Below are 55,610 nucleotides of genomic sequence, written 5' to 3' on the forward strand. Positions count from 1 at the left end.
GGGATATGCCCCGGCAAGCCGGGGCATAGAGCGCGAATTGCGCAAGCGCAATTCGAATTCCGGCGCAAGCGCCGGAATGGAATTCCGTAAACGGAATTCTGACGGGATGTCAATTCGCGCAAGCGCAAATTGGGAGCGACCGCGCAAGCGCGATCGCCGGGGCTGGCAGCAAGGGGAGGTGCATCATGCGCGGGACTGTGTAGCCCCTGGGGTTCCAGGCCACCACCCCCTCAACGGATGTGACGGACCATCGGCCCGACGGATGCCGGCCCCACCGCAGTGACGGGCTCCGCTTACGCTCCACCCTGACCCCTCCCACGTGCCCCAACTCGCTCCAGCCGTTCACCAATACCGTGCCAGCATACCGCATGAGTCGCACCCATGAGGCTAGAATCAGCCAAGTATCAGCCTACAGGGCGAACCTGTCGCGTGAGTGATGCATCACGGGGCTTGGCTGTGTAGAGTCTGGAGCCAGACACCACCACCCCGGCCCGACTGTCCGCGCCGGACTTTCCATTCTGATTACGCGCCGCGTTCCGCGAAAAGGAGAACACGGGAATGGCCGTTAAACTGCGTGAACACCAGATTGAGGCCGTAGCCGCCATTGTGCGCGGCCTCGATATCCCGCCAGGCGGCATTCCCTGGAATGGCTTGCGCGGGCAGGTGCACGCCGCGTGCGGAACGGGAAAGACCATCATCGCGGCGGCCTCCGCGAAAAGGATTGTGCCCAAGGGCCGCATTCTCGTTGTGGTGCCGACTCTGGATCTCCTGGCGCAGACCGTGAAGGCCTGGAGCGGTGCCGGGCACAAGGGGCCGGCGGTCATGGTGTGCTCGCCTCTGGACGACCCGGAGCTGTGGCACCTGGGCGTCAGGTGCACCACCAACCCCGTGCAGCTGGCGCTGTGGCACAGCACCGGGCCGGTCACCATCTACGCCACCTACGCGTCGCTGGGCGTGCTCGTGGAAGCGTTCGAGGGCGCCTACGGCCAGAAGCTCACCCCCGTGGACCTGGCGGTGGTCGATGAGGCGCACAGGACGTCCGGCTCGATGGGTAAGGCGTGGGCGGACATCCACGACCAGACGAAGATCCCGGCGCACCGCCGGCTGTACCTGACGGCGACGCCCCGGATCTGGGAGGAGCGCCTCAACCGCGAGGTCGCCGAGGGGGTGCGCGACCCGCTGCCGCGCGAGATGGCGGCCTCCATGGACGACGAGAAGGTCTTCGGGCCGGTCCTCTACAAGCTCAGCCTGGCGTCGGCCGTGTCGCGCAAGCTGCTGGCGCGCTACCAGATCATCGTCCTGGAGCTCCAGGACCCGGTGGTGACGCCCGAGCGGCTGATGGGCGAGGAGCGGCACACCGAGGAGGTCCGTGGGCAGCGCCTCGGGGCGCTGCAGGGCGCGCTGCTGCACACGATGGAGCAGCACAACCTCCAGACCTGCATCACCTTCCACCACCGGACCATAGAGGCCGCGGCGTATGCGGAGGGTCTGGAGCGCGTGGCCAAGCGGCTGCACGCCGACCAGCCCGAGAAGTACCCGGCGGAGATCTGGGCGGACTGGCTGTGCGGTGAGCACGTCCCGGAGCGCCGGCGGGACGTGCTGGGCAAGTTCGGCTCCACCGCCCGGCGGGCGGTGCTCTCCAACTGCCGCGTCCTGGGGGAGGGCGTGGACATCCGGGCCGTGGACAGCGTGGCCCTGCTGGACCCCAAGGGTGCGCCGCACGACATCGTGCAGGCGATCGGCCGCGCTTTGCGTCAGAAGCCCGGAGAGGGAAAGCTCGCCTCTTTGATCGTGCCGGTATTCCTCCAGCCCGATGAACAGCCGGAGGATATGTTCACCTCGGGTTCGTACCGGCCTTTGGTGAAGGTATTGGAAGGTCTGCGGGCTCACGATGAAGAGGCCGTGGAATTGCTGGCGATCCCGCAGGAGCCTCAGAAGGACGTTGCGCAGCCCTCCGAGTACATCGGTGCTGCGCCCGGTGATAACGAGGAAGAAACCCGTCTGCTGCTCCGTTTTGCGTCTCCGCGTGATCCTGTGATGGTCGCGGACTGGGTCAGCTTCAACGTGATCGACACGGAGCGGCAGGACTGGGCGAGGGGCTGGGCGAAGCTCAAGGATTTCACGGAGCGTGAGGGCCATGCCCGGGTGCCGTACGAGCACAAGGAGGGCGCGTTCCCGCTGGGGACCTGGGTGGCGGAGCAGCGACGGGCGTACGGGGCCGGGCAGATGAACGGCCGGCGCGCGGCGCGGCTGGAGAAGCTGGGCATGGCCTGGTCGGCGGCCGATGCGCGGTTCCAGGAGAACCTGGCGGCGGCCCGAGTGTACTACCAGGAGCACTGGACCCTCTGTGCTCCGAGGTCGGCGGCGGCACTCGACAAGCCGGTAGGGCAATGGTTGAGCAATTTGCGCCGTCCCGGTGCGCTGGCCGAACGCCCCGAGTGGGAGGCCGCGTTGGAGGCCGTGGACGAGGACTGGAACCCGCCGTGGCCCACCGAGTGGCAAAGGTACTACGCCGCTCTGCGCGAGCTGGTGCGTGACGAGGAAGGCCCGGCGGAGGTCCTGCCCGGCTTCACCGTGCACGGCATGGACGTCGGCAAGTGGCTGGCCCGGCAACGCAAGCCCGAGGTGTGGGACGCCCTGACCGACGGGCAGCGCGAGCGCCTGGAGGCCGTCGGCGTCACCCCCCTCGCCCCGGCTCCGGCCCCGGTGGAGCCGGACGTGCCCACGGCGCCCGTGAGCGCCTTCGAGAAGGGCGTTGCGGCCCTGGCGCAGTACAAGGCCCGCACGGGCTCTGTGACGGTCCCCAGGGGCCACGTAGAGGCTTTGCCGGATGGGTCTGAGGTCCGGCTGGGTGTCTTCCTCAGCAACAGCAAGAGCCGCCGCGGCAAGCTGACCGTCGACAAGCTCGCCGCGCTCGCCGGTCTCGGGCTGGAGTGGGCGGCCACGGAAGGAGCGGCGTGATGACCGCACCCGAGGAAGAGCAGCGCGTGCAGGAAGCCGTACGGCGGCACGCCCGCACCAGGGCCTTCGCGGAGGCGGAGTACGTCATCTCGGCTGTGCTGTCCGACCCTGGGGTGCAGGAGGCACGGGCCCGGGTGGATACGGCGGAGACGGAGCTCGGGCTGGAGCTGTGCGCCCGTCTCCAGCCGTTCCAGGACCGCTACGACCAGGCCGTGGCAGAGGGCGACACGGCCCGGCTCACCGAGAGGCCTGTGCGGGCAAACACGGCCGCTGGGGCCGGATCTGCGTCCTGCCCGACGGTCACGAGACCTCGATGGAGGAACCGCACTGGGGCCGCACCAGCGAGGGCCGGCCGATCGCGTGGGTGGGCAGCGCACCCGACGACTGGTGAGCGGCGGTGAGACCGGCGACAGGCCCCCGGGGCGCACGGGCGGCCCGGGGTCCTTCGCTGTCCGGGGCCAGCGGCGCCGCTCCCAGGCCCTACACGCACTGGAGTGCGATGCCCGGTAGTTCTGAGCTGCGACATCGCACTGGTGTGCGTGTAGGACCTGGGGTCGTGGGTCGCTCCCCCGGCGAACTACATGGCGGCCGGGGCAGGTTCGGCGAGGCGGTCCGGCCGGGTGTATCGGCGATCTCCGTTCCGGCTCCCCGTCGGGCTGACGGCGCTGCGGGGCGCGGCGGCCCCGTCCGACGCGCAACCGGCTGAGCGCGCCCCGATCCCCGGCCGTGGCCGCGCCGCCCATCCCGCCCCTCCCTCCTCCTTCACTCCAGCCAAGAGACATGGGCAGAGCAGCCGCAACGGGGATGTCAGCAGGCCGACCACGGCTAAAAGGCCTGGTGACCTGCACGGACACGGGGACGGTCCTGCGGGCCGCGCAACCTCTAGCGCAACTCCTAGCGCAAGAGATGGGCGCAACTCCTAGCGCAACCTCTAGCGCAACAGGTAGGTCGCAACCTCGTGCTCTACGACGGCACGTACGCACCGGGGGCGACCACACTGCCGGAGGACACCTGCAGAACGTCCCAGCACCGGCGAGGACGGGCACATCGACTGGCAGCTTCGTGTCGCTGCCGGGCTGTGCCCGTCGAACCGGCGACACTGGCAGCGCGTGGCGGTCAGTGCCTGCTCCCCCGTACAGGCCGGGCCGTCTTCTCCGGTTGACCGGCCGGCGGCCTACGCCTCGGGGCTCGCAGGACCCTGAGACGTAGGTCGGCCCGTCGACTCGACGTCGACGACGGCCAAGCCCGGCCATGGTCAGGCGGCGCTGAACTTGTGTGCGCGCGCCCGCACCCTCATGTCCGCCCCCTACCTGTCCTGCGTATTGGCTGGTGTTACATCCCAGCTGCGAGCCACAGCGTCACCCGCCAGGGCCAGGACCACCAATGTCATTTCGTGCTCGCATGGTCAGCCGGGGCAGCGCCGACGGTCCTCCTCAGACCGCCGACGACCGTGGTACAGGTGTGCGCCTCACACACCGGGGTGCGATGCCCCGGAGGTTCTGAGCTGCGGCATCGTACTGGTGTGCGTGTAGGCCCTGGATTCTTGGGGCCCTTCCCTGTCGAACTACATGGTGGTTGGGGCGGGTTCGGTGAGGCGGTCCAGCCGCGTGTAGAGGGCCCGTACGAGGCGGGCGCGGTTCTGGACGCAGCGGGCGGTGCCTTCAAGTGGGGCGGACAGGCGGCCGTCGGCTTCGCGGAGGACGACTTCGGCGAAGGCGCCGCGGCCGTCATTCTTGGGCAGGGCGGCGGCGAGACGCCGGACATCGGCGGCGACCGCGCGGGCGTGCCCGGTGAGCTGGAGGGCGATCTGCTCGTAGTCGCGGGGTGCGAGGTTCGCGTCCTTCCACTCGAGGACGGCGGTGACGAGAGCCTCGTGCGGGGCGCGGTCCAGGGGCAGTTTGGCCTCGATCAGGCCGCGCGGGTCGTGGAGCACGACGTGGGTGTCGCTCATCGGGTGCCCGCCGCGTCGTCGTCCAGGTCGTGGTCGCCGGTGTCGGCGCCCGGGGCCTGGACGGCGAGGAAGCGGGCGTAGCCGCGGTCGGCGCGGGCGATCAGCGCCGAGGAGGGGCGGCCGAAGGTGGGCGGCCGGAGGCCGCGGTCTTCCGGTTGGGTACCGGCGGGTGTGGGTGCGCTCATGGGCACCGCCTCCGTGTGCTGGGTGCGTCGCGTCGGTGTTGTTCGACGCTACGGAGGCCGCCGCGCTGTCCTCAACGAGATTGCGGGTTATTGCGGAGGTTCACTCCAGGGCGTCGATCGCGGCCCGGATGAGGGCGCGGGCTGCGTCGCCGTGCACGGCCATCTCCGCGAGGCCGGCGAACGCCTTGGCGTAGTCGGCGAGCTCGCGCGGCTGTTTCACCTTGATCTCCGCCGTCAGGGTCTCTACCACGGCCACGGTGTCGTCGTGGAGGTAGAACGCCTCCAGCGGCCACACGGTGCGCTGCGCGGTGAACGGGATGATCCCCAGCGAGACCGAGGCGAGGGGCATCACCGCCAGGAGGTGGCGCAGCTGGCCGCGCATCGCCTCGGGGTCGGCGGCGCGGTAGCGCAGGACGGATTCCTCCATGAGGACGACGTAGCGGTGGCCGCCCTCGTAGAGGAAGCGGGAGCGGGCGATGCGGGCGGCGACGGCTTCGGCGACGTCGTTGGGGGTGCCCTGGAAGCGGGTGATCTGCGCCATGAGGGCGGTGGCGAATCCGGGGGTCTGGAAGAAGCCAGGCGGGACGTTGGAGACGTAGACCCGGCAGACGCGGGTCTGCTCGTGCAGGGTGTTCCAGTCCTGCTGGACCTTGCGCATCCCGTCTTTGTGCAGGCGGCGCCACTCCAGGTACATGGAGTCGACGGCGCGGGCGGTGGCGATGAGGTCGTCGGCCTGGTCGTCCGCGTCGCAGGCTGCGCACCAGGCGCGGATGTCCGCGTCGGAGGGCGGGGCGTCGCCTTTCTGGATGCGGGTGGTCTTGGCGGGGTGCCAGCCGCACCGGGCGGAGAGTTCCTTCCCGGTGAGGCCGGCGTCCTTGCGCAGGTGCTGCAGGCGCACGGCGAGCGCCTCGCGGGCTGCTTGTGCGCTGGACGATGGGGATGCGGTCATGGGGCTGCTCAGGGGCCTAGACGGTGTACTTCTCGTGCGGGATGCCGCGCTCCCACACGGTCTCGAAGGCGGTAGCGCACAGCGCGACGGCGGCCGGGTCGGTGGTGCGTTCCTTGCCGTCGGTCGCCCAGTCGCCGTTGCCGGTGAAGTGGTGGAACTGCACGAGCCGTTCGTCCAGGAGCCAGAAGTCGTTGCCGGGCAGCGGGATGTCGCAGGCGCGGCGGCGAGGCAGCCAGCGCACGTCCTCTCCGGCCTGGAGGTTGAGCGGGGTGATGGCGTGCTCGTAGCGGATGTAGTCGGTGACCGGCTCGGACACTATCCGAGCACGGCGCATGACCACGCCGCGGGCCACAGCCTTCTGCACGAGCGGCATCCACTGGGGCCAGAACGAGCGGGCCGGGTCGAGGTTCGGCACGCCGGTGCGCAGGAAGGTCTCGAAGTCCTCCCGTTCGTCGCCCACCGCGTAGACGTCACGCATCTCCAAGTGGACGGCGGTGTGCCGGGTGGCTGCGAGCAGGTCAGCGAACGTCGCGGTGTTCAGCGACTCGTTCCGCCTCATCGCACGCCTCCCTCAAGATCGGCACCATGCGGGCCGGAATCCGGATCACCCGCTCGTGCGCGGGGATCCCCGTCTTGTGGCTGGCCACCCACTCGGTGGAGCCGACCAAGTCCTTGAGGAGGGCGTCGGCTTCCTCGCCCTGGAGGACCAGGTCCGCGCTCTCCTCTTCCACCCACACCGTCGGTGATCCTTCGCCGCCGGTGTTGGGGTCGATTCCGACGAACCGTAACGTCATCGCTTGCTCCCCTGTGACTCGGTTGCGCGTAGTTGCGCAGACCGTCCCGCAGGCATGAGACCGGCGTCAAGGGCGCCTCGTCTGGCGGTGAGGCGGCGGCCGAGGAGGCTCCTGGCCCGGGCCGCGACTCCGGATTCCGAGGGCACAGCGCCTTGAGTTGGCGAGGGGCCGGCGGTCCGTCCTGTGACGATCGGGTGGCACGGTCGTTAGTCCGTACGACTCCATAAAGCCGGGCCCCGGGGACGTCATGGCTGTTCCCCCGGGGCCCGTGGTGGTGCTGAAGCGACTACTACATCAGCGCGGCGAGTGCCTGCTCAGCCATCTGGATGCCCTGCGTTGCCGCCATGGTGGTGGTGCCCTCCAGGAGCTTGTCCTTGAGCTGGGTGGCGAACTGGCGCAGGCGGCCCGGCTCGGGGTTGCCGGAGGTCGCCTCGGTGTGGAGGTCCTGGGCGACGCGCTCCAGTTCCACGCGGTCCTCGTCGGACAGGCCCAGGATGGGGCTGACCTGGCCGACGTACCCGGCGAGCTGGACGAACAGCGTGGGGTCGACGCCGTCGGTGTTGTTCTGGGTGAAGTTCTGCTGCTCGCCGATGATGACGCCCTTGGCGTTCGGCAGATAGGTGTTGTACGTGGCGCCGGGGCGGGGCTGGTTGACGTGGTCTTGCACGCTTCCTCCGGTCAGAGCGCAGCTGACGCCCTGAGGTGTGATGGCGACGGTGGGGGGCTCGGTGTCGATGTGCTCGATCAACTTGTGCTGTGCCAGGTGGGCGAGCGCTTCGTGCAGCTCGGTGCCGGTGATCTCGGATCCGGCGAAGTAGGAGGCGGGTGTGGCGAGGAACAGCACCGGATTGATGGGCTCGTGGTCGCCCGCGGTGTCGAACAGCCACCGGTGGAAGGCATCCATGGTGTACCGGAGGCGGGCGGCACGGTCGCCTCGCCGCTTCTTCAGCCGGTGGATCGCGGCGCGGCCGGCGTCGGTGAGGTAGACCGTGGGGGCATCGTCGAGGCCGCGCGAGTTGCGGACCAGACCGCGCTCTTCCAGTTCGTAGGCGAGCACGGAGGGGTCTTCGTCCGACAGCTGCTGTTCTTCGACGAACCGGGTCACGTCGACGTGGTGCGAGGGGTTCTGCTGGGCTTGCTCGTCGAGCCACATCAGGAGCCGGTCCAGGACCGGGTCTCCTTCGGCGCTGCCACGGCCGGGCAGGGTCCCTCCAGTGCCAGTCGCCTCGGTCTGGATCGGCACCCGGATGGGGTTCCGCTTGGATGCACGCTTGTAGTCCTCGGCGATGCCCTTGAAATGCTTCTCGATCGCGCGTCGCTGGCTGCTGCGGGAGTTGCGGGCCACGTTGCCCTCCTGTCTCAGGTACCTCAGCCAAGGGTACGGAGCGGGTCTGACAACGGGCCTTCCGCTTACCCGGACCCCGAGGGGCCCGCCGTGCTGGCGGGCGCCCCTTCGTCGGCGGCCGGGCCCCTGCTCGGGGTTGGCTCTCGTGGTTCTCCGGGTGGGTGAGCCAGTTGATGGACGATGTGGAAGCGGCCCGGGTGCGGGGACTGCTTCGGGGCGGGGTCGGCCATCGGGGCGAGGCGCCGCCAGGTGTCGGCTGCGAACCGCGAAAGGATGACCGTGGCGAACAGCTCGTGGGCCGCGGACGTCCCTCCGAGGACGGTGGCGTGGGCCGTCTGTTGAAGATGATGTGGACGTTGGCAGCGCGTCCCCAGGTCGCAAGGCAACGCCCAGGATCACCGCTTCGAGTGCGCGTTCCTCCCGTGCCTGGGTGCCTTTGACCAGAAGCGTTCCCCGGTGGCCCGGGGGTCGGCTATACCGGAGCAGAGCTGACCGCCCTGCTCGCCGTCGTCGAAGGAGTCCTCCGCCTCATGACCGATGCTGCGAACGCCCCTTCCGCAACACGTACCACTCGTGTGATCACATTCGTCGCCTTCGGAATCAGCATCGCCTTCACCGGCTTATGGACCTTCATCTCTGTCCCTCAGCTGGTGGACTTCATCGCCGACCGGGACATCGCAGCCCCACTTTTCCTGGCCATCGTGGTAGTTGCCGGGCCCGCCCTGTTCTGGTCCTTCATCGGTCTCGGCTTCGGCATGAGCGCGATGGGCTGGGCCGCCGGCCTCGCAAGCACCGGCATCCTCGTCGGCCTCACCTACGGCTGGCTCGCCGCGGCTTCCGACGGCCGCGGCTTCACCTACTGGCTGTTCCTCACCATGATCGTCACCTCCACCCTCGGTGCGTTCTGCGCGATTCCCTATGCCCTCGTCCACGGCACCATCGGACGCCGTGGACCCGTCGCGTAGCCGAGACCTTGCCGGGCCCCGGGAACTCAGGTTCCCCGGGGCACTCGTCAGCAGTGGGGGAGTTCCTCAGCCCAGTCCCGGAGCGGGACTTCGAGGGCAAGGTTGTCGCCGCGTGCCACGGTCTGGAGCAGCTGGGCGCATACCGTCGCTTCGGCGGCGAGGCCGGCCGGGCTGCCCAGGATCGGGAAGGCTGCTCGCACGCGGGCGGCGGTGATCGGTTGCAGCAGGGTGTAGGCGTAGAGCATGGCGGCGTCGAACCCCACCGGGGCGCGGCCCCAGCTCTCCCAGTCCAGGATCCGCAAGGGCGCAGTGAGGTTCGCCCAGTGCACGTCGCCGTGGGCGGTGGTCCAACATGGCGCGGCCGGGGCCGGGATGCCGACGAACTCGGGGATCGCCCGGTCCATGTACTGCTGCCGTACGGCAACGCGGTCGGTACCGACCGCCGACACCTTCTCCAGCACCCCGGCGAGGTCGGTCCACCAGGGCTCCGGGAGCCGGAGGTCGTGCTGGAGGATCGGGTCGGCAGACAGCACCGGCTCGGAGACGCGGGCCGACAGCTCGGCGCGGTAGGCGGTTCCGTCGTCGACGGCGTCGTGCACGCCCAGGAGCTCAGGCCGGTGACCGTCGAGGTCACCGAAGGCGTGCTGCGCGTTCAGAGTGCCGTCCCACAGCTTCCCCGACGCCTTGTCCTCCGGAGCGGACACCAGCCGAAGCCACGCCGGGGCACCGGTAGCGGTGCGGGCAGGGGCGCCCAGGGTGCGCCCGGCCCAGCCCCAGAACTCCCCGCCCGGCTCGGTCACCACGTCCAGGGCCTTCGCGGCGCGGGCGTGGTGGGTACGCATGCACTGCTCGGTGGCCGGGTCAGGGGGAAGCGAGTACATCAGCGATCTCCCGCAACTGGGCGGTGGTCAGGGAGGGTTGGGCGACCGCGTCAGCCGCCTGCCCCCAGTGTGGCGCACTGGAGGCGGCGAGAAGAACGGTTGTCACTCCTGGGCATGACGCGACGGCCAGGACGCCCGCTTGTGCGGGGGTCAGGCCCGGCCGGATGAGGTCGGCGAGCTCCCGGTCGACCATGGCGGGAAGCCCGCCACCGTGCAGAGGTGCGGAGGCCATCACCCGCAGGCCCGCGTCGGCGGCGGCCGGGAGCGGGCCGGCACCGTCAAGGGCCTGCGTGATCGGCGTCATCATCACCAGACTCACCGGCAGCTGTACCGCGGCCAGGTGGTGCCGGCCGCCTGCGGCTTCGGCGGCCAGGCCGAGCAGCTCCCCCACCGTGAACGCGTCGTCCTCCAGGCCCGCCCAGGTGGCGATGCCGTACCCGGCCACATGCCCGGCCGCCACCTCTTCCTCCAGGACGACGAACGCCTCCCGGATCGCGCGGTGCAGCGCGGCACGGTCGCCGGGGTGGGCGCTCTCGGGGTTGTGCAGCAGGACCAGGTCCAGCTTCTCGCGTCCGAGTTCGGCGCGATTGCGGCCCGTCTGCCAGCGCACGTACTCGGGGGCGAGGCTGTGCCCGGCGAGTTGAAGCAACGGCGAGGAGCCGACGGAGGTGCGCAGCTTGGGGCGGATCCGCCCCAAGCTGCGGACGGCCTGGTGCTCGGCGGTGAGGACACCTGCGTGCACGGCGTCGGTGCCGGTGGCTGCGGTGAAGTACCCGGTCTTCGTCGAGACACGGAGGGACGGGTGAGCGGCGAGCGCCGGGGCCAGCAGCGTCTGGGCGCGGCCTGCTGCGTAGTTGGGGGCAGTGTCGATCCACTGCGCGCCGGAGGCGGCCGCGCGGGCGGCCGCCTCCGGGATCGCCCGGCACCGGTAGGTACCCAGAGCGAGCTCCGCCGTCACAGCAGGCTCCCCACGACGGCGGCCTGCCCCGCGACGAGCTCCTGGACCAGCCCGGCGACGTCCTCCAGGGCGAGGCCAGCGGTGTCGGCGAGCGTGGCCAGGTCCACGGTGCGGCCGTCGACCAGCGGGCGCAGCACCGCCTCCGCTGCGGGGGCGAACTCGTACACGGTTCCGGCCGCGGACAGCGTCACCGCGTCCTCGCCGACCTCCAGCACGGCTCGGGCAGTCGTCAGCCGCACCCGCAGGTGCGGGTCGGCGGGGATGCCGTCGATGTAGGGCAGGCTCGGCACCATCCGGCCGACGGCCTGGCCGTCCATCGCCGCGGCGTAGCGGGCGAGCAGCCCGGGGTCGTCCAGCAGTTCGGCGAGCCGCTTACGCATCCCGTCCACGGCGTCGGCCTGGACGTCCGGCGCAGCGAGGAGGGGCAGGTCGCGGCGCCAGTCCTCGTGTGCGAGCAGCTGCTCGGACACCCAGGTCATCAGGTCGGTCGCGGTGTGGGCCTGCAGGCCGCAGGTGACGTGTAGGGAGCGGGTGCCCTGGTCGGCGCAAACCGCGTGCCACACACCGCGCGGCACGTACAGCACGTCGCCCGGCCACAGGACCAGGTCGGCGACCGGCTCGGTGGGCGCCTCGCCGGGATCCTCGATGTCGCAGTAGAGCGGGTACGGGCGGGTGGTGCCGTAGATCCGCCAGCGCTTCGCGCCGTCCAGCTGGACCACGACCGTGTCGTGGTCGTCCCAATGGATGCCGAAGCCCTCGGTGCTGGTCCACGACGCGTACAGGTTCGCCTGCACCCGCGTGCGCAGATCCCGCTCGATCGCCTCGGCGAGACGGGCGATCGGCGGGTGGAGCTCGTCGACGCTGTCCAGCGCGAGCGAGGCACCCTCCTTCAGGCGAGCGTGGAGCTCGGCGGGGTGCAGGCGGTGCCACACCGTATGCCTACGTGTGGCCTCCGGGGCGGTGTAGCCGCCGACCAGCAGGGTCTGCCCGTCGCGGGACAGCCGCATCCGGGGCGGCTGAAGGCGGTGGGCGGTCAACATGTGGTTCAGGTCGTCCCAGGACATCAGCCCGGCGACATCGAGCGCGCCGGGTACGTGGCGGAATTCGCGGTGCAGTGCCTGGGCGAGGAAATCCTCGCCCAGGCACGCCGCGATAGACGTGTGCGTCATCGCGTCAGGCTCCCGGTTAGTCAGTCGTTGCCGTCGCTGCGGCCGGTGCCGCCGCCGTCAGAGGGCACGGCGTTGCGGCCCCGGGCGGCGACGATCTGCCGGCGGGAGCGGACCAGGCCGCTGGACGTGGTGGGCGGGGGTGTGGCGAGACTGGGCATGAGTCCTCCTCCTGATCGGTCGGCCGGGCCCTTACGGCGCGGCCGCGAACACCCCCAGTACAGCCAGGAACGGCAGGGGCGATAACCCCGTCATGGGGGCCCCACGGTGGGTAGGGTCAGTGGGCTGACGCTTCGTCATTCCACGGGCTTTCAGGGGGACTTGTGGACGACTTACCGCCGTCACCCGCCCACGTGCCGCACCGTCTGCTGGGCGACCCGGCGTTCGTGCGGGCGCTTCGTGAGCGGGACTTCACCATCGTGTTCGCTATGGCCCACGACGCGGGGATCTCCTTCAACCGGATCGCGGAAGCGTGCGCGCTCAAATCCGAGCGCGTCAGCCAGATCGCCCGGGGCGCCGGCTCGGTCACCGCGCTGGCCACCGTTGAGCGAATCGCCGCCGGACTGCGCATTCCCGGTGCCCTCCTGGGGCTGGCTGCGCAACCCTGGGAGGACACCGCCGTCCTCAGCACGGAGTCCGACCATGGAGATGATCCGATGAAGCGCCGCAACCTGCTGCGCGGCGCGCTCGCCGCCGGCCTCACCGCCCCGGCCCTCGCCGCGCTCACCGCCGCCCGCACCGACGTCGACCAGACCCTCTCCCCCGACGCCCCGCAGGACCTCGCCGACCTGGAGGCCGCGGCCGAGAGCTACGGCTACGGCTACCACGGACAAGCGCCCACCCGCGTCCTGGCCGACCTGGTCACCGACTTCACCACCCTGCGCCCCATGCTCGCCGTCCCCCAGCCCGCCCCAGTCAGGGCCAGGTTGTGCCGCACGGCCGGGCAGATGGCCGGGATGACCGCGATCGTCTTACACGACCTGGGCAGCCGCCGGCAGTCGCGCGCCTGGTTCGCCACCGCCGCCCGGGCCGCCGCCGAATCCGACGACAACCAGCTCTACGCCTGGGTCCGGGCGCGCGAGGCGATGGTCCCCCTCAACTACGGCGCCCCGAAGACAGCAGCCGACCTCGCCGACCAGGCCCGCCGGGCCGCCGGCACCCGGCCGACCGCCGCCGCGGTGCTGGCGGCCGCCGTCGCCGCCCGCGCCTACGCCCTCAACCACCAAAGCGAACAGGCCCGTGCCGCGCTCACCGCCGCGAACGCCCTCATGGACCGGCTCCCCAAGTCCGAGCGGTCGGACACGTGGCTGACGTACGGCGAACAGAAACACCACGTCCACCTCAGCCACGCCTTCACCACCCTCGGCGACACCCGCCGTGCTCGCGAGAGCCAGCAGCGGGCGCTGGAGCTGTCCGCTCCGACCAGCACCATGACCCGCACCCTGCTGAACATCGACGCCGCGGCGTGCGCTCGCCACGACGGCGACCAGGAGGAGGCGTGCCGCCGTACGGTCGCCGCGCTGACCGCGCTGCCCGGCGACTACCGCACCGGCCTAGTCCACCGCCGGGCTCAGGACCTGTACGAAGCGATCCCCGCGCAGCACCACCGCGAACGCGCCGTACGCGAGCTGCGGGACGTCCTCGCCGCCTGAGGCAGCAGCGTATTGGAATCACCCGCCCGTGCACCACGGTCGACTCGGTGGGCGGTGCGGACCAGTGCGGCCAGCGGCGCCGGATGACGCCGTCTTGGCCGTCGCGCCAGGGTGTTCGTGATGACCACGGACGGCTTCCACACTTCGGCGCAAGAGGGGTTCGGTTCACTGAGTGCCAACATTCCGTGGACTCTGCGCTATGGCTCAGCTGTTCCCCCCGTTACCAGGATGGAGGCCAACCACGCCTTAACGGAGGAATGATGATGAAGAACATGGCTCTCCGCACGGCAGCGGCAGGTGCAGCTGTCGCCGCCCCACTGGTGCTCATGCCGAGCACGGCGTCGGCGGCCGGAGCCTCGACTACGGAAACGGCTGCTTCGGGACCGCACCACTGGATGTACAGCGACGACGACAATCCCGGCGGGCGGGTCGACTTCTGGCCTGCTCAAGACAAGCTGCGGGTCTGCGACTTGCAGAAGGACGGATACAGCGCTCAGGCGACGATCGGGCCCGGAGGGCGGAATCTCTACCATCTCAAGGGCAAAGGCAAGGGGGACTGCCAGACCTTCGACAAGAGTGACAAGGACTTGCGGGAGGGTGAGTGCTTCATCGTGACCATCGGCTTGTACAAGAACGGCCAGCTGCTCGACCAGAGCTGGGACTGGGCGATATGGCGCAACGACAACGACGAAAAGATCAACTGCCCGCAGTAGGCCGGTTGAGCGAGGCTCACTGAGGCCTCTCGAACGTGACGGTGGGCGGCACGTGATCTGCGCTCCGTGGCTGGGCGTCCCACGTGCGCCTATGAGCTGGAGTACGACGGCGGCGGCAGCCGGGTTCGTGTCATCGGTCCGCTCCGGATCTTCTACGACCGGCTCGGCACACGTCCCATTCGCGTGCAGTTGCAAGACGAGGGCCAGCCGTTGTCCGACGGTCTTCTCCTGGCGCTCTTCCTCGTGCTGTTCTGGCAGAAGCAGTCCTGGGAGTCGGCCCAGCGCTCGAGGAGCTGAAGCTCAACCGCCCGCCGGGAAGAGGGCTGTCGGAGTCGAGGATCTGTACATCCCCTCCCCCAGGAACGTGCGCCGGCTTCGCCGTGCCCCTTGCGCGACGTCGGCCCGGACAATTCTGGGCGGGATGTTGCGGCCGGCCAGGGCCTGGTCGACGGCCTGGACGTATGGCCAGTGCGGCGCGCCCTGCTGCCACAGCCGATGTCACCCTGGCGGATCCAGCGGCACCGGGCTACACCTGCTCGCACTGGGGTGCGCCGGGTTCACGAGGCGCGCCGGAAGGTGGTGGCCGGGCCGATGACTCCGGGGCCGAATTTGTCGCGGACGCGGTCGCTGACGGCTTCGGCGACCAGGCGGGCCTCGCGGGCGGTGTCGAGGCTGATCTGCTGGGCGACCTGGTCGGCATCGACGAGGTCCTCGCCCTTGAGGGCGAGGGCGGTCAGGCGGCCGCGCTGGAGGCCGGCGGTGTCCATAAGCCGGTAGGCGAGGGTGCGCAGGTCCTCGTCGTGGGCGGAGGCTTCCGGCAGGCGGCACGAGGTCTCCCAGGTGGTGCCGCCGGCGAAGTGCAGGGTGAGCCGCAGCGCGCGAGCGGCCTGGCCACGCCCGCGCAGGAGCTGTCCGAGGTGGACAAGCAGGTCGAGGAGGGCGGCGCGGACGGCCGTGCCGTCGAGGGTGTGTCGGGGGAAGGCGCAGCGGGTCGTGGCGGAGGCGGGCAGGGTGCGGGGGGTGACGGGGCGGGGGTCGATGCCGCGGGCCCGGTCGGCGGCCAGGCGTCCGGCGCGGCCGCCCAGCAGGCGCTGAACGGTGGCGGGCTGCACGGTGGCGAGCATGCCGACAGTGTGGATGCCGTAGTCCCGCAGGGCGGCGGCCTGACGGGGCCCGATGCCGTACAGGGCATCCACGGGCAGCGGCCCCACCCATGAGGTGACCTGGTCGAGGTCGACGGCGAGGACGCCGCCGGGGCCGGTGATCTGCGCGGAGGCGGTGGCCGCGACCGTGACGGTCGGGCCGATGCCGACCCGGACGTCGACTCCGAGACGGGAGAGCGTCCGTACGCGCAGCACCTCCCCCAGGTGGCGGGCGTCGGTGCCGTGGTAGCGCAGCGCGCCCTTCAGCTCCACCAGCGCCGCGGACGGCGGCAGGGCCTGCACGACCGGGGACAGCCCGGCGAGCTGGTCCAGGACCTGCCGGTAGGTCTCCTCCGGCAGCCGGTCCGGGCAGCGCACGTGCATCACCGTCGCCCCCGCACCTTCCGGCTCCTTCGCGGCCATGGCACACCCACCTCCTCCATCCCACATTATCGAACTAGAATTCGAACATGCGAGGGGTGCGACCCGCGCGGCGAAAGATCCCGGGACGGAACGTGTTCGACGACCTGCCACCTGACCTGGAGCGACTGCTCACCCTGAGGGTGTGGCACGCGATGTGGCTGGCGCGCATCGACAACAAGATCGCCGACCTCCAGCGGCGGGAAGCCGAGCGGGACCACGGCCGGCGCGTCCGGCCCGCCCGGCCGGAGTGGATCGTCCAGCTCGGCATCGGTGCCGGCCGCCCGCCCGTCCAGGTACACGCGGGCGACTGCTACGCCGCAGGCAACCGACGCCGCCCCGTCGACCGCGACGAAGCCCGCCGGCTCCTGGCCTCCGGACTGCCCGCCTGCCCCCACTGCCAGCCCGACATCGAGCTCCGCATCCTCGACTGACCCTCCGGTCACAGACGCATGGAAGACGGCCCCAGGACCGAGGGTCCGACGAGCGGTCCCGTTCAGCTCAGAGATGTTGGCCGCCTGGGGGGTGGCACGGCCCGCAGCAGTTCCCACAGCGGCCGTGAGCCCGACGCCCACACGGCCAGCGTCTGGCGGTCCACCACGTGCAGCCGCTGCTGCTTGGCGAAGTTCGCGGCCGGGGCGGTCACCCTGCCGTTCGTGACGATCACTGCGACGTCCGCGCCGTGCACCGGCCGGGCCGTCCCGTTGAGGACCTGCAGGTCCGGCGTGCCCACCGCCGAGCCGCGGGCGCCGTGGCGGCGGTGCTTGCACTGGATCACCCAGCGCCGCCCGAGCGGGTCCGTGGCCTTCACGTCGGCGCCCAGGTCGCCGCTTCCACCGACCCGCTGGGCGTCCTGGCAGCCGTCCCGCCGCATCAGATCCCGGATCGCCTCTTCGAACTTGGCGTGATGCAGCACGTCCAGGTCCGACAGCCCGTAGCGCAGGCCCTGCGCGCGCACGGCATCCCAGCGGGCCCGCTGCTGCCGGTTGTGAAACCAGCCGGCGCCCGCGAGCACGAAGAGGACCAAGGCGACGACGAGCACCCACCAATGGGCCAGCAGCCAGTTGACCACCATCACCACCAGGCCGATGACCGCCGTCGCCACCACAGCGAAGGCGACCAGCTGAGCATCCCGCTGCTGCCGCCGCTTGCCCGGACGCCGCGTACGCCGCCGTACCGGTGGTCGCCGGCGCGTCACCGGTTCCCCTCCGTCTCCGGGAACCGGACCGGGTACGACACCGTGGGCCGCGGCTGCTGAGTACGCTGCGGGGCGTTGTCGAACCGGATCGGATACTCCACCGTCGACTGCGGCCGTGGAGCCGCACCTCCGCTCCCCGCCGACGCGTTGCCGCTGCCGTTACCTAACGCCACCACGGCTAACGCGAACAGGGCGAAGACCGTCATCTCCCGCCTGGCGCCCGGGGCCCACCGCGAATGCCCCCTAACCGGCGTTCCGTCAGAGCGCACGTAGTCCCGTACCCAAGGCATCCGACGCCTCCCCCTCGAAGCAAATGACCAAGACCGCCCATGGTGACAGCAGGCACTGACAACCGGTCAGGAATGCACCACATTCGGTGATCAAGGAAGGTCTGATCAGGACAGGTCCACTCGCTCCGCGGCCGTGCGGCCGCGGATCCGAGCGGGCTCGCGGCTCACCACGCGCGTATGGATCAGGGCGGCACGACCGCCGGATGTCGAACATCCGTGTCATTCGGGTCGTATCCTGCGGCTTAGGCGACCGGTGCCGGTCGCCCAGAACAGGACACGCCACGATGACGACTCCCCCGCCGCCGATCACCGAGCCGGACCCTTCCACAGCGACCTGCCCCGGTGATCTGGTCGGCCCGTGCGCCACCTGTCGGCGCAAGACCCACAAGTACGGCCGGGGCGGCACCCCGCTGTGCCAGTGGTGCGCCGCGCCGGCCATGGCGAAGTGGGGCCCGACCGTGCGCGTCAGCACGCGCCCCTGACGAACGGCTCCCTGACCCCGGCGGCACGAGCAGCTGACGGCGGGCCGGGCTGTTGCACTCGAACGGCGGCCAGTGGTGGTGGAAGGCATGGGGCGTGACGTGGACGCTGCCGGAGCCGATGCTGGCTACCACCGTGCCGGATCCCGCTCTGCCGCCGGGGTGGGCCGGGGAGCCGAAGTGGGACGGGTTCCGGGCTCTCGTCTCAGTAGGTGTTTTTGATCCCTGGCCGTGAGCTGCGCATACCTGGATCATCTGGGGTGTGGTGGCTGGCGGGACGGCTCGGCGGTACTGCCGGGAGTGTGGTGATCCGCTGCCGCAGACGATGGCGGCGGAGGCGGTGTTCTGCTCGGGTCGGTGCAGGTCACGGCGGTGGCGGAGGCTTCAGCTGACCCGGCAGCGGGTGGCCGCGATGCAGCGGGGAGAGCAGACGGAGTGCCCGGTGTGTGGGCGGTCGTGGACGGTGGGGGTGGAGCGGTCGAGGGCAGCGGTCTACTGCACGGACCGCTGCCGGGTACGGGCTTGTCGTCAGCGGCGGGCGTCGCGGAAAGGCGTTACGGAAACGCCATAGTCGAACGCCTCGCGAACACCTCGAACACCCCCCGTCTTGCAGGGTAGTTGGGATCGACCCCCGAGCGCTTCGAGCGCCTCCGGTTCACGCCCTGTCCCGGCGTGTCGCGCGCGCGTCACGGTGGACGTGACCGGGGCCGGCGCCCCTTTGACCGGTCACGTCGTGGCTGGGCCGGACCCGGGTGAGGGCGGTGGTCATCATGACCGATGTGGCCGACCGGATCGGGAACGTCACCCGGCAGCGTTACGAACAGCTCGTCACCCGGGCCAAGGAACTGATCGCGCAGATCGCCCGCTCGCAGTTCGCGCTGGGTGACATGGCGTTGGAGATCGAGCCGATGAGGTCGGTGGGCGGGTCGATGCCGAACGGCACGGAGGACCTGTTCACCGTGACGGAGTCGTTGCAGATGTTCGCAGACGACATCGGCGTCGAGCGGCGGACGGTGGAGGACTGGCGCTACACCGCCAACCGGTGGCCGGAAAAGCGCCGCAAGGAGGGCGTGTCGTTCACCGTTCACCGCATCCTCGCGTCGGTCGTGGACGAGGATGAGCGGTGGGCGGCGATCGAGGATGCGCCGTTCAACCCGCGCACCGGGGCGAGGCAGTGGACGCCGGACGGCGCGAAGCGGGTCGTTGGCCAGCGGGTCGACCGGCCGGTGACGGTGGATGAGAAGGTCCAGGCCGTGGCCGACCTGACCCGGGACGACGAGGTCGCTGCCCAGGTCGCCACCGACCTGCTGAAGCGGCCGACGGTCACCGAGCACGTCACCCCGGCGGAGAAGGTCCGGGTCGTCACGGAGCTGACCAGGGACGACACCGTCGCGCAGGAGGTCACCACGAGTCTGCTGCGCCGTCCGGCCGTTGCCCGGAAGACGATGCGGGACGACACCACCCGGATGCTCGTCAACCGCGCTCAGTTCGACAACTCCAACGAGACCCGTGACCGGATCCGGGAACGTACTCCGGCCGTCCGCGCGATCGAGCACACCATCGAGTACCTCGACCTGGTCGGCTCCTGCCACAGTTTCGTGGCCACCCTCGGCCGCCTGGTCCCACAGCTGCGTGGGCAGGAGTTCACCGAGGACGAGCGCGAGACCGTCCGCCGGCAGATCGGCCGGGTCCGTGCCGCGGCGGACTGGCTCGAAGGAGCCCTCGACAACGGAGAGTTCACCCTGGACGAGCAGCTCGTCCAGCTGCTCAAAGGCGAGGAGTAGCCGTGCCGCGACGCCGGGAGGCCCGGCCGCTGGCCGAGCACTACGGCGACCTCGTCCGCGTCGCCCTGATGGAAGCACGCCCCGCCGGCCTGCACACCTACCAGCTCATGGCCGCAACCCGCCTGACCCGCTCGCAGGTCGGCCGCGGCATCCGGCACGTCCGCGACGTCGTCGCCGCGGAGAACCTGACGCCGATCACCTGGACACGGCGGGACGGGTTCATGTTCTCCGACGACCCCGCGGACTGGATCGAGTACGACAAGCGGCAGTTCAGGCAGATCCTCGGCCGCCTCACCCGGGTGATCACGGGCACGCTCGATCCGCACCTGGCCCGCTACCCCGACGACGAATGGGCCCAGCTCGCCACCGCCCAGCTCACCGGCGTCCGCGCCACCCTCGCCCAGCTCTCCAAATAGCCCCTGTCCGCAACCGATCACCTCTGCCGAGCCCGCCATGCCCGCTGCCACCCGTCGCCGCCGCTACCCCTCCGACACCTCCGTCGCCGAATGGGCACTCCTGGAACCCCTGCTGCCCATCCCGGCCTGCCAGACCAAGACCGGCGGCCATCCGGAGAAGTGGCCCCGGCGGGAGATCGTCGACGGCATCCGCTACATCGTCGACAACGGCGCGAAGTGGCGAGCCCTGCCTGCGGATTTCCCCCCGTGGGAGACGGTCTACGGGTTCTTCTGGCGGTGGAACCGGGCCGGGGTCGTCACCTACATCCGTGACCAGCTCCGCCGCAGGATCCGTACCGGAAAGGGCCGCTGCCCCCACCCCGTGACCCTGATCGTCGACTCCCAGTCGGTCAAGGGCGCCTCCACCGTCGGCCACAACAGCCGGGGCTACGACGCCGCCAAGAAAATCAACGGCCGCAAGCGACATATCACCGTGGACACGCTCGGACTGCCGGTGATGATCACGGTGACGCCCGCCGACATCCAGGACCGCGACGCCGCTCGCGACGTGTTCTGGCGGTTACGTCTCACCCAGCCGCAGATCACTCAGGTCTGGGCCGACCGCGGCTACGCCGGCGACCTCGTGAACTGGGCCCGCGAACGCCTCTGGCTGAGCCTGCGCATCGTCTCCCGACCCAAGGGAACGAAGGGCTTCGTCGTACTGCCCCGTCGTTGGAAAGTCGAGCGCACGATCGGCTGGTGCATGAACGCCCGCCGCAACGCACGCGACTACGAACGCCTCCCGCAGCACTCCGAAGCCCACCTGAACTGGGCACTCATCACCATGATGACCCGGCGCCTGACCCGCAAAAGCCCGCGCACCAGCCAATGGACGAAGAAGACCTCCTGACCCGCGGGACGGCGAGTTGATTTCAGGCCCGCTGCAGGAGAGAAAGTCGCCTGGCAAAGCAGGTCCATGGAAGGGTTGCCGCATGGCCAACGAGGTGAGTTTCCAACCCGACCTGTATCAGGGCACCGCCAGCTACTACGACCGCTTCCGGCTTTCCTACCCCGACACGATGCTCACCGACCTGAGCCGCCGCACACGCCCGTCCGGGCGCGGACGTCTGCTGGATCTGGCCTGTGGCACTGGCCAGCTCGCCTTCCCGCTACGTGACCGGTTCGCGGAGGTGTGGGCAGTGGACGCTGAATTCGACATGACACACGCGATCCGCGCCAAAGCAGCAGCCACCGAGGGTGCGTCCCACGTCCGGGCCGTCACCGCCAAAGCCGAGGAATTGGACATGGATGCGGGAAGCGTCGAACTGATCGTCATCGGCAATGCCTTCCACCGCCTGCGCCGTGACCTAGTTGCCCAACGCGCTCTCACCTGGCTCGAACCCGGCGGGTATCTGGCTCTCTGCTGGTCAACGAGCCCATGGGCCGGTCCTCTGGACTGGCAGCAGGCTTTCGGCAGCCTCCTGCGCAGGTGGCAAGAGGCGCTGGGCGCAACGAGCCGGATTCCGTCCGGCGCTGAGGAACAGCGACAGGCGGACCCCGACCAGGACGTGCTCTCCCGCGCTGGCTTTGATCCCGCCGACCGTCATCAGTTCGCAGTCGAGCATCGCTGGACGATCAACGAACTAGCCGGGCACGTCCGCTCGACATCCTTCCTGCCCCCGTCTGTGCTTGCGGACCGCGCCCCTGAGTTCGATGTCGACCTCATGACCGAACTCAGCCCCTACGTAATCGACGGCCACCTGACCGAAACGGTGAGCTTCGCCTACGACCTGGTTCACAAGCCAGCCCCGGCCGCCAGTTGACCGACTGCCGCACCCATGGCCTTCCCGTGTCGGGGTGGCGTTTGGCGAGCAGGACACTTTCACCCGAGGTTCGGAAACACCTACTCAGTCGACGCGGACCACGTGCTGTTGCGCTCGAGGCGGGGCACCGAGATGGCTCCCGCGTTCCCAGAGGTCGTGGCGGGCGCCACGCAACTGCCGGACGCGACCACGCTGGACGGCGAGCTGATCGTGTGGGAGACGCACCGGCTCGCCTTCGAACGGCTGCAGAACCGGCTGCAGCGGCGCGGCACCAGAGCGGCCCGGGCGGCTGAACAATGGCCGGCCCACTTCGTCGCCTTCGACCTGCTCAGGCTGTCCGGCACCGACACGAGGACCTGGCCGTACCGGCGGCGCCGGGCCGCACTCGAAGCGGTGTTCACCGCGAAAGGGCTGTCGGCGCCGTGGGCGCTGTGCCCGTCGACCACGGACCCGGACCTCGTGCGTGAGTGGCTGACCTGGGGAGCAGTCGGCATGGAAGGCGTGGTCTTCAAACGGCTGGACGGTATCTACCAGCCCTCCGTGAGGGGCTGGCGGAAGTACAAGGTGCGCGAGACGACCGAGGCGATCGTCGGCGCGGTCACCGGCCCCCTGGCCGCCCCGCGCAGTCTGCTGCTCGGCAGGTACGACGACCGTGGGCGCCTGGAGTACACCGGCCGCACCACCACCCTCGCCGCAGCGACCAGCAGCACGCTCGCCGGCCTGCTCGCTCCGGCCCGGCCCGGACATCCCTGGACGGGCTGGTCGTTCAGCGCGGGCTGGGGCGCCCGGGAGACGCTGACCGTCACGCTGGTGCGTCCCGGGCTGGTGGTGGAGGTCGGCATCGACGTCGCCCGTGACGCCGCAGGCCGGTGGCGCCATCCCGCCCGCCTGCACCGCTCCCGAACCGACCTCTCCCCCGCCGACGTCCCCCTCCAGACGCCGCCATGACGGTGCCCCCGGTGCGGCGGCGCTGCGCGACACCGGCCGGAACGTACTCGGTTGGGTGAACGCGCCAGGACAGGGGAACCTCCGGGAACGGCGGCGCGTAGTGCCGGGCATGAAGCCGATCAGCGAAACCCGCGTGGCGCAGCCGGGCCTGGCCGTCGTCGACGTCGCGGCATACGACGACCAAACCGCGCTCGCCGTCCAGGAGCTGCTCGCCGGGCAGTGGGCGACCGCGCCCGCGGACGGTACGACCCGGGTACCCGGCGAGCCCGGCGTGCGGCTGCGCTGCTACCTGGATGTGCGCCAGGAGCTCCGCTCGTAACCGCCGGGTTCCGGGGTCGGCCGCAGGCCTGGGCGGCGGCGCAGCGCGGAGGCCCGGCCGACGCGCAACACCGGCATGCGCGCCCGATCCCCGGCCGCGCCTGCGCCGCCCATCCCGCCCTCCCTCACCCCTCAACTCCAGCCAGGGACAGGGCAAAGCGGGCCGCAACGGGGATGTCAGCACCCCGACCACGCCCAACACCTGCGGTGACCCGCACAAACTCAAGGACGCTGTACGGGCCCGCGCAACCTCTACCGCAACCTCTACCGCAACACCTAGCGCAACCTCTACCGCAATGCTTAGCGCAACACCTAGCGCAACACCAACGACCACCGGGCGCCTCTGCCAGCCAGGCCGCTGAGCATCTGGTGCGGCGTGCGAATTCGCACGCCTTCGTCAGCCCCTCCTCTGCCGGGCATCCGGCCTGGACGGCGGGCCGGGAGCGGCTTCTGGTCCGTCCGGGTGAGCGCGGGGCCGCGATGGCGAACTACGGGAACGTGGCCCCTCTAGCGTGCGGCCATGGAACACACCCCGATGCCTGAGCCGATGCGCCGCGCGGTCAACCAGCTCGTGTACGAGGCTGTCGAGCGCTGCCAGGAGGTCATGAGCTACGCGGCCTCGGACGTCGCCCGGGACTGGAAGCGGATGACGCTGTACCGGGCCACCGACGCGGCCGACACCATGAACTGCGTGGCCATGCTGATCGCCGCCTACTGCGAGCACGTCGGCGTGGAACCGGAGACTCAGCGCGGCTACCTCCAGATCAGCCAGCAGCGCAACCGCGCCGACGGCCCGGAGGACCACGACCGGGCCCAAGTGGCCGGTCTGCTGAACGAGGCGGCGCCCGGCGGAGGTGACGAGATGGGGGCGGTGCGGACGATGTTCGACCGCGGCCAGCGCCAGGCGGAGCAGGCACAGCAGCCCGAGGACCGTCCGGAGGTGCTGTTCACGATGGCGTGCCTGCACGGCCTGCGGGCCAAGCTGTGCGACGACCTCGGGTCGCTGGACCGCTTTCCGCCGGAGGTGGCCGCCATGGCCCGCCGGGTCGCCGGTGCTCTCGACATGCCGGAGCTCGTCACGACGTGACGCCGGTCCGTACGGTCGTTGGACAGTACGAACCCGTACCGGGCCCCGGGGATCAGCCACCGAATCCCCGGGGCCCGTGGTGTGCCCGTCGCCAGATCAGCTCTCGCTGTCCGTCGGGTCGGTCAGCCAGTTGACGACGTGGAAGCGCCCGGGTGCGGGGCCGACCATCGGGGCGAGGCGCCGCCAGGTCACGGGCGCACCGTGGGGATTTTTTGAGCCGTGGACGCACTCGTGTTGGTTTACCGCGGTAAACCAGGAGCCGCAATCGCCGACTTGCCGACGTCGCCTGAGGCATCGCGGTGAGGATCTGGAATGATGCTCCACGCCCGCAGTACCGGAAAGTACGGGAAGCACACGGAGCATCACATGCAAGCAGCTGTTTATGTCGTGTCAATCGACCCCCAGGCCTCCACGGTCTGGTGGGCGAACCGGATCACCAACCTCCCCTTCGACTTCTCCCAGGAGCATGAGACTCCGGAGAACCTGGCGATCCTCAAGGACACCGGCGCCAAGGTCGTCGTCATCGCCAACCAGAAGGGTGGCGTCGGCAAGACCACGGTCACCCTCAACCTCGGCGCGGTCGTTGCCGACGTCCTGAAGGGCTCCGGCCAGCTTCAGTACGTCTTCATCGATACCCCCGGCAGCCTCCAGGATGAGAACCTCCTGCTTGAGGCCCTGAAGTACGCTCATGAAGTCATCGTCCCCATGCCGCCGGAACCGCTCGCCTTCGATCCGACCGCCCGTACGATCGCCAAGGTCATCGAGCCGTCGGGGCTGCCATACCGGGTCCTCGTCAACAACTGGGACCCCCGTGACGGCAAGGCCGATCTCGACGAGACGCGCGACTACATTGCCGCGCAGGGATGGCCGACGCTGGAGTCGGTGATAAGGCGCTACAAGGTCCACACCCGGGCTTCCGTCGAAGGCAGGGTCGTCACTCAGTACGAGGAGAATCGCCCTTCCTACAAGGCGCGTGAGGACTTCTACCGACTCGCCATTGAACTCGGCTACGGCGGGGGTGGTCGCTGATGGGCCGCCGCACCAGCCTCGCTTCCCTCGCCGGCGCCAAGGTCGAAGACGTACCCGGCCTGAGCGACGCAGTCCTCTTGTCGCTGCCGCTGAACAAGTTGCACTGCACCCGCTTCAACCCGCGCCGCAACTTTGGCACCGAGGACGAGCTACGAGAGTTCGGGGAGAAGCTGAGGAAGGAGCAGCTTCAGCCTGCGGTCGTCGTCTCGCGATCGGCCTACCTGAAGCTGTGGCCTGATGAAGCTGAGCGAGTAGGAGCCGCCACCTACGTCATCGCCAATGGTGAGCGTCGGTACCGCGCGTCCAAGCTCATCGGGCTGGCGACCATCGAGGTGGTTCACCGTGAGGACCTCGCGAAGTCCAGGGCCGACTTCCTTGATGCTGTCCAGTCGGAGAACAACGACCGCAAGGACCTGGACCCGATCGAACGAGCGATCGCCATCGAGACCATGGTCACCGAGCTCGGCGGAGCCGAGCAGGTAGCTGCCTACTACGGCAAGACGGGGGGCTGGGTCAGCCAGCAGCGCAAGCTCCTCAAGCTGACCCCGCAGCTGCAGGACTTGGTGAGCTCTACGGAGATGCCCGTCCGGGTGGCCCGGGACATCGCCGGTCTGCCCCACCAGGCGCAGGCGGCCGCCTGGCAAGACGAACTGGACCGGCGTCGCCTCGCGAAGAAGGCGGCAGCTCAGCTACGCGCTAAGGCCGCACCCGCGCCAGCGCCTCGGCGGGCCAGAGCTTCGTCGCAGCAGGGTTCGGACGCTCCTTCGTTTACCGCGGTAAGCCCTGGTTCGGCAGCGACGGCAGCCCCAGAGTCGCCTGCGGCCGCGCCTGGTTCTGTGTTTACCGCGGTAAACACAGATGGCGAGCCCGAAGCATCATCTCCCTCTGCCGATGGTTCGTCGCCGGTCCCCAGCCCTCGGCACGACCAGCCAGGTCATGAGCCCAACAGTCAGCCGCGTCAGCTGCCGTACGACGATGCCTTCTACGTCGTGAATCACCTGCACGCGAAGATGGATACGGCGGTCTTCGCCTCAAGTGCCCGCCTTCTGCTGGGGATACTGCGGGATGAGCATCCCGACGAGTACCGGGCTCTGATGCAGGAGATGACGCAGCCGGACCGGTCCGCCTGACTCCCAGCCAGTCCTGAAAAGCGAAAAGGCCCGTACCCCCTGCGACCGCTTCCGTTCTAGTGGTCGCAGGGGGTACGGGCCTTCGTAGTGGTCAGCCTGTGCGCGGTTCTCGTTCCCGAGCGTCTTCGGGGCAGAGGCTGCTCTGCGTTCCGCAGGCGCATTTCGGGTCGTAGATGGTGCCTCGCCCGGTGTTGCCGGAACCGCCGCACTGAGTGCAGGAGGCGTCCGCGCCCGGGTCCAGGGCTCAGGAGTTCCCGCACGTCTTGCAGCGAGCGCAGTCCGCGCAGTCGTCGGTGCCAGGGATCGGGAGGGCGAACTCCTCGGCTCCGGGAGTCTGGCAGGACGGGCAGGTGATGACGACAGCCAGTGCGGTCCGGCATCCGGAGCAGGACACCGGATGGACGGCTCCGTCGTGGACTAGGCGCTCGATGGCGGGCATCGGGTATGTGGCGCAGGCCAGGGTGAAGTGGGCGCGGTCGCCTGCGTATCGGGCCGCGTGGCTGGTGCCGTTCGGCTCGATGGCGCGGCGCTGGTGTGTCTCGTACGTCGGCGTCATCGGTTGGGTACAGGCCGGGACCGTCTGCGGGCCGATGGTGGTCATGAGCTGCGGGTTGTCCTCTCGTTGTGGGGCAGCGGGGGCGGCCGGGGCGGTGTCAGTGGCCGCCCCGCAGGCCGGGGTGGCGCTTACGGGTTGGGCTGGGTGGTCCCGTTGTGGAGGCGGATCGGCATGATGAGGCCGCGGAAGGTGTCTGCCTGGACGGGGGCGTACAGGAGGACGGGCTTGGTGGGGGTGGTGAGGTTCATCTGGACCACGGGTCCGTCGATCTGCTGGAGGGTCTTGAGCAGCAGGTGCGGGTTGAAGGCGATGCTCAGCGGGGCGCCGTGCTCGAGGACGGCGTCGACCTGGTCGCGTCCGCGGCCGTTGTCGTCGGTGCCGGCGCGCACGGTGATGTGCCCGTCGGCGATGTCGAGGAGCATGGGGTCGGCTTTGCCGAGCAGGGGTGTGATGTGCCGGATGGCGGTGGCGAGGGCCTCGGTGCTGGTGGTGGCGACCGCCTCGAACTCGGTGGGGAACAGGGCGGTGTGGTCGGGGAGTGCGCCGTCGATGATGCTGCCGGTGGCCACGCGGCCGGGGACGCTGACGACGAACTGGCTGGTGGTGAGGGTGAGGGAGGCGTGGTCGGTGTCGGCCAGGATGCGGGCGGCGTCGCGGACGACGTCGGCCGGGACGACGACCTTGCCGTCGGTGAGCGGCTTGTCCTTGCCTTTGCCCTTGGTCTTCGAGCCGAGCTTCCACGGCACGTGGGCGACGTGGAAGGCGTAGCGGTCGGTGGCGGAGAGGACCAGCTGGTGGTCGGTGAGGGTGATCTCCACTCCGGTGAGGACGGGGAGGGTTTCGTCGGTGCAGGCCGCGGCGGCGACGCGGGTGCCGGCTTCGGCGAGGGCGGTGCCGTCGATGGTGCCGCTGGCGGCGGGGATGGTGGGTAGGGACGGGTAGTCCTCCAGCGGCAGGGTCGGGAGTGTGATGTGTGTGGTGCCGCAGGTCAGGGACAGGTCGGTGCCTTCCAGGGCCAGCGTGGTGGGCTTGGTCTTGGGGAAGGCGCGCACCAGGTCGGTCAGGACCCGGCCGGGCACCAGCGCCCGGCCCGGCTCGGCGACGTCGCAGTTCTCGGTGGCGCGGGCGGAGCGGTAGTAGTCGTAGCCGGTCAGGGTCAGCTGCCCGTCGGCCGCGTCGATCAGCATGCCGGCCAGGACCGGCGTCGGGGGGTTGCCGGGGATGGCGCGCTGTGCCCACTGCGCGGCCTCAGCCAGCGTCTCGTTGTCGATGGTCAGCTTCATCAGGGCCTTCCGTCTCAGCGTTGAGGGCATGTAAGGGGCCCGGGACGACCGCTGTGGTGCGGGTGTCCTGGGCCCTGGTGTGGTCCGGGTGGGTGTTACGCGGCGGGGAGGTGGGTGCCGGGGCGGCCGGCGCGGCGGCCGTTGACGGCTTCGGCGTAGGCGTCGGCGCGGGTGGCCAGGTACGGGAAGGCCGCATCACCGGTCTTGACCTTGTACATGGCGGTGTCGGCGGCGCGCAGGAGGCGGCCGGTGTCCTCGCCGGGCAGGTCGGCGGCGCGGGCGATGCCCAGGGACACGGTCATCTGCAGGGTGCGGCCGTCGTGGGTGAGGGGCTGGTGCAGCTGCTCGCGCAGGGCGGTGATGTCGGCGAGCGCGGACCGGTCGGGCAGCACGGCGGCGACGGCGAACTCGTCGCCTCCGAGCCGGGCGGCCAAGGCCCGCCGTCGCGTGGTCCAGGCGGCCAGGCGGCGGCCGGTGGTAGCGATGACGGCGTCGCCGGCGCCGTGGCCGTACGTGTCATTGACGGCCTTGAAGCCGTTGCCGTCCAGCAGCATCACGTACACACGGCCGCCGCGGCCGGTGCGCAGCAGCCGGTCGCCGTAGGCGAGGAGGTCGGCGCGGCCGCGCAGGCCGGAGAGCGGATCGCGTCGGGCGACGTGCAGCTGGCGGCGGACCCGGACGTCGTCGACGAGGACGGCCAGGGCGAGGGGCACGGCGGTCGCGGTGATGACCAGGGTGCGTGAGGGCTGCCGTAAGACGGCGGTTGCAGGCATGCTGGAATCTCCGTTGCCGCCCGTCAGGGCGGAATGAGGGAAGCGCACCCCGGGGCTTGCCGGCGCATGGGGTGCGCCTCCTGTTGTGTGAGGGCCTGAGCCCGGCCATCGCCGGGGTGTTCAGGCTTCGGGCTATCCGATGGCCGCGAGGACGGCGGCGACCAGGAGCAGGGCGAGAGCGGCGAGGATGAGGTCGACCGCGCGGGCCAGACGCTCGAACTTGGCGACAGCGATGAGAGACAGCGCCTGGACGCGGATGGCCCGGGTGTCCTGCCGCATCGCGTGGATCAGGCCTTCCTCGCTCAGCTGCGCCCAGCAGGGGAAGCCCTCGCGCACGACACGGCCACGGCCTCCGAGGTTGGGGCGCACGACCAGGAGCAGCAGCACGGCCGAGGCCCCGAAGCTCAGGACGGCGGCACCGCCCACAAGTTGGGCGGCCGCCGGTAAGTCCTTGTCGGCGATACCGGCCAGTCCCGCGAGGACCGCGCCATTGAACGCCAGAAGCAGCGAGGCCTTGTTGTCGGTCCGGCCGATCTTCGCCTCGACGTCCTGGCAGGCATCGTCCAGGTTCTTGCTCGTGGTCGGGGTGATCTGGTCTGCGCTGGACGGCGTGGTCGGTACCGACATGCCGGGGGTCCTTTCGCGATCAGGCCGCCAGGCCATGCTCGGGCGGGGCAATGTAGGAGGTGGGATCGGCGGGGGTGCCGTCGTGGCACTCCAGGCAGGAGCTCAGGGTCCGCAGCGGAAGGCAGTGGTGGTACCGGCGCCGACAGAGCGGGCAGGTACTCCGGGCGGCCATCGCCCGGTCCAGGGCCATCTCCTGGGCCAGGGTCGGGGTCCGTTTGGGAACCGCCAGGTCGACGCGGTACAGCCACGCCCACCGGTTCCCACCCCGCCACGTGAGCCGGGCGACGGGACCGTGGCCGCCAGGGCTCAGGCCCATCGCCCGTAACTGGCGGCGGGTGGCGAGCCCTTCCGGCGGCACGGGTCCCCTCCCACCTACTGCGGCGCGCACAGCCACGGCGCCGACGGCCTGGTTGTAGCCGAACTCGGGGAAGGTGCCGTCGTCGTAGAGGTCGACGTCGACCAGGTCGTCATCGTCCGGGCGGTCCATCACGCCCTCCATGCGCTGGGCAGCCGGACCGGGCGCTGCGGGTAGCGGGGGCCGGGGTGGTTGGGGCGCGGCCGGCCGATCCGGCGACGTGGGTGGGGAACGAGCACGAGCGATCTCCTTCACGCGGCGAGTGGACAGCACTACGCCCCGCCGACCAGCGTGGTCAGCGGGGCGCGTGGACGGGGCTGATCGTGCATGAGTGGCCGGACGGCCTGTCCGGTCCTCGCGGCCCGTGCCGGAGCACGTGCTGTGCGAGGACCAGGCGGAGCGCCCGGAGGTGGCTTTACACGTTGAGGGCCCACACCCCGTGGTGGGGTGCGGGCCCCCAGCTCTACTGCAGAACGGGTCAGTGACTGAACGAGAGATCGGAGGGGAGTTCCTCGCCGGTCTCTGCGTCGTACGCGACGCCGGTGGGGGAGAGGCGGACAGTCCGGAAGTCGGCGCGGGAGCCTTCCTTCCAGGTCTTTCCCCCCACCGCGACACGGACCGTCACATCGGCGAGAGGGTCCGTGACCGGCAGCGCAACCTCAGGGGCCTTGGCAACCCAACGGTCGTCGCCACGGGTGGCATAGGCGCTCTTCCCGTCGGAGTCGATCCGCAGGTATCGCGCGTTGCGGTCGAAGAACGTGCGGAGTTCCACGATGACGCGGTCCCGGTCGCTGTTCCACTGCGCAACCAGGTCTGCCTTGACGCCGTCCATGCGCAGCTTCGCCCCGGACCGCCCCTTGTACGCCTCAGCCTTCTCCTGCCGCTCCTGGCGCTCCTTGTCGTTCTCTGCGGTCTGATACACCGCCGCGATGGTGATGGCCAGGGCGGCGATAGCGGCGATGTAGGGCCAGCGCCGACGCTTCGGCGTAGGTGGTGCGTCTGTGACAGGCGGCGCGGGGGTCGACGGCTCGGGCCCGCGGTGCCACTGCGGTGTCGTGCGGTCGTCGGTCTTCTCGAACCATTCGCCTTTCCCCATGCGGGCGACGGTAGCGCGCAACTGCGCCGCCTGTCCGGGCTCTCCGCGGAGGTCGGCTACTTGGGCCCGGGTCTCCAGCCAGGCCAGTGCCTGGGGGGAGTAGAGCCCGTGAGCGCTGATGTCCTCGCGCTCGTGGACGGCGGCCAGCTGAGCGGCTTCGTCGCACCGGCCATCCAGCGCGGCCTGGAGGACGCTCTCGTGCCGGGGGATGTCGACGTGCCTGGTGTCCACGACGTTCGGAGGCAGTTCCCAGTCCCAATCCCCCTGCCCGGAAGCACCTTCGGTGTCCTGCTCGACTGGCACCGGCGCCAGGTTCTCACTCTGTGCTTCGTCGCTGCCCTCGCCGGGTTCCGTCGCGGTAGCGGCAGGCTCCTGTTCGACGGCCAGGGCCTGCTGTGCCTTACGGCGCCGCGACGAGGTGTCCGTGAGCGCGAGCTCCTCCTCGTCCAGGACGGTCTGGATGATGTCGACGTAGTCCGGGCCGACCTTCCACACGGCCTGGCCCGGGTCCAGCGTCGGGATCTGCTCGATGGCCCATGCGGGCAGCCCGAGCAGCGCCCCGACGCTGGCCGCTTCCTCCGGGCCGAGGCGGCCGACGTGGGCGATCTCGCACAGCCGCGCCAGGTCCAGGGCTTTGCCTTCGCCCAGGTCTGACAGCGTGTGCATCACGGCCTTCACCGACAGCCCGTCCTTGCGGCTGTTCTTCAGCAGTCGCTGCATCAATTCGCTCGTGGCCAGGGACAGCAGGATCTGCCAGGCCTCCTCGAGGACCAGGTGCCGGTGCACGGCGCTCGACTGCGGCAGCCAGACGTGCTCCGCCCAGCACGAGACGGCCGCCATCAAGGACGGGATCGCGGGGGAGTTGCGGTCCAGGCCGGTGAAGTCGAAGCTCAGGATCGGCAGGTCCGTCTCCGGCAGGCTGGCGTCCTGGCCGTCGAAGAGGCCTTGGAGCGAGCCCTCGGTGTAGCGGGACAGAGCGATCGCGGCGCCCTCGCCCCACTCCGTGAGCTTCGCGGCCGGCCACCGGCCGTCCTGAGGACGGACCAGGGCGTCGACCAGCCCGTTCAGCGACGTCGCCTTGGGGTGGGTCAGGGCGTGCTGGAGGGCGTGGGCGGCCTGGTGGGTGAGCGCGCCGGGCTCGACAGCGGCGACCAGCGACCGGACCAGCTGCTCGCGGACCTCGGACGGAAAGAGGTCCGAGCAGGGGTTGAGCGTGAAGTTGCCGGCCTTGATGACCCGGCCGCCCAGGGACCGTGTGAGCGCCGCCCACTCTCCGGCGCCGTCCTCGCCGAAGGAGTCGATGACGACGGCCTGGTGCTGGTGCTGGAGGATTTCGCGGCGGATGCTCGCCTTGGCCGTGGTGCTCTTGCCGGAGCCGAGTCCGCCCAGGGCCAGGGAGTTCGTCGACGGGAGCACCCGGCCGTCGGTCAGGACGGGGGAGAGGTGGAATGGACGCCCGTCCAGCAGCGACCGGCCGATCGGGATGCCGGGGAAGGCCGTGCTGGAGGCGACCAGCGGCGCCGTGATCGCGGCGTGGGTGGAGGGAAGGCGAATCACAGGATCACCCCCTTCTGGGTGGAGGCTCCGTGCGGGGTGGTCATCACGTGAGCGCGGTGCTGCTGGCCGGCGAGCCAGTCGAGGTGAACGCGGTGCCGGTCGGCGGTGAGGGAGGCCTGCCAGCGGGCGTCCGTGACGGCCTCGGGGCTGTCGCCCCACACCGTGAGGTAGGCGTCGACGTCGACGAGGGTCGCGCCCTGGACGAGCGCGCCGTGCGTGGTGCCGCTGGCGTGCTCGTGGGCGTCCTGCTTGACCTTGTCCGCGGTGAAGGCCTCCGATGCGGCCTTCTGCCACTTCGCCGACCGGCGGGACTGGGCCGCCGGCAGCGGCCGGTACAGCACGGCGAACGACCTGTCGGATTCCTGGCCGAGCAGCAGCTTGGGCATCAGGTCGCCGCCGGTCTCCTCGGGCCAGGACGTGATCCGCGCGGTCGCCGCGTAGCGGCCGTCGTCCAGAGCGGCCCAGCCCGGGCTGCGGTCGGCCACGGCCGGCACCGGGTCCGGCTTGACCGGGACCAGGGCACCGAGGGAGGCGAACTCGCTTGCCAGGGTGTCGAGGAGCCGGTCGGGGTGGCCCACGAGCCCCTTGGGCACGTGGACGGAGATGGTCTGGGTGTGGGTGGTGTAGTCGCCGACGCTGGCGTGATGGGTGACGTGGACCTGGACGCCCGCGATGCGGGCCTGCCCGCCGGCGAACGCCAGGGCGCGGCTGAACGCGGCGTGGAAGGCGGCCCGGCGCTGCGGGTCCTGCATGGTGCCGTGCTCGGGGTATAGCGCCCAGGTCGCGCTCGCCCCGGACGGGGCGAGCGCGGAGGCCGGCACGGCGTGCTCGCGCAGGTGCCGGTAGCCGACCGTCGCCCAGCGGGCGATCGAGCGCGGGCCGGGCGCGAGGTTGAGCAGCGCGGCGGCCGCGCCGACCGCGCCGAAGGTCCAGACGGGCGGCGGGCTGATCATCGCCGACATGAGGACGGCGCCCCCGACCCCGGCGTTCGCTTTCGTCAGCAGGGTTTCCATGGGGCTGAGCCCGCGCTGGAGGGCGGGGACGCGATAGCCGGGGGTCAGGGAGTACACGGTTACCTCCTACTAGGTGTTGTCCGGCCGGGCGGGTGCCGGCCGGGGGTTGCGAACAGGCGCGGGGTTGACCGGTGTCGGCGTGGGGTTGGCGGGTGTCGGCGTGGGGGCGGCGGCCCGCGCCTGCTGACGGGCCTGGCGGATCTGGGCGCCTCGGGACGCCCGGTCGGTCTCCTCCCGCGTGGCACTGGCAACGGCCGACGCGGTCGTCAGCCGTCCCGACCGCTGGTGCGGCTTGAGGCCATAGGCGGCGAACAGGACACTGCGGTCCTGGGACATGGCTCGGCCCGGCGTATCCACCGTGCGCGGGGCCCGCGGGGCGTTCTCCTGCTCGTAGACGGTCGGCGCACCGGCCCGAACGGCCGCTCGTGCAAGGGGGATCTCCGTGTTGCGCTCGACCAGAGCCCGGGCGGCGCTGGCCACCTTGGGCCCGAAGTAGGGCACACCGTGGAAGATCATCCGCAGCATCAGTGCGTCTGCGGCGACCAGCAGGACCGTGTCCACCACGAGCGAGCCCTGCGCCAACTTGACGAACGGCGAGAGGAGTAGCAGCGCGAAGGGAGCGAACATCAGCCCCAGCAGCCGCATCGCCCAGGCCTTGACCGCCGTAATGTCACCGCCCCGTGCCAGTGAGGCCAGCACCAGAGGCGCCATGCACACGAACACGAGGATCCCGAGCTGACGCGTCATGAACACCAGCGCCGCGAAAGCCAGAGCCACGACCAGCGCGGAGAGGATCAGCAGGACCGCCAACGGGTTGCCTGAGTCCGCTCCGCGTTGCATGTCCTCGCTGATCGCGCCGAACAGGGTCGACTCGTCGCTGTCGAACGCGGCCGTGAACGCAGCGCTCACGGCCTTGTTCAGCAGCATGACGACACCCGGGACCGACGCCATGCAGGCGACGGCCACGAGGGCCCATCCGGTGGAGGCGCCCATCTGCTTCAGGCGCGGTGCGCCCTGCCATGCGGTCAGGGCGCACACGACGACCACGCACACGAAGATCGCGACGGCCAGGTGCTGACCGAGCCACAGGAACGGCTCGTACAGCCCGCTGTCGGCCTTGTCCGGCGCCCACGCGTCTCTCGGCGCGATCAGCCCGTTGATCTTCTTGATCAGGATGTTGGCGAGGTCCTCCACGCGGCTGGTGGCGCCGTCGGTGACTCCACCGCCAGCGCCTCCACCACTGCCTCCGCCGCCGGTGTCCTGCTCGCAGACATCCCGCGCTGGCTGTTCCAACAGGCGGCAGTTGTTCTTCTCTGCCATGGTCAGCCCTTGGCTTCGGTGACGGTGGAGAAGAGCGTGTCGCCGTAGAGGGCGAGGATGACGGCGACGAACAGGGTGCCGACGGCCAGCGAGCCCTTGCGCAGGGCGCCCTTGGGGTCGCTGGACGTCTGCATCATCATGCGGACGGCGATCACGGCGATCACGGCGGCGATGCCCTTGGTGACGAGGCCGCCGCCGGTGAGGCCGATGGTGTCGAAGAAGTCCTTGAAGCCGCCGGACATGTCGACGGGCTTGGCAAGGGTGGTGAAGTTGCGCATGTCAGATCTCCTTGTTGTTGGGGGAGGCGGGGCGTGCGAAGCCGAACAGGTCGCTCATGGAATTCAGGGGCGAGAAGCGGACCTTGGTGTCGGGCCGGGGGGCGTCGATCATGTATCCGCCGCCGACGTAGATTCCGACGTGGTGAATCTTGGAGGCGCTGGGGCCGTAGAAGACGAGGTCCCCGGGTTTCGCCTGTTCGCGTTTGACGGGCTCCGAAGCGGCGTATTGGGATGCTGCGGTGCGGGGCAGGCTGATACCGGCTTTCGCGTAGGCGTAGAGGGTGAGTCCCGAGCAGTCGAAACCGGTGATGGATTCACCGGATCGCCCCTTGGGGGTGCAGCAGATTCCCGTGCTGGGGCCGCTTGCGTTTCCTCCGCCCCAGGAATACGGCTTGCCGAGCATCTTCTGTGCCGCGTTGACGGCTGTGACGCCCTGGTCCGCCGTCGCGTTCTTCCCTCCGCCGCCGGGGTTGTGTTTGGCGAGGGAGGTGATGGAGCGGACGTAGTTCTGTGTTTCCTTGTAGGGCGGGATGCCTCCGTATTTGCGGACGGCTCCGCTTCCCGCGTTGTAGGCGGCCAGCATGTTGCTCTGTTTGTCGCCGGGTACGTCTTGGACGTCCTTGGCGATCGTGCAGAGGTACTTGGCTGACGACGGGATCGCGTCTTCGGGATCCCATACGTCGCGCTTCCCGTCGCCGTTGCCGTCGATTCCGTGGGTTTCCCACGTGGATGGCATGAACTGGCCGATTCCCTGCGCGCCGACCGGGGACTGCGCTTTCGGGTTGAATCCGGACTCCTGTGTGATGAGCGCGGCGAGTAGATTCGGGCTGACCTCGGGGCAGCGGTTTCCCGCGTCCTCGATCAGGCTCTGGTAGTTCGCGGGAACGGCCAAGCTGAGCGCCGCCCCTGCCGCCCCGGCCGGGCTGTCGCCGGCGGCGGTGAGCAGGCTGCCCACGGCGACGGCCGCGGTGGCTCCTATCCCGACTGTGACGGCTGCTGAGGCACGCAACGGGCTTCCTCCCTCCCTTCCTGGGTTGATGGATGTTTGTGCAGGTCAGATCCGCCATGGTGGTCCGCCATGGCACCGCCATATGACCGTCCTGGACCGCCACACCACCGCCATGGGCCCGCCGGGATGGCGGTGCGATGGCGGTGGTGTGGCGGTGGCGGTGACGGTCACGAATCGGCCCTCCTGGCGAAGGCGATCAGGTCGTCCAGGCGGTAGCCGCGGCCCTGTGAGTTCTTGTAGGTGGGAGGTCCGCCCAGGAGCTCGTTGAGCTTCTTTCCGCGCTTCGCCGGGTCGTCTTCCAGAATTCCGAGGGCGGGAGCAATGTCGGGTGTGGTCATGAAGTCCACGCCCTTGCTTTGCATCAGTTCGATGGCCTGCCTGAGCGGAGTTTTTTCCGGAAGCGCTTCCACTTGCTTGGCGGCCTTTTCGTCTACCACACCCCAGATGAACTCATCAGTGAAGTTGAATCCCCGGATGAGTGTGGAGCGCCCATTGGCGAAGAGAACCGACTGCCCCTTGATCTCAGCGTCGAGAAGCGCCGGGTTGATCGGCGCGACCGTCTCGAAGTAGGTGTCGCCGAGAGCCACCTTGGCGGTACCCGCAGATGCCACGTAGAGGCACATCCGGTAGAGGAACTGGTCTCGCACCTTGACGGGAATCGCATTCGTGGAGGGGCGCTGCGTCATGAGCACCGTGGAGATGCCAGATTCCAGGGACTTGGAGACGAGGGATCGCGTATCTTCCGCGATCTGCTTGGCCTGGTCTTTCTCTTCGTTCGTGGCGCCGGGCGCGAAGAAGTCGGCCGCCTCGTCCACGATGAAGATGACTGGCTTGAATTTCGGGACCGGCTGCCGGGTTCGAATAGCCTCCGTGATCTTCCTGTATCGGTCGTCTGAGCGGGCGTCCAGTTCCCGGACCATTTCCCAGAACACGGCCGGATCGTCGGACGATTCGTATCGGGTGGCGATCGGCTCGAACCTGGTCAGCCCGCAGAACTTCCCGTCGAGCAAATACAGTTCGAAATCGCCGTACGCGATCAGCAGGCAGGTGATGAGCCCGTTGACCAGCGTGGTCTTGCCCATCTGTGTCATTCCGGCGACCAGCAGCGATGCCTTGTCGAACGTGGGCACGCCGGCGAGCTGGCCGGTGACGTCGTGACCGAGCGGTACTCCGGCGAACGACTCGATCTCCCGCCGGGTCGGGGCCGGGAACGGCCGGGTGAACGGGGGCTCGTGCAGCTTGAGGAGCTTGACGCGGCGTTCGTTGTCGCGGCTGCGCTCCAGCGTCAGGTGCAGGCGGGTGACCCCGAACATGCCCGCCACGGTGCCCAGGCGCTTCTCGACGTCTTCGTACGTGCGGCCCTTGGGGACCAGGAAGTCGTAGACATCGCCGGTCTGCACCGAGCTGATCGTGACCTCGTCGGCCCGGATCACCTGGTTGTCGCCGATGACGCTCGCCGTGCGCAGCGCCGCGGTGAGCTCAGGGTGTGCGGCAACGGGCTCAGCGTCCGTCTGAAGCTCTTCCAGTCCGGCCGCGGGCGCTTCCTGCTTCAGCGCCGTCGCAGGCCGGGCTTCGCGCGCCCAGCGCTGCATGACGCCTGTGCGGATCCGCCAGGCCAGATAGCCCAGCGCGACCAGCGCTCCCGCGGTGAGCAGGACGGTGGCCATCCAGGACAGGCCCAGCTTGTCCTTGATGGCCGCGAGGGCGCCGAAGGCTATGGCGAGGACGCCGATGGCCCCTGCCGCCTGCCCGGCCATGTCCTCGCTGACCTGCTGTTTCTTCTTTCCCACACCCCTCTCCTTCACTGGCGATCTTGAACGGGTGGGCGACCCTAGCCGCACACATTTTCGATTTCTAGGGAGTTTTGCTCCAGCGCTCGCCGGGTCTGCTCCCTGGGTCTGCGAACACGGAGGTCCGCTCGCCGAGTCACTCGCCGGGTCTGCACTGGTCGACTGCGGGTATCGCTTCCGGCAGTCGCAGCAAGGGCCAGCCCGCGCTGACGGGCTGGCCCTCACTGGTGGTGCCGGACAAACGGGGCGGACGGCCCCTTCCTTCTCAGGCGTCCGCGTCTTCGTCGTCGTCGGCCGATTCGGTTTCCTCCGCCGTGTCGCTCTGCTCGTTCGACAGCAGCGCACCCCAGGCGCGGCGCACGCGCTCCTCGGAGCCGACGAACTTGGCGTCGCGGAAGGCGGCGCCGGCCTGGCGGTAGGACATCGGCGGGTCGTCGCGGTAGCGCAGGTGCCGCAGCACAACGCCCAGCTGCTGGTCGGTCAGCTGCTCACCAGGCTGCGGGGTCGCCACGCCCGCGACGACCGCGAGGTCGTCGAGCGTGACGGCGTCACGGCCCGCGTCACGCCCGCCGTGACGCTCACCGTCACGGCCGCTCGTGAAATCGCCCTGACCTGCGTGACGGCCCTCAGCGTCCGTGCCGGAGGCGTCACGCCCGGCGGTCAGCGCCCGGCGATCGGAGTCCGAGCCGTCACGGTTGGCCGTGACGGGCAGCGCGGGCGCGTTCGGCGACCAGGTGCCGAGTTCCGGCAGCCGGATCGCCGCCACGGAGGCGGGCAGCACCTTCTCCGTGACCGTCTTCTGCGTGGCCTCGGCCTGCTTGTGCAGGTCCTCGGTCATGGTCTGCTGCGTGGCCAGGACCGACTTGCGGTACTTCGTCTCGGCCTTGGCGACGCGCTCCTCGAGCGAGGTGGCGAGCTCCAGCAGCTCGATCCGGTGGGCGGCGTCGGCCTCCATCTCCTCGAGCCGGTCCGCCACGTCCTGCCGCTTGTCGGCGATGTTCTGCCGGGTCTCGTCCGACACTCGCCGGCCGAGCGAGGGCAGGGCGATCCACCACGCGGTCTTGGTCGCCACGATGGCGATCGGGGTGAGGACCATGGCCAGGTCGAACGTCCTGGGCTGGGCCAGGATCAGGTCGGCCGTGGGGATGGCCGCGTTGATGACGGTGAGCGCCAGCCCGGCGGCCTGGACGCGCTGCGCGCGGGACCGGTTGTTGCGGGCCAGGATCTCCGTCGCCTGGAAGACGACCCAGAGGGCATCCAGAGCGGCGACGGTGGGCACGGCCCACCCTCCGAACTGCGGTTCGAGGATGTGGTAGCTCACCGCCACCGACAGGATGGCGACGCCCAGGGTGACGACGCCCAGGATGCTGAGCACCGTCCCGCGTGGGGAGGCCTTAGCCTTCCAGCTCTTGATCTTGTTCACGCCTTGGTTCCCTTCTGATGAGTTGCGGTGATGGGTCAGCTGCGGGCAGTGCCGGCCAGGCGGGCGACCTTGGTGATGTGGTCTTCCTGCTGCTTGATGAGGCGGCCGACCTCTTCCGCGAGGAAGCCGCTGAGGTAGCCGCCGAAGGCGCTGCCGATGTGCCAGTGCGCGCCCTCGGGGTAGCCAGCCTTCGCCAGAGCCCCGGCGTGGCTCAGGTCGGCGTAGAGGTGCTTGTCGTGAACGCGCGCGATGTCCACCGCGCGGTCGTCGAACGCGACGGCGGCGGCCAGGGCGCGCTCCTGCGCGTCGACCAGGCGGGAGATCGCGGCCGGCCACTCGGGCCCGGCCTGCGGAGTGCGCAGGTAGTCGTAGGCCGACTGCAGCGCCTTCATCTCCCGCTCGTACGTCTTCCAGCGGTCAGGGGCGTCCTGGACGGCCTGGCGCAGATCGGCGACGTAGGCGGCGTCCTTCCACTCCTTGCGCGCCTCGTCGTACAGGTCGCCCAGGATGTGGCGGGCCGCTTCGCGCAACCGGTGTTCGGTCGCATCCTCGGACTCCGGGACGTAGCGCAGTCGCGGGTCCTCGTAGGAGGCGCGGGGCCGGGCCGGTTCCTCTTCCCGGCCGGTGAACGGCGCGAATTCGAAGCGCAGACCCCAGCCCGAGGGGTGGTTCTCGACCTTCGTCAGGTACCGCGGCAGGTGCGGTGTCAGGCGTTCCCAGATCTGCCGGTGCTCGTCGGCCGTGATGGTGACGGTGATACCGAGCATGCCAACTCCTTGCTGGGCGACGGAGGTTCCGGTGCGCGGCTGGCCGGCGGTGGTGCCGCCGGGCTTCGCCGTGGCGGCCGGCGTCGGGGGCGGCAGTTCGGATTCGTCCAGGGGCGCGCGTAACGGGATGGTGTGGGCCATGTCTGTCTCCTGTTCGCCGTGGCGGCCGGCGTCGGGGGCGGCAGTTCGGATTCGTCCAGGGGCGCGCGTAACGGGATGGTGTGGGCCATGTCTGTCTCCTGTCGGACGTATTCGTGGCCGCCGTACTCAGCGGGGCCGCTTGCACTGCAGGTAGACGTCCTGCAGCCGCTCGAACGACTCCCACAGCCGCGTGCCCTCGGGGCAGCGGGCGCGGGCCGTGCATGCGGTGCAGGAGGCGGCGTGCGCTTCGTGAGCGCGGTGGGCCGCCTGATAGCGCTGGAACAAGTTGTCAGGCACGTGGGGGTCTTCCGTGGTGCTGGCGGGACGGATGGAGATCGGTGACGCGGTGACCCGCCTCCCACGCGGCCGCGGCGGCCATCGCGGCGGCCGCGAGCAGCACGCGGGCGAGAGGGTGGTGGGAGCCGACCGCGAGAGCGGCCCGGGCAGCGCGCTGCTGCGCTGCCCGGGCCGCCTGTATGAGGTGCGGCATCAACGCCCGAGGGCCTGGCACGCGTCACATGTCCAGGCGATGGCCGGGGCGGGCGCCGCGGCAGTGACGCCGAACCAGCCTCCGCACCTCGAGCACTGGTTGCCGCTGCCCGTCACGGCCGGCGCGGGCGCGGCCGAGGCGGGCGGGCAGTTACTCGGGTCGCAGGACCAGCGCCCGCACAGCGGGCACGCGTCGTTGTCCATCACCGGCCGGAACAGCGTCAGCACCGGCTGACGCTCGTAGCCGGGCACCATCTCCTGCACCGTGCGCCGCGCCCGCCGGCCGGGCTTGACCCGGGCGTCGGCCACGCGCACCATGCGCGTCAGCAGGTGCCCGAGCTGGCGGTCCGCGCCCGCCGCGTCGACGTCTGTTAAGCCGAGGTGGGGGCGTGCCATGATCGTCGTGGTCATCGGGACCTCCGTTGTCCTTTGACCAGACAGCCCCGGAGCTCTCACCTTCCGGGGCTGTCACCGTGTGACTGGCCGGACGGCCAGCCACGGCCCGTCTCCCACCCCCGACGCTCTGGTGGGGTGAGAGAGGGACCGTGGCGGATCGTCAGGCGGCCGGCGCCCACGCGAACGCGGGCGCGGTCGTCCTGGCCGGGCGGATCAGGTAGTCCGAGGTCGTCCACACCGAGCCGACCGCGAAGGGCTGGCCGTCGGGGCGCAGGGTGTCGCGGACGATGAGCGCCCACCGCGCGCTGTCGCGGCGCAGCAGCTGCGCGGCCTCGGACGGGTTGTTGATGAGCGCCAGGACCTCGAACCGGCCGTCGACGTTCTGGTAGATGGCGCCGGGACCCCGGGGACCGACTTCGTCCTGGGTGCGGGGCAGGCTGATGACGGCAGGGATCACGCTGCGGCTCCGATCCGGTCGGGCGAGGTGGGCGAGGGCAAGCTCGTCGTGCCGCGCGGTGCGCTGCGGGTGGGGACGGGCCGGGGCGGGTCGGTCGGGAGTCCGCTCGTGCGGGACCGGTGTCATGCTGGGCAAGTTGGGTCGTCCTCTCACGAAGGGTGACCTGCGAAAGAGCCCCCAGGAACGCGCTCCTGGGGGCTCGTCGCGCGAGTGCGTCCTGCGCACTCCGCCGGCCACCGGCTCCACCACAGGGCGGGGCGGTGTACGACGGGCAGCGCAGGGCTGCTGAAGAGGCGGCCACGGGCTTGAGATGGCCGTTCGTGCGGGGCTGGTCAGCGCTCGGAGCGCTTGGGGTGGAGCGTCTTGAGCGGCACCGTCGGCGCGCCCAGGGGCGTGTCACCGTCGGGCAGCTGCGCGCGCCGGGTGTCGGTGTCGCGGACCGCCGCCTCAGTCGACGCCCAGGCATCCTTCCGCCGCCGCAACGGCGCCCGACCGTCCCCCGACTCCTTCGTCGGGGTCTGCTTCTGCGCGGCGATCTGGACGACGGCCGGGGCCGACTGCACCTTCGGCTTGCGCCGGACAGTGGTCCGGCGGCGGTGCACGGTCTCCGCGTGTCCGTCCACCAGGCGCTCCTCCCACTTCCTGGCCGTGACGTCGACCGTGACCAGGCGGTTGCTGCCCAGATGGCAGCGGACGGCCGCGTCCTTGCCCGCCCGGCCGGTGTCGTGCGGCACGACCTTGGGCTTCCTCGCCTGGATGCCGGTGATCGGCACCCACGTCTCGCAGTCGGGGCAGATCAGCGACGCGCAGGCCGGACGCAGGTCGTACTGGTGGGGCTTGAGACTGGAGACGGCGAGCGCCGGGCGAGGGTTGATGTTGCGGGATCGGGTCCGGCTCCGTCGGGGGCGGGCGGTGCGCTCGAGGGTGGAAGACATCTGGACTCCTCAGGGACGGAGTGGCAGGGAGCGCGTCGCGATGCTCTCTCTGCCCTCCGGGCCACACGGCACGAGGCCGGCGTCCCGTAGGACAGACAGCGCACAGCGCTGCGACGTGCACGCAGTCGTCGCGGCCGTCAGGCTCCGGGGGAGTTCGATGGTGCTCTCGCGCCCTCAGCGAGCTGAGGACTACCCCGGCCGCCCCGAAGGGCGGACGACTACTGCGGTCTTGCTTGCGACTCGGTGAGCGAAGCAGCCCACCTTGTCGGCATAGCTAAGTTACTTGATACAGTGGGTGCTATGTCAAGCGGTGTGTTGATGAAGCTATGGAACCTAGCTATGTCGAGGAGGTCGGCCTACGATGTCGGTCATGAGCGACGAGGCGGTGCAGCCGTACCAGCGAATTGTTAAGAACGTGCGCGACAAGATCCGCTCGGGACAGCTGACGGCCGGGACCAAGTTGCCGAGCACTCGCGAGCTGGCCGACACGTATGACGTTGCGCCGGGAACCGTTCAGCGAGCGCTGACGGAGCTGCGGACAGCCGGACTGATCTACTCGCACCAGGGGCGCGGATCCTTCGTCACAGAGACGGCCAGCGAGTCCGCCGAGGACTCGACTGCCCGTGCCCTCAGACGGCTTGAGGAGCAGATCGCCGACTTGACTGCGCGTCTCGCGAAGATCGAGGAGGGACATAGCTCCTGACATCTTCTGCTTCACGTTGTGCATGGCCATCCCTCCCCTGCGGACTTGATCTCGTTAGCAAAGTTGTAAGCCCAATCGGCGTGGAAGTTCTAGATCGACCGTGTATCCAACCGCCGGATACGCCAAGTGGAGACATGGAAGGGGCAGCAAGTGACTCAGCGGCCAGAGGTGTTGACGCCCGAGCAGTCACCCAAGCACCGCTTCGCCTACACGCTCCGAGAGTTTCGGAACGCCCGGCGCTACTCCCTGCGCAAGCTGGCGGAAAAGACCTGGATGTCGCACGGCAAGCTGCAGAAATGGGAGGACTGCTCACGGTTTCCGAAGCACCAGAAGGAGGTCGCGCTTGTCGACTCGACGCTCAACGCCGGCGGCGTACTGGTCGACTTGTGGGAGCGTGCCGGCGGGGGTGTATCCGCACGTAGTCGTGTATCCGTTTCTGCTCCCCGTGTATCCAATGCGTCGATCGGGCTGGCCAGTGCCGCATCCCAGCAGGCAGCGTCTGACCATGAGGGGACCTATGTCCCTGCTCGTCTACCGGATGGATCGGTGATTTTCGTGGCGCTGAATCGACGCGCGATGCTGCGTGGCGGGGTGGGAATCGGTGCCGCGGCTGCACTTGGCACGGGAACGCCGGCGGCCGCGGACTCAGGTGCGGTGCCGGGGCTGGCCCGGCCGGCACGGGCTGCAGCTGCGTACAGCGGTACGCCCATCGAGTATCTCCGGCGCGCTCGTCGACTGCTGATCGACAACGACAACCTGCTGGGGCCACGAAGCGCCGTGCAGTCCGTGCGTGAGCACATCGACGTCATCAAGGATCTACGCCGCGAAGCCAAGGGCGTTGACCGCGATTCCCTGATGGAGCTCCAGACCCAGTACGCCGAGTTCGCCAGCTGGCTCTATCAGGACCTGGGCGATTTCGACAGCGCGGAGTTCTGGCTGGACCGGGCCTTCCAATGGAGCCACACCGTCGGCGACGGTGACCTGACCTCCTACGTCATGGCTCGCAAGGCCCAGCTCGCTGGTGAGAAGCGCGACCTGGTCGACGTTGTCGATCTGGCCGAGGCGGCGCAGCGCATGGCACGTCCGCGTAGCCGTCTCGCCGCTGTGGCCCGCACGTACGAGTCGTACGGTCACGCCCTTCGAGGCGCAGACTCCGACAGCGAGCGCGCGATCGAAGACGTCCGCAACGCGCTCGACCGCGTCTCCAGCGACACAACCCCGTGGGGGGTGTGGTTGAACGAGCAGTATGTCGACGTTCACCGCGCTCAGGGACTCGAGGTGCTGGGGAAGCACGCCCAGGCCGCGGAAGTCTTCACCAACGCCATTGATGCTCTACCGGAGGGCTACCACCGGGACCGGGGCGTGTACCTAGCCCGCGCGGCGATCGCCCATGCTGGCGCCGATGCGCCCGAGCAGGCCGCCGCTGTCGGCCTCCAGGCCCTGACGGTCGCGAACGACACAGGATCTGGTCGGATCATGCGCGAGCTCATCCGTCTCGACGAGGCGCTGGTCCCGTGGCAACGCCAGCCCGAGGTGGCCGACTTCCGTGAGAACTTCGACCTCGTCCTCGCCCACGAAGCCTGACAGAAACGGATACAAGCAGTCATGACCACGCGTCCATACGTCATTCTCTCCGCCGCCATGTCGGTCGACGGATACCTGGACGACACCACCCCCGACCGGCTGCGGCTGTCCAATGCGGCCGACTTCGACCGGGTCGACCAGGTCCGCGCGGAGTCCGACGCCATCTTGATCGGCGCGAACACCATGCGCCGGGACAACCCCCGCCTCTTGGTGAATAGCGACGAGCGGCGCTCGAAGCGCATAGCTGACGGCAAGCCCGAGTTCCCCCTGAAGGTCACCATCACTGCGAGCGGCGATCTGTCCGCCGATCTGAAGTTCTGGCACTTCGGCGGACAGAAGCTGGTCATCACCGTGGACGGTGCAGAAGAGAAGGTACGCGCCACCCTGGGCGATCTGGCCGACGTCGTCAGCGTCGGTCCCGAACTCGACTGGGGCCTGGTCCTCGATGAGCTCGGGCGCCGTGGAGTCGAGCGGCTGATGGTGGAAGGCGGTGGGACCATCCACACGCAGCTCATGGCGCAGAACCTGGCCGATGAAGTTCACCTCGCCATCGCCCCACTGCTCGTGGGCCAGCCGGAGGCAGCCCGGTTTCTGGGCGACGCCGACTACCCAGGTGGTTCGACGGCCCGGATGAAGGTGCTGGAGATCCGCGCGATCGACGACGTCGTACTCGTGCGCTACGCCCCCAAGGAACGAGCCTGATGTGCGCGCCCGCCCGACTTGGGAGGAGCGCGGAAATGCCCTTGCGGCAGCTGGCTTTCCCGTGCGGCGGGCAACTTTCCGCGCGCTTCCCGTCAGGCGGGCGCGGCATTCTGAGCACCTTGGACACTGCACGAATTCGTCGCGCAATTCTGTCCGGTCGTGCGGTTAGGCTGTGTGCAGAAGTGATCCTTAACGGCGAGAACCCCCGGGACCGGGCCTGGTCTACCGAGGGTTCTCGAACGGGGCGAAGCTCCGTTGGCGACACACCTTGATGGGAGGTGCTCGCGGGGTGAAGAGTACCCGCGCCCGTGGAACTACACGCGCACCTGCGCCGTTCCTTCAACGCGATCACGCCATCGGGTGTGGTTTTGGGTATGCCGACGCCGCCTTCGGATTCGAGGGGGTCGGGATGACCTAGCTGGCCATCGGCCGCGCGCGCCGATGAGGTGGAGTGGCATCCACCTGGCCTCGCGCGGCCCGTCTACCGGCCGGACTCACCGTCCAGGTCGGCCGCCCAGTCTCCGGTTTTGGCGCCGGTTTCCGGGCTCCAGCTCATCGAGCTGGTTCTTCTTCAATCGCAAAACCCCGCTTTGGCAAGCGGGTCGCACCACCCGGTCCGTGAGGGCCGAGCAATACCGCAGTCGCTCCCAGTGGCAGGGGGCTTCTGCACCCAACCGGTGGGCTCCTTCGGCTATGGCAGGCCGTTGGGGACCACCTACATCCGCATAGACCGTTCGGCCGAGGTCGGGTCCTGGCAAGGGCCCGGTCGCGGTCGGGGTCGACCTATATGAAGGTTGGTATCGCCATAGTGCACGAGGTCAGCCGGGTCTGTCAGCTTGACCCGGGGGTGGGGGACACCACGCCTCCGGTCAACTCCGCAGGCTGGCGCGTCCCGCCCCATGGAATTGTGACGTGCATCACACCTCTTGGTTGTCGTGTGAATGCCGCCAGGTGGGCGGATCGCCTGACCTCGGGAATGTTCCTGTGAGCGCCGTGGCGGCACAGGCCGCACAGGCCGCCGCGCTGGACTACCCCCTGTGGGATGTCATCGACAACCCGGTCGACGATCCGCCGGGCGGGACGGGGCGGTGGCTGCGGTCCGTAGGTGCCGGGCCGGTTCCGGAGCGGCCTGCGGGCCATCCGCTGTCGCTCGGTGAGGACGCCCGCGCCCGTCTGGGTGGTGCGGTGCGCGCGTTGCTGGATGCGGCTGGCCTGGAGGGTGCCTCGGACGCGGTGCGCCTGGCGGTGCTGGTGCTGGCGTCGCGGACGCCGTCGGAGACCGGTGTGGTGGAGATCCGTACGCCGGAGCTGGGTCGGTGGCTGGGGCTGTCGGCCTCGTACGTCGCGTCGGACGTGGTTCCGGCGCTGCGCCGGTCCGGCCTGGTCGACGTCGAGACGGCGGAGGGCGAGTTCGGCCAGGACATCGGGCTGCGGTGCAAGGTGCTGCCGGTGTGGGCCGCGTACGGCGTGGTCGGGCACCCGCTGAACTTGGAGAAGAAGGAGTTCGCGACGCTGCTGCGGCTGATGGAGGCCGTGATGGCGCCGGGCTGGACGCACAAGGACGGCCGGGTGACCCCGGCCGGGCTGCTCGGGCCCCGTACGGGCCGGGCGGCGGCGACGGACCGGCTGGCCCTGTTGCTGCTGGTGATGGAGGCGCGGGAGAACGGCCGGGTGCGGCAGTGCGGCGGGACGGTGGACACCAAGCGCGGCCGCGCGGCGGCGACGGTGGCCCGGCTGCTGGGCGGCAAGGCGTCGACGGGGGAGCGGGTTCTGGAGCGGCTGGAGGATCGGGGCCTGGTTCAGCGGGTGCGGGTGGCGACGGCATCGCGTCTCGCGCACCGTACGCGGCTGATGGTGCCGGCGGTCGCCGCCGCGCACGGCAAGGTCGGCGCCGTCGACACCCGGCGGAAGGAGCGTGCGACCGCCCCGGACCCCGATTTTTCAGACCCCGACGTTGCGGCAGGGGATAGTGAGGCCTCCGAACAGGAGGCAGAACCGCAGGTCAGCGATGTGCGGGAGGTCGATGAGGCGGGTGTTGCAGAGCCCGACGTTACGGCAGCCCTTCACACTGACCACCCTCACCTGGTTACTCCCGTCGTTCCTCTGAAGCTCTCTGGTGGCTTTTCCGGCGAAGGCCGTGGTGAGTCCGGTGATCTGCCGGACCGCGCGTGCGTGCGCGAGGACGGCCCGCTGCGCGGGGAACAGCAGGAGAAGTCCCCGGTCGGAGAAGGCGAGAACAGCGGCCGCGGGCCGGTGGCCGGTGCTCCGGTGCAGGTCATGGAGGGCGAGGGGCAGGGCAAGCAGCAGCGGGGGAGGGTGCCCCTGCCGCCGGAGGAACTGCGGGCCGTCCTGGCCCCGGTTGGCCTGGTGTGGGCGCGGCTGGAGCGTCCGGCCGCCCGCCGCGTGGTGGAGGCTGCCGCCCGCCGTGAGCTCAAGCGGGTGGTCGGTTTCGCTGGTTCCGTGGACGCGCCGCAGGTCCTCGCCGACCGGCTCGCCCGGCACCTGGAGACCCAGATGCGGGTGGGCGGGCCGATCAAGGACCCGGTGGCCTGGCTGATCGGCCTGGCCCTGCCGCAGCGTCAGCAGTGCGGCGACGTGCGGTGCGACGACCGGGTGCTCCTCGACTCCGGCCAGGACTGCCCCCGGTGCTCGGAGCGGCAGGAAGACCGCCGGGACCAGCGCCGCGCGGTCGCGGCCGCCGTCGACACCGCGATGCCCGGCGCCTCCGAGGCGGAGCGTCGGGCGGCCACCGCCACGCAGCTGCACCAGGACGTGACGGCCAGGGCATGGGCACAGGCGCACGAGTGGGACCAGGTCCGCGCCCGGCAGGTCGCCGCCGCTCAGGCCCGTGCCGAAGCCGCGGCCGCGCAGCCCGAGGACCAGGGCCCGGCCGCGCCGGTGCCCCGGGTCGTGCTGCCCGCGCCCCGTCCGGCCGTCGCCGCCCCGGCCCCGGAGGCCATGGACGTCGACGACGACCAGGAGCTGGTCCTCGAGGACCTGACCCCTGAGCAGGTGCGCAACTGGCGGGTGCGGGCGCTCAGGGACCACCAGGTGGTGTTCGACCACATCGACCGCTACGGCGAGACGTCGGCAAGGCGCCTGTTCAGCAACCAGCTGGTCGACCAGGCGCACCATCACTCCCGGCTCGGGCACCTGGACCTCGGCTACTCCACCTGGGGGCAGGCATGAGCGGCAGCGAGACGTCCGGCGTCGACCTGGCCCGGGTCGCGCTGCGGGCCGCGATGGAAGCGGCACGCGCCAACGGCGGCGGCCTGAAGGCGAAAGCGAAGCTGCGGATGGTCCGTACGGTGCGCCGTGACGGGCGGGAACCGATGGGGCTCGGGGCGGCGATCGGAGCGCTGGTCACCGAGCGAGCTTGGGAGCTCCCTGCCGCCGGCGCGACGCTGCGCGAGCGGTGGGCGGCCATCGCCCCCGAGCTCGCCGGGCACGTCGCCGCCGTGTCGTACGACGCCGACTCCGGCCAGCTGACGGTGTGCCCGGAGTCGGCGGCCTGGGCAACGAAGGCCCGCCTCGAGCAGACCCGCATCGTCGCGGCCGCCAACCAGTCGGCGGGCCGGACGGTCGTCCGCGCCCTGCGGATCCTGGCGCCCGGCACGGTGCCGGTGCCCGAGCCGGCCGACTCCGACCCGGAGCCCGCAGCCGCACAGGCCGGGCCGCCGCGCACCCGGGAGAACGCCTCGGACGGCTACCGCCGCGCGCTCGCCGCGCACCAGGAGGCGGCGCCGCCGTCGCGGATGGACCCGCACATCGCACAGGCGGTGGAGCGGCAGACCACCGCGATGCGGGAGCTGTCCCGCCGCGCGTTCCTCGAGCCCGACGCCGTCCCGGACACTACGCCGACCCCGATCGAGCAGGCCCGCACCGAGTGCCGCCGCCAGGCCGACGTCTCCCACGCGGCGGCCCTGCGCCGCGCACGACAAGAGCGTGCGGCCCGGGCCCGGACGGCGACCGTTGGTCCGACGGATCCACTGCGGACCACGGCCTGAACAGCAACGAGGCCGGGACCTTGGGGCCCCGGCCTGCGCCTGATGGAGGGGCGAGCCACCGCCCGTTCCATGAAGTCCCTGTTCACTGGTTGGAGCCAGAGGAGGTCAGGGCCTGCCTCTCAAGGAGGGGCAGATGTGCGGATGGTTGCAGTCTGCTGCGATGACAGCAAGCGGATGTGGGACGAATTCGAAGAAAGCGCCTGGAAGGGCTGGCCATGGCTTAACGCTGAGGTGACGCCCTGTTGAGAAGGTGCAGGTCGCGTCAGAGCATCATCGGGCGCGAAGGCGTGCACGGGGATAACTTGCCAGTTGGCCCTGTCTCCGGCAGATGCGACAGATACGAATTTAGTACTCGTGCCCGGCATTCGAGCGGTCCGATCACTGGCACCATTCTGTTCACCGCAGCACGACGGAGCCACCCGTTGAGCTGTCGGCCTTGGTTGGAGCCAGAGTTCTGAGACCCCGGTCCCGCGTCGGCGGTGCACAGCACCCGTATGCCGGATTCCGGAGGAAGGGCACGTCATGCTGCAGTACGCCTTGATACGAACCGTGACAAGCGGAGGACGGATTTCGGCGCCCAGGGTCGGGTAGCCGCGATGACGCGTACCGGGCGTCCGATGGCGCCCATTCCGAACCCGAAGACTTCGAAGGGCCGACTGGCCGCCGTACTGCGCGCAGGGAGATCCGCTTCCGAACTGACTCGCCAGCAGGTTGCCGACAAGGTCGGAACGTCCGTCGGGACGATCCAGCGTGCTGAGTCCGGCCGTGCCCTGCCGACGCTTCAGATGGCACATGCCATCGCGCTCGTCTGCCACTTGGACGGGGAGCGAATCGAGTCCCTGTGGAGGAAGGCGTCGCAGCGCGGGCGCAAGCAGCAACCTGCGCGCGCACGCCCGCCGGCTCAGATCGTAAATTCCGCGGAACTGGGGCTTGCGCTGCGGCGGCTATGGCAGGTGAACGGTTGTCCGTCCCTGGATGAGATGGAGCGGCGGGCCAAGGCCCGTATCCGTGAGTTCGGCAGTCTCTCTCGGTCGACGGCATGGCGGATCCGGGAGCGGGACCAGTCGGTCGCATCCAAGGAGCAGCTGTTCGCGTACCTCGTTGCCTGCGAAGTGCCGGAGAAGCGCTTCCGTCTCTGGGCCGAGGCCTGGCACCGAGCGCGGCAGGCCGAGAGCCGACGCGCTGCTGCGGATGACGCCCGCCAGTGGGTTCTCAGGGCGGCTGAGGCGGAGCAGCGCGTCCGTGAAGCCGGGCTCGTCCCTGAAGAGCGCTTCCGGGGGAGCACGGTGCCCTGGACGGTGCGGTGCCGGCGACGGTCGTGCCGCCAGGTCAGCCGAATCCGCTACACGGCCTTCATCGCCAGCGGCGTGGGCTGCCGATACTGCGCCGGGCAACCTGCCTGACCCTCTCTCTCCTGCCCCACAGGTACTGCGACTTCACACCCAACCCGTACGAGGAGACTCATGTCCGATCCCAGCCCGCCTCCCCCAAGCCGCTGGAAGAGGCTTCGGGCCTGGATCCGCCGCCGCTTGCGCGCGATGCTCTCCAGCGCCCTGCGTGGTGCCGCCTACGCCTCCGGAGCTGGCATCGTCGGCCTGATGTTCTGGTGGATTCAGCACCAGCTGTAGCCCATCGGCTCCGGGACTCCCTGGTGTCGGCAGGCCGGGCGCACTGCTGGCCGCCATGACCTCATCGACACTCTGCGGCCCGCGCTGAATCAGCGCGGGCCTACGACTACTGCGAGATGCCGAGGTGTCGTTGCCGGGCGGCGACCAGGGCGTGCCAGCGCTCGCGGGTGGCCGGCTCGCTGTCGGCCCACCGGACGGGGGAGGCCTGGGGGGCGGGCTGGCCGGCCATGAAGGCGGCGATGGTGCCGTAGTAGGCGAGGTCGCCGCCGCGGGTGTTCTCCCGCAGCCGGGCGATCGTCGCGGCCACCTGGTCGTGGTCGTCGCGGACTGCGTGGTGGAAGGCGAGGGCGAGGTCCAGAGCGAGCTCGGTGTACGTCACGCCCGCTGTACGGATCTCGGTGCGCAGCCCCTGGGCGCGGTCGTCGATGTCGGCGTCGGTGCGGCCGGCGTCGCGGGCGAGCGCCGCGATATGGGTGATCAAGGTGGTGGCGCGCAGATCGACGCCGGCCAGAAGCTGCTCAGCGAGGGCGAGTTCGTCGTCGGCGACGGCCTGATCGGTGAAGGCCAGGGCGAAGGCGCGGTGCGCCTGGCTGTTGCCGCGCTCACCGGTGACACCGTGGTGTTCGGCTTCGTCGCGTGCAGCGGCGTATGCGGCGGCGGCGCGGTCCATGGCGCCGTGGGGCCACCAGATGTCGCCTTCGACGCGGTGGTGGCGGCCTTCCCAGCCCAGGGTGTGGGCGGTGGCCAGGGCGGTGGGGAAGTCGCCGGCCATACGGGCGAGATGGGCAAGTCCGCGGCGGGCGGCAGGGGCGAGGCGGCCCCCGCCGTCGGCGACGGCCTGCATGCCGGCGCGGGAGGCCGGGCTGTCGCCGAGGTCGCGGTGGGCCTTGGCCCGGTAGTACAGGGCCAAGTGCTGCAGGTCGTCGGGGAGCAGGTCGCTGTCGATGACCGTGGTGAGGCGGGCGACGGTGTGCGAGCGGTGCTGGTGCTGGCGGCGGGCGAGCGCGCTGAGGAGTTCGACCAGGGCGTCGGCGGCCGTGTCCAGTCCCGTGGAGTCGGTGTCGGGCGGGGCGAGGGGTTCCCACACGGAGTCGCTGACGTATGCCCAGGCGGCGGGGGCGAGCCAGTCGAGGTCGAGGCGGTGATCGCGGGCCAGGCGCAGGCCTTGGCGCAGGCACGCGATGAGCAGGAGCCGGCCCGGGCCGGGCGCGTCCTGGTGTTGCTCGCCCAGGGCGGTGAAGGCGCGTTGGGCGGCCTGCTGCCAGTCGCGTTCGCTCCAGCGGTCGTCGGTGGTGTCGTCGGCGTTGCGAACAGCGGAGCGGATCAGGGCGTGCAGGTGGAAGAGCCACAGGCCGTAGGGGTTTTCGCGGACGAAGGGCCGCTCGGTCAGCCGCAGTGCGGGCCCTTCGTGGGGGAGGCCCGCCGTCCGGGTGGCGAGGGGGACGTCGAAGGCGTCCAGCAGAGCGACGGAGCGCAGGACGTGACGTTCGTCGGGGGTGAGGTCGGACAGGGTGCGGGCGACCAGGGCGGGGAAGTCGTGGTCGAAGTCGGCGGGCTGCGGGGTGTGTCCGCTGCGGCTCAGCTCGAGGAACCGGGCGACGGACAGATCGAGGTGGAGGGGCAGGCCGTGCGAGCGGGCGGTGATGACCTGCCGGACACGTTCACCGATGAGGGGCTGGCCGTCGCGGGTGAGGCGGCGGGCGAGGTAGTCGTCGCAGTCCTCGGGGGAGAAGTCCCCGATCAGCACCTGCCGGGCCGCACCGGTGCTGTTGGGGGTGCGGGCGGCGGGCACGGTGGTCGCGGCGAGGCCGGGCCAGGCGGCGGGGCCGGTGTAGTCGAGCTGGCCCTGCAGGGCCGTATCGGCCCACTGCAGGCGGGAGCGACCGGTGATGACGAAGAACGCGTTCGGCAGAAGCCACACCGTGCGCTGGATGAGCCGCTCCAGGTCACGGCGGGTGCGGTCGCCGACGTCCTCGAACGTGTCGAGCAGCACCACCGGCACGACCCGCTGGCCGTCGGGGAGGCGGTTGAGCTCCCACGCGAGCAGGTGGGGGTAGAAGGACAGGGCGTCCAGGTCGGGTTCGGCCTCGAGGAGGTCAGCGAGCCGGGCGCAGCCGGCCAGGGCCCGTACGGTCTGGCGGCGTTCGCGCAGCGCGCCAATGAGAGCGCCGGTGATCTGGCCGACAGCGGAGCCGATCGTGCCGGGCAGCATGAGCGCCTGGGCGACGTCGGCGAGCGCGGACTGCATCTGCTGCGGCAGCGCCTGCCCGAACCGGGAGGTGATGCCGCCGCGGCGCAGGTACTCCTCCAGCGGCTCGCCGGGGTGGTTGGCCTCCCAGTAGCGGCGCAGCGCGAGGTCGAAGGCGGGCAGCGGGCGGCCGATCGGGGTGAGGGCGGCCCGGATGGCCAGCACGAGCTGCTCGAAGTCGGTGCCGGCGGAGCGGGCGAGGTCGATGCGTACGGGCAGGATCCGGTCGGCTGGCCAGCCGGGTTCGCCCCACTGGGCGGGACGCCGTCCGGCATCGGCGAGTGCCGCCTCCAGTGTGCGGGACAAGCTCGTCTTGCCGATACCGCCCACCCCGTGGAAGACCAGCGTGTTGGCGCGGGGCGCCTCGAGGTCCTCCGGGTCGAAGCCGGGGCTGCTGATGTGCTGGAGGTGCGCGGTGAGCGCGGCCGCGACCAGCTCCCACTGCGAGGACCGGTTCGTGAACGCCTCGTCGGCGCGCACACTGCGGTCGTTCGTACTGAACAGGGCCCTGAGATCCCGGCCTGCCACGCTCACCCCCGAAAGATGATCAACTGCGGGTTCCAACCTATGCCCGCAGCACTCCTCTTGGGGAGGCGGCACCTGGCCGAAGACCTCGTGGCCGCCCGGGCCGGGCCGGCGTACGGCATCCTTCAGCGATGAAGCCCGATCCGGAGCCCTGGTACAACACCAGCCTCAACCTGTGGCAGATAGCCGCGGTGCTCGTCGCCGGCTGGTCGCTCGCGAAAACGCTCGCCGCGGGGTGGCGCCGGAGCATCGGCCTGAGATGGCACCTCACGACCCGGCTGCGCAAGATCGCGCCAGGGGTTCGGCACGACTACGTCGAATCGCTGCTCGGAGAGCCCAAGTGGCAGTCCACGACCGTATGCACTCGCTTCGCCGCAGATGCCGACGAGGCCGGTGACAGGGACCGCAAGGTGGAGCTCACCGTGAGGACCTGGCCGCTGTCGCGGCTCGGGTACCTGGTGACGTGGTCCGAGGATGACGTGATGGTCATGTACGGGATCACCACCATCAGCTGGTGGTTCCGGCCCTCGGTGCGGATCGGCGGCACGCGGATCCGGCTCGGAAAGACCTCCTTCGCGATCCTCGACGACACCGATGAACACCGTGCTCGGCTCGGCAACCGCCGGTTCGGGTACATGGAGAGCCACTACTTCGGCAACCCGGGCGGCTATCGGTCGTGGTACGTCGGCGTCAACGACATCGGATACAACGCGGTCCCGCTCTCCCTCGACTGGTTCGACGAGGAAGACACGTCTCGCACCCGGCTTCTGCCGGAGATGCGAGCCGCCTACCGGGCGAGTGCGCCGATCAACACCGTCGTCGTCAGCGGCATCGCCTCGTATGAGGAAGTGGAGGACGGCAGCTTCTTCGGCACCTCCTTGGGCGTCGACCAGGACCTGGTCCGCCTGGCCGATCCCGAGTTTCACGTGCTCGACAGCCGGGTCAGCCGCGTTCACCAGCGGCTACGGGAGCGGCGGTGGCGCTGGTACCACCGCCGCTGGGAGAAGAGGCAGAAGGCCGCCCCGCAAGGGCCGTGACCGTGGTCCTCGATGGTCTGGTGACCCGAAGAGACAATGACCACTCCCAATCAAGATCACGATGTGAGGGGGTGCCATGTCCGGCACACCAGATGAGCCCGACTTCTCCGGCCTGGAGGGCGGCGAGGAGCAGGCAGCGGAGGACGCCGTCCAGGAGGTGGTGAACTGGTACAACGCCCAGATCATCACGGAGCGCCGGGCTCCGGCGCCCGATGAGGAGCGGATCGAGGAGCTGAAGGCCGGCCGCGAGGCCGCGCTCGCCGACCAGGCGCAGCTGGCAACCGCCGACCAGGAGGAGGCCGACCGGATCGCCGTGGTCTACGCGGCCCGGCTGAACGCGCTTAAGGA

Annotated in this window: 58 protein-coding genes (2 of these 58 only partly in view); 25 read left to right on the plus strand and 33 right to left on the minus strand. The window is 70.1% G+C overall.

Annotated elements, in window-relative coordinates; translation table 11 throughout:
- Positions 1-522: 522 nt before the first annotated feature.
- The gene (locus ACFT4A_RS34015; protein ID WP_382838221.1) at positions 523-669 is read right to left on the minus strand and encodes a hypothetical protein; all 147 of its coding nucleotides are present in this window, start codon (positions 667-669) and stop codon (positions 523-525) included.
- On the opposite strand from ACFT4A_RS34015, the gene ACFT4A_RS34020 reads away from it, so the two are divergent.
- Positions 607-2,961 carry a Helicase associated domain protein gene (locus ACFT4A_RS34020; protein WP_382838216.1) on the plus strand — a complete coding sequence of 785 codons (2,355 nt, stop codon included), beginning with the start codon at positions 607-609 and terminating at the stop codon, positions 2,959-2,961. The genes ACFT4A_RS34015 and ACFT4A_RS34020 overlap by 63 nt on opposite strands.
- Positions 2,962-4,525: 1,564 nt before the next feature.
- On the opposite strand, the gene ACFT4A_RS34025 is transcribed toward ACFT4A_RS34020, so the two are convergent.
- The 6 genes from ACFT4A_RS34025 to ACFT4A_RS34050 form a co-directional block, all read right to left on the minus strand.
- Complete coding sequence (locus ACFT4A_RS34025) at positions 4,526-4,912, minus strand: DUF6415 family natural product biosynthesis protein (protein ID WP_382838042.1); 387 nt, start codon at positions 4,910-4,912, stop codon at positions 4,526-4,528.
- Positions 4,909-5,097 (minus strand): hypothetical protein, encoded by a 189-nt coding sequence (locus tag ACFT4A_RS34030; RefSeq protein ID WP_382838044.1) that lies wholly within the window; start codon positions 5,095-5,097, stop codon positions 4,909-4,911. The genes ACFT4A_RS34025 and ACFT4A_RS34030 overlap by 4 nt, the downstream gene beginning before the upstream one ends.
- A 100-nt stretch (positions 5,098-5,197) precedes the next feature.
- Positions 5,198-6,046 (minus strand): helix-turn-helix domain-containing protein, encoded by an 849-nt coding sequence (locus ACFT4A_RS34035; protein ID WP_382838047.1) that lies wholly within the window; start codon positions 6,044-6,046, stop codon positions 5,198-5,200.
- 16 nt (positions 6,047-6,062) lie between these two features.
- A complete protein-coding gene (locus tag ACFT4A_RS34040) occupies positions 6,063-6,605 on the minus strand; it encodes a DUF6879 family protein (protein WP_382838049.1) in 543 nt (180 codons plus the stop codon).
- On the minus strand, positions 6,565-6,840 hold the full coding sequence (locus tag ACFT4A_RS34045) for a hypothetical protein (RefSeq protein WP_382838052.1): 276 nt from the start codon (positions 6,838-6,840) through the stop codon (positions 6,565-6,567). The genes ACFT4A_RS34040 and ACFT4A_RS34045 overlap by 41 nt, the downstream gene beginning before the upstream one ends.
- Before the next feature lie 289 nt (positions 6,841-7,129).
- Positions 7,130-8,185 (minus strand): hypothetical protein, encoded by a 1,056-nt coding sequence (locus tag ACFT4A_RS34050; RefSeq protein ID WP_382838055.1) that lies wholly within the window; start codon positions 8,183-8,185, stop codon positions 7,130-7,132.
- 530 nt (positions 8,186-8,715) lie between these two features.
- Here ACFT4A_RS34050 and ACFT4A_RS34055 point away from each other — a divergent pair.
- Positions 8,716-9,150 carry a hypothetical protein gene (locus tag ACFT4A_RS34055; RefSeq protein WP_382838058.1) on the plus strand — a complete coding sequence of 145 codons (435 nt, stop codon included), beginning with the start codon at positions 8,716-8,718 and terminating at the stop codon, positions 9,148-9,150.
- Between the two features lie 47 nt (positions 9,151-9,197).
- Here the strand turns inward: ACFT4A_RS34055 and ACFT4A_RS34060 are convergent, their stop codons facing one another.
- From ACFT4A_RS34060 to ACFT4A_RS34075, 4 genes are read right to left on the minus strand one after another with little or no spacing between them, the layout of a single operon-like run.
- Positions 9,198-9,992 carry a hypothetical protein gene (locus ACFT4A_RS34060; protein ID WP_382838061.1) on the minus strand — a complete coding sequence of 265 codons (795 nt, stop codon included), beginning with the start codon at positions 9,990-9,992 and terminating at the stop codon, positions 9,198-9,200.
- Positions 9,993-10,011: 19 nt separating this feature from the next.
- The gene (locus ACFT4A_RS34065) at positions 10,012-10,989 is read right to left on the minus strand and encodes an aldo/keto reductase (protein WP_382838064.1); all 978 of its coding nucleotides are present in this window, start codon (positions 10,987-10,989) and stop codon (positions 10,012-10,014) included.
- On the minus strand, positions 10,986-12,158 hold the full coding sequence (locus tag ACFT4A_RS34070; RefSeq protein WP_382838066.1) for a JmjC domain-containing protein: 1,173 nt from the start codon (positions 12,156-12,158) through the stop codon (positions 10,986-10,988). Before ACFT4A_RS34070 ends, ACFT4A_RS34065 begins: the two co-directional genes overlap by 4 nt.
- A gap of 20 nt (positions 12,159-12,178) precedes the next feature.
- Positions 12,179-12,316 (minus strand): hypothetical protein, encoded by a 138-nt coding sequence (locus tag ACFT4A_RS34075; protein ID WP_382838069.1) that lies wholly within the window; start codon positions 12,314-12,316, stop codon positions 12,179-12,181.
- 162 nt (positions 12,317-12,478) lie between these two features.
- On the opposite strand from ACFT4A_RS34075, the gene ACFT4A_RS34080 reads away from it, so the two are divergent.
- From ACFT4A_RS34080 to ACFT4A_RS34090, 3 genes are all read left to right on the plus strand, one after another.
- On the plus strand, positions 12,479-13,807 hold the full coding sequence (locus ACFT4A_RS34080; protein WP_382838071.1) for a hypothetical protein: 1,329 nt from the start codon (positions 12,479-12,481) through the stop codon (positions 13,805-13,807).
- A 272-nt stretch (positions 13,808-14,079) separates the two neighbouring features.
- Positions 14,080-14,520 carry a hypothetical protein gene (locus ACFT4A_RS34085; RefSeq protein ID WP_382838074.1) on the plus strand — a complete coding sequence of 147 codons (441 nt, stop codon included), beginning with the start codon at positions 14,080-14,082 and terminating at the stop codon, positions 14,518-14,520.
- 66 nt (positions 14,521-14,586) lie between these two features.
- Positions 14,587-14,817 carry a hypothetical protein gene (locus ACFT4A_RS34090; protein WP_382838076.1) on the plus strand — a complete coding sequence of 77 codons (231 nt, stop codon included), beginning with the start codon at positions 14,587-14,589 and terminating at the stop codon, positions 14,815-14,817.
- A gap of 260 nt (positions 14,818-15,077) precedes the next feature.
- On the opposite strand, the gene ACFT4A_RS34095 is transcribed toward ACFT4A_RS34090, so the two are convergent.
- Positions 15,078-16,085 (minus strand): hypothetical protein, encoded by a 1,008-nt coding sequence (locus tag ACFT4A_RS34095; protein WP_382838079.1) that lies wholly within the window; start codon positions 16,083-16,085, stop codon positions 15,078-15,080.
- A gap of 47 nt (positions 16,086-16,132) precedes the next feature.
- Between ACFT4A_RS34095 and ACFT4A_RS34100 the strand changes: the two genes are divergently transcribed.
- Positions 16,133-16,516, plus strand: coding sequence for a DUF6233 domain-containing protein (locus tag ACFT4A_RS34100; RefSeq protein WP_382838082.1), 384 nt, complete (start codon positions 16,133-16,135; stop codon positions 16,514-16,516).
- 62 nt (positions 16,517-16,578) lie between these two features.
- Here ACFT4A_RS34100 and ACFT4A_RS34105 read toward each other — a convergent pair whose 3' ends face one another.
- Positions 16,579-17,280 carry a restriction endonuclease gene (locus ACFT4A_RS34105; RefSeq protein WP_382838085.1) on the minus strand — a complete coding sequence of 234 codons (702 nt, stop codon included), beginning with the start codon at positions 17,278-17,280 and terminating at the stop codon, positions 16,579-16,581.
- Positions 17,281-17,854: 574 nt separating this feature from the next.
- Between ACFT4A_RS34105 and ACFT4A_RS34110 the strand changes: the two genes are divergently transcribed.
- From ACFT4A_RS34110 to ACFT4A_RS34155, 10 genes are all read left to right on the plus strand, one after another.
- Positions 17,855-18,052, plus strand: a complete 198-nt coding sequence (locus ACFT4A_RS34110; protein ID WP_382838088.1) for a hypothetical protein — start codon at positions 17,855-17,857, stop codon at positions 18,050-18,052.
- A gap of 767 nt (positions 18,053-18,819) precedes the next feature.
- A complete protein-coding gene (locus ACFT4A_RS34115; protein WP_382838090.1) occupies positions 18,820-19,833 on the plus strand; it encodes a DUF6192 family protein in 1,014 nt (337 codons plus the stop codon).
- Positions 19,834-19,835: 2 nt separating this feature from the next.
- A complete protein-coding gene (locus tag ACFT4A_RS34120) occupies positions 19,836-20,249 on the plus strand; it encodes a hypothetical protein (protein WP_229882432.1) in 414 nt (137 codons plus the stop codon).
- A 37-nt stretch (positions 20,250-20,286) separates the two neighbouring features.
- Positions 20,287-21,138 carry an IS5 family transposase gene (locus ACFT4A_RS34125; protein WP_382838093.1) on the plus strand — a complete coding sequence of 284 codons (852 nt, stop codon included), beginning with the start codon at positions 20,287-20,289 and terminating at the stop codon, positions 21,136-21,138.
- Positions 21,139-21,220: 82 nt separating this feature from the next.
- Entirely contained in the window at positions 21,221-22,051 is an 831-nt protein-coding gene (locus ACFT4A_RS34130) for a class I SAM-dependent methyltransferase (protein ID WP_382838096.1), read from the plus strand.
- A gap of 102 nt (positions 22,052-22,153) precedes the next feature.
- Positions 22,154-22,999, plus strand: coding sequence for an ATP-dependent DNA ligase (locus tag ACFT4A_RS34135; protein ID WP_382838099.1), 846 nt, complete (start codon positions 22,154-22,156; stop codon positions 22,997-22,999).
- A 109-nt stretch (positions 23,000-23,108) separates the two neighbouring features.
- Complete coding sequence (locus tag ACFT4A_RS34140; RefSeq protein WP_382838103.1) at positions 23,109-23,318, plus strand: DUF6207 family protein; 210 nt, start codon at positions 23,109-23,111, stop codon at positions 23,316-23,318.
- Positions 23,319-23,837: 519 nt separating this feature from the next.
- Positions 23,838-24,404 carry a hypothetical protein gene (locus ACFT4A_RS34145; protein ID WP_382838106.1) on the plus strand — a complete coding sequence of 189 codons (567 nt, stop codon included), beginning with the start codon at positions 23,838-23,840 and terminating at the stop codon, positions 24,402-24,404.
- Between the two features lie 312 nt (positions 24,405-24,716).
- Positions 24,717-25,433 carry a ParA family protein gene (locus tag ACFT4A_RS34150; RefSeq protein ID WP_382838109.1) on the plus strand — a complete coding sequence of 239 codons (717 nt, stop codon included), beginning with the start codon at positions 24,717-24,719 and terminating at the stop codon, positions 25,431-25,433.
- The gene (locus tag ACFT4A_RS34155) at positions 25,433-26,563 is read left to right on the plus strand and encodes a ParB/RepB/Spo0J family partition protein (protein ID WP_382838112.1); all 1,131 of its coding nucleotides are present in this window, start codon (positions 25,433-25,435) and stop codon (positions 26,561-26,563) included. Before ACFT4A_RS34150 ends, ACFT4A_RS34155 begins: the two co-directional genes overlap by 1 nt.
- Positions 26,564-26,807: 244 nt before the next feature.
- Here ACFT4A_RS34155 and ACFT4A_RS34160 read toward each other — a convergent pair whose 3' ends face one another.
- The 18 genes from ACFT4A_RS34160 to ACFT4A_RS34245 form a co-directional block, all read right to left on the minus strand.
- Positions 26,808-27,164 carry a hypothetical protein gene (locus tag ACFT4A_RS34160; RefSeq protein ID WP_382838115.1) on the minus strand — a complete coding sequence of 119 codons (357 nt, stop codon included), beginning with the start codon at positions 27,162-27,164 and terminating at the stop codon, positions 26,808-26,810.
- 83 nt (positions 27,165-27,247) lie between these two features.
- Positions 27,248-28,402: a DNA polymerase III subunit beta gene (dnaN, locus tag ACFT4A_RS34165; RefSeq protein ID WP_382838118.1), complete on the minus strand. Its 1,155-nt coding sequence runs from the start codon at positions 28,400-28,402 to the stop codon at positions 27,248-27,250.
- Positions 28,403-28,497: 95 nt separating this feature from the next.
- Entirely contained in the window at positions 28,498-29,175 is a 678-nt protein-coding gene (locus ACFT4A_RS34170; protein WP_382838121.1) for a GGDEF domain-containing protein, read from the minus strand.
- Between the two features lie 132 nt (positions 29,176-29,307).
- Positions 29,308-29,802: a Pycsar system effector family protein gene (locus ACFT4A_RS34175; protein WP_382838124.1), complete on the minus strand. Its 495-nt coding sequence runs from the start codon at positions 29,800-29,802 to the stop codon at positions 29,308-29,310.
- Positions 29,803-29,821: 19 nt separating this feature from the next.
- Positions 29,822-30,289, minus strand: a complete 468-nt coding sequence (locus ACFT4A_RS34180) for an RRQRL motif-containing zinc-binding protein (RefSeq protein ID WP_382838126.1) — start codon at positions 30,287-30,289, stop codon at positions 29,822-29,824.
- A 346-nt stretch (positions 30,290-30,635) separates the two neighbouring features.
- Positions 30,636-32,810 (minus strand): hypothetical protein, encoded by a 2,175-nt coding sequence (locus ACFT4A_RS34185; RefSeq protein ID WP_382838129.1) that lies wholly within the window; start codon positions 32,808-32,810, stop codon positions 30,636-30,638.
- Positions 32,807-33,880, minus strand: coding sequence for a hypothetical protein (locus ACFT4A_RS34190; RefSeq protein WP_382838131.1), 1,074 nt, complete (start codon positions 33,878-33,880; stop codon positions 32,807-32,809). The genes ACFT4A_RS34185 and ACFT4A_RS34190 overlap by 4 nt, the downstream gene beginning before the upstream one ends.
- Before the next feature lie 12 nt (positions 33,881-33,892).
- Positions 33,893-35,143 (minus strand): hypothetical protein, encoded by a 1,251-nt coding sequence (locus tag ACFT4A_RS34195; protein WP_382838134.1) that lies wholly within the window; start codon positions 35,141-35,143, stop codon positions 33,893-33,895.
- A gap of 2 nt (positions 35,144-35,145) precedes the next feature.
- Positions 35,146-35,421: a hypothetical protein gene (locus ACFT4A_RS34200; RefSeq protein WP_382838136.1), complete on the minus strand. Its 276-nt coding sequence runs from the start codon at positions 35,419-35,421 to the stop codon at positions 35,146-35,148.
- A 1-nt stretch (position 35,422) separates the two neighbouring features.
- Complete coding sequence (locus ACFT4A_RS34205; RefSeq protein ID WP_382838139.1) at positions 35,423-36,376, minus strand: NlpC/P60 family protein; 954 nt, start codon at positions 36,374-36,376, stop codon at positions 35,423-35,425.
- Between the two features lie 221 nt (positions 36,377-36,597).
- On the minus strand, positions 36,598-38,220 hold the full coding sequence (locus ACFT4A_RS34210; RefSeq protein ID WP_382838142.1) for an FtsK/SpoIIIE domain-containing protein: 1,623 nt from the start codon (positions 38,218-38,220) through the stop codon (positions 36,598-36,600).
- Positions 38,221-38,485: 265 nt separating this feature from the next.
- Positions 38,486-39,643: a hypothetical protein gene (locus ACFT4A_RS34215; RefSeq protein ID WP_382838145.1), complete on the minus strand. Its 1,158-nt coding sequence runs from the start codon at positions 39,641-39,643 to the stop codon at positions 38,486-38,488.
- A gap of 35 nt (positions 39,644-39,678) precedes the next feature.
- Entirely contained in the window at positions 39,679-40,551 is an 873-nt protein-coding gene (locus ACFT4A_RS34220) for a hypothetical protein (RefSeq protein WP_382838147.1), read from the minus strand.
- A gap of 126 nt (positions 40,552-40,677) precedes the next feature.
- Positions 40,678-40,848, minus strand: a complete 171-nt coding sequence (locus ACFT4A_RS34225) for a hypothetical protein (protein WP_382838150.1) — start codon at positions 40,846-40,848, stop codon at positions 40,678-40,680.
- Positions 40,841-41,041, minus strand: a complete 201-nt coding sequence (locus ACFT4A_RS34230; RefSeq protein WP_382838153.1) for a hypothetical protein — start codon at positions 41,039-41,041, stop codon at positions 40,841-40,843. The genes ACFT4A_RS34225 and ACFT4A_RS34230 overlap by 8 nt, the downstream gene beginning before the upstream one ends.
- Positions 41,041-41,451, minus strand: coding sequence for a hypothetical protein (locus ACFT4A_RS34235; protein WP_382838156.1), 411 nt, complete (start codon positions 41,449-41,451; stop codon positions 41,041-41,043). Before ACFT4A_RS34235 ends, ACFT4A_RS34230 begins: the two co-directional genes overlap by 1 nt.
- 145 nt (positions 41,452-41,596) lie before the next feature.
- Complete coding sequence (locus ACFT4A_RS34240) at positions 41,597-42,019, minus strand: hypothetical protein (protein ID WP_382838159.1); 423 nt, start codon at positions 42,017-42,019, stop codon at positions 41,597-41,599.
- 206 nt (positions 42,020-42,225) lie between these two features.
- Positions 42,226-42,828 (minus strand): hypothetical protein, encoded by a 603-nt coding sequence (locus ACFT4A_RS34245; RefSeq protein WP_382838162.1) that lies wholly within the window; start codon positions 42,826-42,828, stop codon positions 42,226-42,228.
- Between the two features lie 370 nt (positions 42,829-43,198).
- Here ACFT4A_RS34245 and ACFT4A_RS34250 point away from each other — a divergent pair, with 370 nt between their 5' ends.
- The 7 genes from ACFT4A_RS34250 (at position 43,199) to ACFT4A_RS34280 (ending at position 51,452) form a co-directional block, all read left to right on the plus strand.
- Entirely contained in the window at positions 43,199-43,531 is a 333-nt protein-coding gene (locus tag ACFT4A_RS34250) for a GntR family transcriptional regulator (protein ID WP_382838164.1), read from the plus strand.
- A 150-nt stretch (positions 43,532-43,681) separates the two neighbouring features.
- Entirely contained in the window at positions 43,682-45,115 is a 1,434-nt protein-coding gene (locus tag ACFT4A_RS34255; RefSeq protein ID WP_382838167.1) for a DNA-binding protein, read from the plus strand.
- A 21-nt stretch (positions 45,116-45,136) separates the two neighbouring features.
- Positions 45,137-45,817, plus strand: coding sequence for a RibD family protein (locus tag ACFT4A_RS34260; RefSeq protein ID WP_382838170.1), 681 nt, complete (start codon positions 45,137-45,139; stop codon positions 45,815-45,817).
- 984 nt (positions 45,818-46,801) lie between these two features.
- A complete protein-coding gene (locus tag ACFT4A_RS34265) occupies positions 46,802-49,006 on the plus strand; it encodes a hypothetical protein (RefSeq protein ID WP_382838172.1) in 2,205 nt (734 codons plus the stop codon).
- On the plus strand, positions 49,003-49,824 hold the full coding sequence (locus ACFT4A_RS34270) for a DciA family protein (RefSeq protein ID WP_382838174.1): 822 nt from the start codon (positions 49,003-49,005) through the stop codon (positions 49,822-49,824). Before ACFT4A_RS34265 ends, ACFT4A_RS34270 begins: the two co-directional genes overlap by 4 nt.
- A 617-nt stretch (positions 49,825-50,441) precedes the next feature.
- Entirely contained in the window at positions 50,442-51,227 is a 786-nt protein-coding gene (locus ACFT4A_RS34275; protein WP_382838177.1) for a helix-turn-helix transcriptional regulator, read from the plus strand.
- Between the two features lie 60 nt (positions 51,228-51,287).
- Entirely contained in the window at positions 51,288-51,452 is a 165-nt protein-coding gene (locus ACFT4A_RS34280) for a hypothetical protein (RefSeq protein WP_382838180.1), read from the plus strand.
- Between the two features lie 106 nt (positions 51,453-51,558).
- Here ACFT4A_RS34280 and ACFT4A_RS34285 read toward each other — a convergent pair whose 3' ends face one another.
- Positions 51,559-54,228 carry an ATP/GTP-binding protein gene (locus tag ACFT4A_RS34285; protein WP_382838219.1) on the minus strand — a complete coding sequence of 890 codons (2,670 nt, stop codon included), beginning with the start codon at positions 54,226-54,228 and terminating at the stop codon, positions 51,559-51,561.
- Between the two features lie 128 nt (positions 54,229-54,356).
- Between ACFT4A_RS34285 and ACFT4A_RS34290 the strand changes: the two genes are divergently transcribed.
- Together ACFT4A_RS34290 and ACFT4A_RS34295 are read left to right on the plus strand one after the other, a co-directional pair.
- Positions 54,357-55,262 carry an ETEC_3214 domain-containing protein gene (locus ACFT4A_RS34290; protein WP_382838183.1) on the plus strand — a complete coding sequence of 302 codons (906 nt, stop codon included), beginning with the start codon at positions 54,357-54,359 and terminating at the stop codon, positions 55,260-55,262.
- Positions 55,263-55,338: 76 nt separating this feature from the next.
- Positions 55,339-55,610: the 5' portion of a hypothetical protein gene (locus tag ACFT4A_RS34295; RefSeq protein ID WP_382838185.1), read on the plus strand. 7 nt of this gene lie beyond the right edge of the window; only the first 272 of its 279 coding nucleotides appear in the window; the start codon lies at positions 55,339-55,341; its stop codon lies off the right edge, out of view.
- On the minus strand, positions 55,581-55,610 hold the 3' portion of the coding sequence (locus tag ACFT4A_RS34300) for a zeta toxin family protein (RefSeq protein WP_382838188.1). 1,782 nt of this gene lie beyond the right edge of the window; the window shows 30 of its 1,812 coding nt (coding positions 1,783-1,812); its start codon lies beyond the right edge, outside the window; it ends in the stop codon at positions 55,581-55,583. The genes ACFT4A_RS34295 and ACFT4A_RS34300 overlap by 37 nt on opposite strands.

Source organism: Streptomyces sp. NPDC057099 (assembly GCF_042671245.1).
In the GTDB taxonomy this organism is placed as follows: domain Bacteria; phylum Actinomycetota; class Actinomycetes; order Streptomycetales; family Streptomycetaceae; genus Streptomyces; species Streptomyces purpurascens.

Coding starts and splice junctions, on each gene's coding strand:
- dnaN (WP_382838118.1), bottom strand. CDS start 28,402: ATGAAGCTGACCATCGACAACGAGACGCTGGCTGAGGCCGCGCAGTGG.
- ACFT4A_RS34240 (WP_382838159.1), bottom strand. CDS start 42,019: ATGACACCGGTCCCGCACGAGCGGACTCCCGACCGACCCGCCCCGGCC.
- ACFT4A_RS34155 (WP_382838112.1), top strand. CDS start 25,433: ATGGGCCGCCGCACCAGCCTCGCTTCCCTCGCCGGCGCCAAGGTCGAA.
- ACFT4A_RS34070 (WP_382838066.1), bottom strand. CDS start 12,158: ATGACGCACACGTCTATCGCGGCGTGCCTGGGCGAGGATTTCCTCGCC.
- ACFT4A_RS34175 (WP_382838124.1), bottom strand. CDS start 29,802: ATGTCGGTACCGACCACGCCGTCCAGCGCAGACCAGATCACCCCGACC.
- ACFT4A_RS34060 (WP_382838061.1), bottom strand. CDS start 9,992: ATGCGTACCCACCACGCCCGCGCCGCGAAGGCCCTGGACGTGGTGACC.
- ACFT4A_RS34195 (WP_382838134.1), bottom strand. CDS start 35,143: ATGGCAGAGAAGAACAACTGCCGCCTGTTGGAACAGCCAGCGCGGGAT.
- ACFT4A_RS34250 (WP_382838164.1), top strand. CDS start 43,199: ATGAGCGACGAGGCGGTGCAGCCGTACCAGCGAATTGTTAAGAACGTG.
- ACFT4A_RS34160 (WP_382838115.1), bottom strand. CDS start 27,164: ATGACCACCATCGGCCCGCAGACGGTCCCGGCCTGTACCCAACCGATG.
- ACFT4A_RS34145 (WP_382838106.1), top strand. CDS start 23,838: ATGGAACACACCCCGATGCCTGAGCCGATGCGCCGCGCGGTCAACCAG.
- ACFT4A_RS34035 (WP_382838047.1), bottom strand. CDS start 6,046: ATGACCGCATCCCCATCGTCCAGCGCACAAGCAGCCCGCGAGGCGCTC.
- ACFT4A_RS34125 (WP_382838093.1), top strand. CDS start 20,287: ATGCCCGCTGCCACCCGTCGCCGCCGCTACCCCTCCGACACCTCCGTC.
- ACFT4A_RS34275 (WP_382838177.1), top strand. CDS start 50,442: ATGGCGCCCATTCCGAACCCGAAGACTTCGAAGGGCCGACTGGCCGCC.
- ACFT4A_RS34180 (WP_382838126.1), bottom strand. CDS start 30,289: ATGGACCGCCCGGACGATGACGACCTGGTCGACGTCGACCTCTACGAC.
- ACFT4A_RS34200 (WP_382838136.1), bottom strand. CDS start 35,421: ATGCGCAACTTCACCACCCTTGCCAAGCCCGTCGACATGTCCGGCGGC.
- ACFT4A_RS34150 (WP_382838109.1), top strand. CDS start 24,717: ATGATGCTCCACGCCCGCAGTACCGGAAAGTACGGGAAGCACACGGAG.
- ACFT4A_RS34100 (WP_382838082.1), top strand. CDS start 16,133: ATGCGAGGGGTGCGACCCGCGCGGCGAAAGATCCCGGGACGGAACGTG.
- ACFT4A_RS34290 (WP_382838183.1), top strand. CDS start 54,357: ATGAAGCCCGATCCGGAGCCCTGGTACAACACCAGCCTCAACCTGTGG.
- ACFT4A_RS34085 (WP_382838074.1), top strand. CDS start 14,080: ATGGCTCTCCGCACGGCAGCGGCAGGTGCAGCTGTCGCCGCCCCACTG.
- ACFT4A_RS34030 (WP_382838044.1), bottom strand. CDS start 5,097: ATGAGCGCACCCACACCCGCCGGTACCCAACCGGAAGACCGCGGCCTC.
- ACFT4A_RS34115 (WP_382838090.1), top strand. CDS start 18,820: ATGACCGATGTGGCCGACCGGATCGGGAACGTCACCCGGCAGCGTTAC.
- ACFT4A_RS34220 (WP_382838147.1), bottom strand. CDS start 40,551: ATGGCCCACACCATCCCGTTACGCGCGCCCCTGGACGAATCCGAACTG.
- ACFT4A_RS34270 (WP_382838174.1), top strand. CDS start 49,003: ATGAGCGGCAGCGAGACGTCCGGCGTCGACCTGGCCCGGGTCGCGCTG.
- ACFT4A_RS34025 (WP_382838042.1), bottom strand. CDS start 4,912: ATGAGCGACACCCACGTCGTGCTCCACGACCCGCGCGGCCTGATCGAG.
- ACFT4A_RS34130 (WP_382838096.1), top strand. CDS start 21,221: ATGGCCAACGAGGTGAGTTTCCAACCCGACCTGTATCAGGGCACCGCC.
- ACFT4A_RS34280 (WP_382838180.1), top strand. CDS start 51,288: ATGTCCGATCCCAGCCCGCCTCCCCCAAGCCGCTGGAAGAGGCTTCGG.
- ACFT4A_RS34075 (WP_382838069.1), bottom strand. CDS start 12,316: ATGCCCAGTCTCGCCACACCCCCGCCCACCACGTCCAGCGGCCTGGTC.
- ACFT4A_RS34110 (WP_382838088.1), top strand. CDS start 17,855: ATGACGACTCCCCCGCCGCCGATCACCGAGCCGGACCCTTCCACAGCG.
- ACFT4A_RS34170 (WP_382838121.1), bottom strand. CDS start 29,175: ATGCCTGCAACCGCCGTCTTACGGCAGCCCTCACGCACCCTGGTCATC.
- ACFT4A_RS34055 (WP_382838058.1), top strand. CDS start 8,716: ATGACCGATGCTGCGAACGCCCCTTCCGCAACACGTACCACTCGTGTG.
- ACFT4A_RS34140 (WP_382838103.1), top strand. CDS start 23,109: ATGAAGCCGATCAGCGAAACCCGCGTGGCGCAGCCGGGCCTGGCCGTC.
- ACFT4A_RS34095 (WP_382838079.1), bottom strand. CDS start 16,085: ATGGCCGCGAAGGAGCCGGAAGGTGCGGGGGCGACGGTGATGCACGTG.
- ACFT4A_RS34260 (WP_382838170.1), top strand. CDS start 45,137: ATGACCACGCGTCCATACGTCATTCTCTCCGCCGCCATGTCGGTCGAC.
- ACFT4A_RS34040 (WP_382838049.1), bottom strand. CDS start 6,605: ATGAGGCGGAACGAGTCGCTGAACACCGCGACGTTCGCTGACCTGCTC.
- ACFT4A_RS34235 (WP_382838156.1), bottom strand. CDS start 41,451: ATGACCACGACGATCATGGCACGCCCCCACCTCGGCTTAACAGACGTC.
- ACFT4A_RS34245 (WP_382838162.1), bottom strand. CDS start 42,828: ATGTCTTCCACCCTCGAGCGCACCGCCCGCCCCCGACGGAGCCGGACC.
- ACFT4A_RS34230 (WP_382838153.1), bottom strand. CDS start 41,041: ATGCCGCACCTCATACAGGCGGCCCGGGCAGCGCAGCAGCGCGCTGCC.
- ACFT4A_RS34045 (WP_382838052.1), bottom strand. CDS start 6,840: ATGACGTTACGGTTCGTCGGAATCGACCCCAACACCGGCGGCGAAGGA.